Here is a 57671-nt window from a genome sequence, read left to right on the forward strand (position 1 = left end):
TCACCTCTTCCCATACCGAACAGAGAAGTTAAGCCCCTTATGGCCGATGGTACTGCACTACAATGCGGGAGAGTAGGTAGCTGCCATATTTATTACAAACCCCTTCAGTTTACTGAAGGGGTTTTTTTATGCACCTAATCGACAACTGACAAGCACGTTGCCAACAGATTACTTGCACTTGAAACGATTGTGCTGTAGGGTTAACTAAAGAATCTCCTTAAGTGCCATATACTTCAATTAATCAACCTTCCTCTTTGTATTTAATTTGAAATTTTGTGCTGTACTTTATTGAGGTGAGAACGCTGCGAATAGCTGTTAAAGACTTTCAAGTTATGCCAGGAATAAAAAGGGTATTGTTATAGCGGATGAAATAACGACGCTAGCTAATGAAGCCTATAAAAAATCCCGGCAACGAAAAACGTCTACCGGGAAAAAAATTATAAAGCCTGAACATAGATCGCAAAGGCTAAAAAAGAATAGTCATTACTGTTGTACCTGACCTGTAATGGTTAAAACCTGCTCCTGATCTATACCTAAAAACTTAACTCTTACCTGCTTTGTAAAGTTACCAACAGTAGCAGCATTGTAGGTAGCTGTAATTGTTCCTGTTTTTCCAGGTTTGATCGGTTCTTTAGTATAATCAGATTTTGTACAACCACAACCAGGAGTTACTGTTTCAATAACGATATCTTCTTTACTTGTATTTGTAAATGTAAATGTTGCTGTAACGGGATTGCCAACTTTTGGCTTGCCTAAATCAACTGTTTCGCTTGAAAATTTCAAAATGTCGGTTGGCTTTTTAGCTTGAGATTTTACAGCCGTAAAAGCGAAGATTGCCACGAAAGCAATAATTAAATGTTTCATGTATTGTTTCTTTATGGAGTTATTGTTTAAATACGTTTAAAGCTTGGTTTGTTGGGGCCGATTGATCGGGAGTTTTCCAAACTATACCTTTTATCACCAAAACTTTAGTTTGACCACCATTGTAGTAAACAGTTATTGTTTTTTCAAACTGTCCTTCTGCTGCAGCGTTGTAACCAACTTTGATCGTTGATTTAGTACCGGGAGCAACTGCAGTTTTATTCCATTCGGGAGTAGTACAACCGCAGGAAGCCTGCACGTTATCGAGTTTTAATGAATCCTTACCAATGTTTTCAAAAGTAAAAACGTAGGTAACCGGTTTGCCTTGTGGTATTTTCCCAAAGTCGTGTGTTGTTTCGGGAAACTTAATTGCTTCTGTTGCAGGGGCAGGTGTTGTAGTACCCGTAGCATGGTTATGGTTATCGTGGTTTTGAGAAAAACCTGCAACTGCAAACAAGGCCGCTGCACAAAAGATGGCTATATGTTTTTTCATAAAAAATTATCTTACGTAAAAGTAAGTATTAGTAGAGACAGTTAATAGTCTTTAAGGGTTGCCTTTCTTAAAATTTTATTAATGGTTGGAAATAAGGCTGATGGGGTGGTTTTTCACAGATGTCTGATTCTTATTCACCTATTGGGGCTTACGAGTGTTAATGTGGGGACAAAACTGTTATTTTTGCCGAATGGAATCTACCACTAACGATAGCATTCAACTTCAGGAACTCTCTTTTGAGAATTTTAAACAAGAAGTATTGCAAGATTACCGCATGGCTTGTATAAGCCGTGAAGCCAGTTTGCTTGGGCGTAAAGAAGTACTTACGGGAAAAGCCAAGTTTGGCATTTTTGGCGATGGTAAGGAAATACCACAGATAGCGATGGCTAAATTCTTTCGAAAGGGTGATTTTTATAGTGGTTACTATCGTGATCAAACTTTTGCATTTGCTACAGGTGTTGCAACAATAAAAGAGTTCTTTGCTCAATTGTACGCTGATCCGGATATAGCAAATGATCCACATAGTGCAGGCAGGCAAATGAATTCGCATTTTGCTTCAGAATTTGTAGATAAAGATGGCAATGTGCTCGATCTGGTAAATAGAAAAAACCTTACATCGGGTATGGCACCAACTGCAGCGCAAATGCCACGTTCTGTAGGGTTGGCCTTAGCTTCAAAATTATTTCGGCAATCGGAAGTACTGCAAGAATATACAGACTTATCGCAAAACGGTAGTGAAGTTTGTTTTGCTACAATTGGTGATGCATCAACAAGTGAAGGTCATTTCTGGGAAACTATCAATGCTGCAGCTGTGCAGCAAATTCCATTAGCTGTTTTTGTTTGGGATGATGGTTATGGAATTTCTGTTCCTAAAAAATATCAAACAACAAAAGGTTCTGTTTCAGAAGCGTTGAAAGGGTTTCAGAAAAAAGAAGGAACAAACGGGATTGAAATTTATAAAGTAAAGGCCTGGGATTATGCCGGCATGTGTGAAGTGTTTGAAGCAGGTATTGAAAAGATCCGTCAAACACATACTCCGGCTTTGTTTCATGTAGAAGAGGTTACCCAGCCGCAAGGGCACTCAACTTCGGGTAGCCATGAGCGTTATAAAACAACTGAACGTTTACAGTGGGAACGTGAGTGGGATTGCAACAAGAAAATGAAAGAATGGATCATTGAAAACAATCTATGGGATGAAAATGATCTGAATGAAGTTGAACGGGAAGTGAAGAATTTTGTTCGTAGTGAAAAGAATGCAGCATGGGCCGAATATGAGCAGCCGATTAAAGTTCAGGTGCAGGAAGTAATTGCTGCTTTGCGTGATGTTGCAACAATAGTGAATAAGGCTGATGAAATGGAAGAAGTGGTACAGGTGCTTGCAACCAACAGAGAGCCCAGCCGCAGAGATATTATGAGCACTTTGTTTAAAGGAATAACAATGAGCGGTCTGAAACAATCTGCCGCAAATACATTGTACACCCGTTTGCAAAGCGTGAACAAGGCACTTTATAATTCACATCTTTACAACGAAGGCGCCGGGAGTGCAATGCTTGTTACAGAAGTAAAAGCTGAGTACAGTGAAGAGCCTGTAGTTTTAAATGGTTACGAGGTGCTTAATCGTTACTTCGATTATTTGTTTGAACAGAATCCGAAAGTAGTTGCATTTGGGGAAGACTTAGGTTTTATCGGAGATGTGAACCAAGGCTTTGCTGGGCTGCAATTGAAATACGGTGAAAACAGAATTTTTGATACGGGTATTCGTGAGTTAACCATCATGGGACAAGGTATCGGTTTGGCAATGCGTGGATTAAAGCCAATTGCTGAAATTCAATACCTCGATTATCTTGTTTACGGCCTGCAACCATTAACAGACGATGTGGCTACGCTGCAGTTCCGTACTGCAGGCCGACAAAGTGCCCCACTTATTATTCGTTCGAGAGGCCATCGTTTAGAAGGTATCTGGCATAGCGGTTCTCCAATGGGAATGATCGTAAACAGCTTGCGGGGTATGTATGTTTGTGTGCCACGAAACATGGTGCAGGCTGCAGGCATGTACAATACTTTACTTGCAAGTAATGAACCGGGGTTGGTTATTGAATGTTTGAATGGTTACCGTTTAAAAGAAAAATTACCTGTCAATCTTTTAGATTTTACCGTTCCTATGGGAGTGCCTGAAGTAATCAGAGAAGGTACAGACATTACCATTGTTTCATATGGTTCTACGTTGCGCATTATTGCAGAAGCAGCACAAACGCTGGAAGCAATGAACATCAGTTGTGAAATTATTGATGTGCAAACGTTGTTGCCTTTTGATGTGAATCATGTAATTCTTGAATCGCTTAAGAAAACAAACCGCATTGTTTTTATTGATGAAGATGTACCCGGCGGGGCTGCGGGTTATATGTTCAATAAAGTAATGGAGGAACAAGGCGGTTATCGTTATCTCGATGTTGCGCCACGTACCATTACAGGAAAAGCACATCGACCTTCTTACGGCAGCGATGGTGATTACTTCAGCAAACCTAACGTTGAAGAGATCATGACTGTGTTGCAGGAAATGATGGCGGAATAAGGAAAGGTGAATGGTGAATTTGGATCCGTTGTTATTAAATTGTTTCACTTCATTAAACTCTTTAAGTATTTTAGTTTTCACCATTCACTATTGACTATTCACTACAATGTCTTTCCTCTCTATCATTGACATACTCGGAACTTTTGCCTTCGCCGTATCCGGAGCGTTCTCTGCAATGGAGAAAAAACTCGATCCCTTTGGTGTCATCATTTTATCGTTTGTAACAGCCATTGGCGGTGGTACATTGCGTGATGTGTTGATTGGTGACACACCAGTGGCTTGGTTGCGCAATGGTACTACAACTCTGGTTATTATTGCAGCGGCCATTGTTACCATGTTGTTTGATAAATTTCTGAAAAGGTTTTCCATTACGTTATTTCTTTTTGATGCATTTGGTCTTGGGTTGTTTACACTTATTGGTGTAGAGAAAGGATTGCAACTGCAGTTTAGTCCGGGTATATGTGTGGCGTTGGGTACCATTACCGGATCGTTTGGCGGAGTAACCAGAGATGTATTACTTAACAATGTACCGTTGGTTTTCCGTAAAGAGATCTATGCATCTGTTTCTATTCTCGGCGGATTATTATATTTGTTATTGTTGCGTGTAGATATGCTCTCGCATCTTGCCACCATCATTTCTATTTTATTTATTGTGGCGTTTCGTATTGTTGTTGTTCGCTATAAGCTGGCCTTACCAAAATTTTATTAAGCATTTGCAAGAAATATAGAATCACATGTTTGTGTAAGCAGATCGTTTACATTCCTTTCTTAACTTCATTCAAAATTCGAAAAGATGAAACTGAGTTTATACCAGGTGGATGCATTTACATCAACATTGTTTAAAGGTAACCCTGCCGCAGTTGTTCCATTGGAAAAATGGATCGATGATGAATTGATGCAGAAACTTGCCATGGAAAATAATCTTGCTGAAACAGTATTCTTTGTGCCTTCGCAAAAAGAAGGAACCGATTATGATATCCGTTGGTTTACGCCGGAGATTGAGATCAATTTATGCGGTCATGCTACATTGGCAAGTGCATTTGTTTTATATACTCAGTTAAATTATTCAAAACCGTCGATCACTTTTAGTTCAAAGAGTGGGCTGTTGAAAGTAGAAAAGAACGGATCAAACTATGAAATGGATTTTCCTTCGTGGAAACCTGAACGCATCAGTGATTATCCCGATGGCATGGCAGAAATACTGGGTGTAAAGGAAATACTTGGCGCCTACAGATACCGTGACTTATTAATTGAAGTAGCAACAGAAGAAGAACTGGTAAATGCAAAACCTGATTTTACTGCCTTGAAGAAAACAGGGGAGATGGTGATCCTTACTGCAAAAGGAGATACAGTTGATTTTGTCTCCCGTTTTTTTGCACCATCTGCAGGTATTGATGAAGATCCGGTAACAGGTTCGGCTCATTCACAACTGATTCCTTTCTGGAGTGAAAAACTGGATAAAAAGAAAATGAATGCAAAACAATTAAGCAGGCGTGGCGGTGATCTTATTTGCGAACAGAAAAGCGCCGAACGTGTAATGATGGGCGGTGAATGTGTATTTTATATGAAAGGTGAATTTGACATAGACAATTAGAATTTATAATACTCTTTCATTTTTTCGATCAACAGATCTTTTTTTCTCCTGGACACTTCCAACTCGTGTCCATTGGATAGAATAACTGATCCTCCTTCACCACGAAAATATTCTTTTACATGTTTCAGGTTCACAAGAACTGATTTATGAATACGTACAAAACCTGCGTCCTCTAATAATTTTTCATATTCATGCATTGGTTTTGATGTGCACACCATTTTGCTGTTTGAAAAATACAGGTTGGTATAATTGCCCGACGATTCAGCATACAAAATTTCATCAAGTTCAATTACCTGGAAACCTTTCAGCGAGGGTATGCAAAGCCTCATCTTTTGTGGCGATTGTTTTTGGGTAAGATTATGAAGAAACGTTTCAATGTTTTTGTTGCCGGAGTTCTTTTCAATTCTTCGTTTAGCTCTTTCAACCGCATCGATCAGTAAATTATCTTCTACCGGTTTTAATAAATAATCAATGGCGCTGAAATGGAATGCCTCCACCATATACTGGTTATGTGCTGTAACAAAGATCACTTCAAAATTTTCGCCCTTTAATTCGTTGAGTAATTCAAAGCCACTTTTAACAGGCATTGCAATATCAAGGAAAATAAGATCTGGGTTCAAAGCTCTTATGTGTTCAATGGCCTCGTTGGCATCGGTGAAACTTCCACTGACAATAACGTCGGGGCAATTGATCTGCAATAATTTTTGCATTGAGCTTAAGCCACGTGGCTCATCGTCAATTAAAACTGCTTTCAGGTCCATAGGTGTTCATTTGTTTTTATAGGTAAACGAAGCGTTACAATTGTTCCTGTTTCGTTTGCCTGTGATAAAGTTAATTTGTCCTGTATTTGAATAGCACTGTGCAGATTGTATTTTTCATTTAGTAATGCAATGCGTTGTTTAATATTATCAATTCCTACAGACGGTTCATGTGCAATGTCTTTTTTCCTTTTCAATGATTCTTCAATTCCAATTCCATCATCTTCAACAATACAGATCAATTGGTTCCCCTCCTGTTTAAAGCTTATGTGGATGTTCATGTCCCCTTTTTGTGCAGAGCCATGCCAGATCGCATTTTCAATAAACGGCTGTATAAGCATTGGAGGAACCATGATGTCGTTTGTATTCAGGTCTTTTGCTACATCTATCTTATAAGTAAATTGATTGTTTCTGATGCTCTCCATTTCAATATACCTTTCTAAATAATCTACAGTATCAGCTAAACTCACAAATTGTTTCGATGAATGATTTAAAGTGATGCGGATAAGCCTTGCAAACTTGCTTAAATAGAGAGAGGCTTGTTCGTTTTCATTATTTAAAATCATTTCACGGATACTGTTGAGGCAATTAAAAATGAAGTGCGGATTCATTTGTGCATGCAATGCCTTCATTTCAGTTTGCGTAAGTTGCTTATCGATATTTGCCTGCCTGTTTATTTGATTTACTCTTCTACGATACATCATCACAATCAATAAAATGACAGCAGCGAAAGCTGGAAGTAAAAAATAGAGTGATCTCCAGAATGGAGGTTTGATCTGCAGCTGAATGGTTTGAGTTTGTGCAGGCCAGCGATTGTTGACAGAATACATTTTCATTTCTATGCGATGAGTTCCCGGAGGTAATTTGCTTAATACAACAACGTTTTTTGTATTTAACTCATACCAGGTCTCATTTTTTTCACCCAGTAATCGATAAGCAAAACGGTTTTCTTCTGGGTCGGTGAAATTGATGGCATTTAAAGTAAGCTCCACATTATTCTTTGAATAGGGAAGTATGATCTTGTTGTTTTGTGATTGATCGTTTCCCATTACTTCCACTGAAAAATTGGGAATTACTTTTTCTGAAAACCTTGCATCAGGCACAAACGAGATCAGGTATTTACCTGCACCAAAATAAAAACGATTTCGCTGTGCATCATAAAAGCTTCCATTTCTTGGCGAAGTAACAACTGCAGAAGGCAACCCGTCGGAATAATTGAATTGCTTAATGGAATGATCTTTTATATTAAAAGCAGAAATGCCATTTGCCATACCCAGCCAGATGTGATCGTTAATAATATCTGAACTGGTAACAGAATGCCCATCGATCATACTGTTCTCTGCAACCCGCAAATACATTTTGTTTTCGTTACAGTTGTATTGAATAATTTCATTGTCATAAGAAGCTAGCCATAAATTATTATCATCATCACAATCGAGCAACCGCATGTAATTGGTGACTGTTTTAATAACTGTGGGATAAGGTATCAGTGTATCAATGATATTTTTTTTCCGGTTCCAGCGGCAAAGACCGTCGCCTGCAATCCATACATTCCTGCTTTTATCTTCCTCCATGCTAAAACAAAAAGTAATCTTCAGTAATGCACTGTTTGAGTAATCGTAAAATCTGTTCTCCGAATGTTTGTATAATAGAAGACTATTCAGCTTGCCGAACGATAACCACAGATCACCTTCGGAATCTTTTAAAAAGCTTCTTGTTTTGGTGTTGTAAAACCATTCAGGTTGACCGGGTATTTTTAATAGGCCATGTGTATAATTATTTTTGTTGAACCAAAGAATACCTTTTGCAGTTCCCAACCATAGCGTGTCTTTATTGAATTGGAAAATAAAGTTCAGGCTATTACTTCCGCTTCCATGACTTGAGAGATCAACAATGCGTTCTATTTTTTTGTTTTCACCATTTAATACCACTAGTCCACCTTCGTTTCTTAAACCTGCGAATATTTTATCCTGCGAAATAAAAACACTTTGAATGCCGGTGTTTACAATAGTTGGAAGTTGTTGAGAAAGATCCTCATCATCAAAAAATGTGTTCCTGATATTTTGCTTGTAAAGCCCGTCATTTGTACCGATCCATAAACGGCCGTCTTTATCAGCGAAAACCGAGGTGCAATACTTACTTGCAAAATATTTAAGCCCATCGCAATTCCAGTTTTTATTCTTTACTGAAGAATGAAGCAGGTAGAATCCACCAACTTTACTTGTAAGAGCGGCAATACTGTCATTAATAAAAATGAGTTTGCTGTACCAATCAAGATCAGGAATTATATGCTTTGGTATTGGGTATGATGCATAATGCCCTGATATAAGATTATATATTTCAAGCGCATCTTTTGTTGAAGCCGGAGTAATCAACTGATCGTTTCCACCATAAAAAGAAATTCGTTCCTCGTCAATTTTAAAATTCACCAACCGCTTAAGATCAGGTTGATTCCTGAACGAATGAGCTTCAATTTTTTTTGTCTTGTAATTATAGAACGAGCCGGCTAAATTGTTTTCCTGGAATATCCTTCCATCACTCAACTGCGCCAGCCAATTACCAAACCATAATTCTTTGGTACCAGCATCCTGCGGAGAAAAATGATCGTACTTCGAAATGAGTTTACCTTGGTCATTAAAAATGTACAAACCTGTTTTTGTTGATAGAACGTAATTGCCGTTACGATCTCTTACTGTTTGCCATACCTGGTTCGACCAGAAAAAGATATTGGAATCGGCCGGTACAGTAAATGAACTTAGTTTTCTTGTAAGTGTATTGTATGAAAAAGCACCTACTGCTGTAGAGCCGAGTATTTCATAGTTTTGTCTTGCCAGGTTTAGAATATCGTTTTCCGGTAATCGAAAATTCTCCGAGCTTTTAAAAAAATTACTGAATGACCTTCCGTCGAAACGGTTAAGTCCTTTTTTTGTACTTATCCAGATATAGCCTGATGAATCCTGCACAATGCCTGTCACACTATTATGAGATAACCCATCAAGTTTTGTATAACGGGTAAAATCTTTTTCCTCATAAGGTTGACAAAAACTGTTGAGTACAGCAATGACAGAAAGAAATGAAATGATCAGCCTTTGCATCATGTCCTTAAAGTTAATTCGTTGTTTTAAGAATTTTATACTGCCATTTACCCTTTTTGAAATTGGCCGCCTTTTATAATGCAGGATCAGCCGTTCAAAGCCACTTCACCCCCATTCACGGTTTAAAAGCACTGAAATCTTTCTAAAGCAGGGTTTCCGATAATGAAAACAATCCTGCCGAACATGAGCTGCTGCTCATTTCGCCTTTTATGATTTCTAATTTGAGCGGATAATGAAAATATCCTGGACAAGTTTAAAAATATCAATTGCAGGTGCAAGGTTGAGCCATCTGGTGCAAAAAGATAGGATATGGGATCATGGAAGTATGGCAGAGCAGGCACGCATCATTTTTCACCTGGTGCATAAGGCAAAAGCAGGTGGAAATATGGAATCATTACAAAAACAATGTTCTTTTTCTTGTTTTAAAAAAATAGAGGCAGAGATAGCAATGGGAGAATCAGGCAAGTCAACAATTATAACCCCTATCATAAGAGAACTCGCCATAATAGATGTGCAGCCCGGTAAGAATAATAAACCCGATATGTTCTGGTCATTGATCAGGTATCATATAAAGGAAACGATGAATGGAATTGACACAATTGATAGGAGTAAGGAGTTCATTGCAAAATGGTGTTTTATCAGGCAAGGCGATTGGTGGATGCTGGACGAAATAAAACGATGACGAATTTTTTATATAACAAAACCTACATTATGAAACTGAGATATTTACTCGTTGCAGTACTTACTTTTTTTTGCTTAACAATAAACGCACAACCCGGTGCCTTAGATAAAGCATTTGGGAGTTTTGGTATTAGTGTTTCTACAGAACGATCAATTTTTGAACGCATCTTTCCATTGTCAGGGGGGAAGTTTCTTGTTACAGAAGGTGAGTTGGCAGTGCGTACTTATCCAAACGGGGCTACAGAGTCTTACACGTACAGCATTTTCAGAAGATATAATGCAGATGGCACGGCTGACCTTACATATGGGTACAACGGGGCAAGAAGGTTTTTTACAAGTGATGAATACCATCAGTGGTTTACATCTTTTGCAGTATTAAGTGATGGACGAATTGTTGCTACCGAAAGCGCACAGGTTCTTGGTGGTAATCCTGTTTCTTTAAACAGGATTTGGATAATTAGTGCAGATGGTGCAACAGCCGGTATCCTTGCAGAGCTGTCTGTCTTAGGATATTTCGCCGTTAGACTGAATGATATAACTGTTGATAAAAACAATCGAGTTGTTGTTACAGGCTATGTAAGAGGAACAATGTCTACAGATAAAAACCGAACATACATCGCCAGGCTGAATAGTGATGGAAGCTTTGATGAAACCTTTTTCAATGGAGGATTTAGAATATTGGTTGAAAATTCAAGTTATAATTATGAAGGAAGAAAGGTTGTAACTGATGCTAATAACAACATTATTTTATGGGAAGATGGGTATTATGCATATGTACAGCAAGATGGGTCTACTATTGAAGCAGAAGGCTCTTACATTTCCAAGTTCAAAGAAAACGGATCAAGGGAAACAAGTTTTCCTTATGTAAAAACGAATGCTGTTGTACGGTCATTGCTTACTGATGGAAATTCTGAGATCATCTATTTAAATAATAGTGTTATCAAACGTCTCAATACAGATGGCAGCTTAGATTTAGACTTTTCACCAGAAATGTCAGCAAGGAAATTAGTTATACAGCCCGACAATAAAATTATTGCTATTGGCGGTAACTCAGTGTTTCAATTGGCCCGCTTTGGAACAAATGGAACTCCGGATCCATCATTTGGTACTAATGGCTATGTAACTACAGATTTGAACCTTACTGCACTTGCTGTTGATGCTATCTATCGTAACAGACGAATATATTTATCAGGATATGTGATTAACGGATTTGGTTATGGAACAATTGCAGCTTATGATGGCAGCGATGTGCGTATGACATGCCCATCGCCTCAAAATCCTTACAATGTTGATGCAGGAAAATGTTACGCAACAGTAAATGGTATCAACGCCATCATGTCTACAAGTACGTTATATGCAAATGTTCAGCACAAATTAGAATATAATGGTTCAGTAGTAGAAGGTGAGGGCGGTGTAGCAGGAAAACAATTTCAAAAGGGAACAACAAAAGTTACTTATACCTATACAGACATCACTACACAAACCTGTTCTTTCAACATCACAGTTGAAGATAAGGATCCGCCAGTAGCAAGATGTAAAAATGTTACCGTGCAATTGGATGCGTCAGGAAACGGTACACTTACAGCAGCCCAGGTTGATAACGGTTCTACAGATGGGTGCGGTATTCAATCAAGAGTGTTAAGTAAAACAAGTTTCAGTTGCAGTGATCCGGCAATCAATACTGTAACATTAACTGTAACGGATATTCATGGCAATACTGCAAGCTGCACAGCCACTGTTACAGTTGAAGATAAAGTGCCACCTGTTGCAAAATGCAAGAACATCACTGTTTATCTTGATGCAACCGGAAATGTGAGCATTACTTCTGCGCAGGTTGATGATGGTTCTACTGATGCATGTGGAATTAAAAGTCTTGTGTTGAGTAAAACATCTTTTGATTGCAGCAACAAAGGCAATAACCAGGTTACACTTACCGTAACGGATAATAATAACAATGTTTCTACCTGCAATGCTAATGTGTTGGTAGTAGATAATCTGCCGCCAATTATTACAGCTGTTGTGCCAACACCACAAGCTATCTGGCCATCTGACCGTAAAATGAAACCTGTAACTGTAAGCACCACTTCAACTGATAATTGTCCGGGTACTACATGCAAGATCACTGCTGTTGCTATTAAGCAAGGTGAGTTTGCAGGAGACAATATTGGTCCAGATTGGGAGATCACAGGAAATAATACAGTGAACCTCCGTGCAGAAATTCCTAAGCGTGGAGTTAAACGAATCTATACCATCACGGTTACCTGTACAGATGCTGCAGGTAATGAAAGCTCTGCTAATACTGATGTTATTGTTTCACACAACATCATTACACCTGCAAGTGGTGCATCAGTAAAAATTGGTACAACAGTGAGTTTAACAGGAGAGTTCTGGGATGTTCCCGGTAAAACACATACAGCTAAATGGTTAATTGATGATAAAACCATCGGTGGTATTGTTACAGAACCATCCGGAATAAATAATGGAGCAGTAGCTGGTTCTTATAAATTCACTGCTGCCGGTGTTTATAAACTACGCATGAATGTAACGGATCAATATGGAGTAACCGGTTACAGCAACACCAATGAAAATCTTGATGCCATCCTGGTTGTGTATGATCCAAACGGTGGTTATACGTATGGCGGAGGCAAGTTTACATCTCCACAAGGAGCTTTAATAAAAACGCCATCTGCAACAGGCGAAGCTACTTATGGTTTTACTGTGAATTATAAAAATGGGGCATTGCCAAAAGGTGAAACACAGTTTGATTTTAAAGTAGGTGATTTTGAATTCAACGCATTGAACTTTGATTACCTCGCTATTTCAAATGCCAAAGCACAGTTCAAGGGCACCGGTAAAATCATCGGTGGACAAAGTGGAATAGGTTTTATCATGACAGTGATAGATGGTGCATTGGATGGGACCGGTGTTGACAAAATAAGAATGAAAGTATTTAACCGGAATACGGGCCAGGTTTATTACGATAATCAACCCGGTGCAAGTGATGCTGCATCTCCAACACAGCCTGTTGGTGCAAATAGTATTGTTGTTATCAGCGGCTCTAATGGCAGTATCATAACAGCGAAATCAGGAAGTGATGAACTAGAAAACGAGCGGTTATCTATAAAACTTGTTGATGAGTTAACCGCTTCTGTTTATCCCAACCCTGCAAGCAGTTATTTTAATGTTCTTGTAAATAGTAATGATGTCAATGAACGAATTATACTGCAGGTATATGATCTGAATGGCCGGTTGGTGGAAGTAAAGAATAATGTTTCAAATGAATCGATCATTCGCTTGGGTGATCTGTACAAAGCCGGGGTGTATTATGTAAAAGTGATACAGGGCAAACAGCATAAAGAATTAAAATTGGTAAAACTTAATTGAATATTCAAAGCCATTGTTCATTCTATAAACTGTTATTATGAGAAAGATCCTATTGTCAATTTCTATCGTATTGATTTCTGTTTTTTCTTATTCGCAGGTGCAGGAAACATGGGTATTCTCCCATATTGGAGAATTAAGAGACCAGGCAGTAGATGCGAATGGAAATACCTACTTGGTGAGCAGTGTCTATTCGCAGGCTTTTGACGCTTTTGGTACTTTAACAATAAAGCATAATAAAGATGGTGCTGAGGTGTGGAGGTTCTTTAACCCAACGCTTAAAGTTGCTTCCGCAATGACTTTGGATGCTTCCGGCAATGTTTATATTGCTGGTATAACATCTACTTCTGGTTCAAACCCCTCTTTTTTTGGATCAAACAGACGTTTTTGTGTTGCTAAGCTGAATTCCAATGGTGTTCTACAGTGGAACAATATATATTCAGATGGTGAAAATGATGTTCCTCAACATGGATATCCACGATCAATAGTTGTTGATGGTAATGGAAATCCATATGTTACAGGTACTCTTTATTACCTTACTGATCCTGTTGATTCTTCCACTTATGATTACGCTACAATAAAGTATGATGGCGCAACCGGTAATCGTCTTTGGTTAAAACGTTACAATGGATCCACACCAGGTAGTGGCTTTGATGAAGCAAAAGCAATGGTCATTGATGCTTTTGGATATGTTTATGTAACTGGTACGAGCCAGTTAAATGGCTATATGGATATAGCTACAGTAAAGTATGATCCTGCAGGTAATGAAATATGGGTGCAACGTTACAGTAATCCGAATCCTGCATATAAAAATGATTTTGCTGTTATCGGAGGCGTGAAATTAGATCCTGCAGGAAATGTTATTGTAATTGGAAGCAGTAAGGAGGGTGGTGATGTGCAAGGATCGGGTGGTGAAGGGAAAGGCCTTTTAATTAAATATACTTTCTCCGGATTCCAATTATGGGTTATTGAGGAAGTAATAAATTTTTTCTCACCGGGACCGGTCATAACTGATAATGGAAACAATATTATAGTGTGTATTAATGGATATACCAAAAAGTTTAACGCTTCAGGTAGCTTGTTATGGACCCATCCTGAGGATTTTGGCGATTTAGCTGTTGATGCTTCTAACAATATATATGGTGTAAGCAGATGCGGCAGACAAGATCTTTGCTTTGATCGTTACGGTCTTACAACGATGAGGATTAATAGCGGCGGGACACTTGCATGGGAAAAAACCTATACCATTTTACCAAACGGAGTTGATCGCATTGGGTTAGATGGGGATAATAATGTTTATTCATCTATCGACAGAAGTTTAGCGAGTGATGATTATTATACAATTCGTTATTCTCAATGCGAAATTCAATGTCCATCAAATATTACTGTTAATGCTGCTACAGGCACATGTGGGGCAGTGGTAACATACCCGGCAGCTACAACATCAGGTGATTGCGGTAGTACAATTACATATAGTCATGCACCAGGTTCAACATTCCCTGTTGGTACAACAACAGTAACAGTTACATCAACAGAAACCGGGGCAACTTGTACGTTTGATATAACAGTGGTAGATAATCAAAACCCTGTTATTAATTATTGCCCTCCATCCAAATCAGTGGATATGAGTGCAGGAGTATGTTATGCAACTTCCGATGCTGTAAATGCAGGAACTGCAACAGCAACTGATAATTGCAGCGCAACTGTAGAAGGCACACGGAGTGATGGCAAACTGTTAACTGATAATTATCCTGCAGGTAATACAACCATTACCTGGAAAGCAACTGATCCGGCTGGCAACTTTGTTACATGCTCTCAAACAATAACAGTGGTAGATAATCAACCTCCTGTTATCTCAAGTAAAACATCCAGCACTTATGTGTTATCGCCACCCAATCATAGCATGCGTGATGTGACGATCAACTATACTGCAACTGATAATTGTGCAATTACAACTACCGTAACTGTAGGAAGTAATGAACCGGTGAATGGAGTAGGTGATGGCGATACAGATCCGGATTATATTGTATTGAATAATGTTGCGGGTTCAGGAGGCCAGTATGTTTCTCAGTTGCAATTAAGAGCAGAAAGATCAGCGGCTGGCTCCGGAAGAGTTTATACGGTTACAATAACAGCGACCGATCCTTCAGGTAATACCGATATTGAAACAATTGAAATACATGTTGCACATGATATTAAAAAACCACACAGCGGACAGGCATTTAAAGTAGGTTCAACAGTTAGCTTCCTTGGTGAATTCTGGGATAAACCAGGTAACAGGCATACGGCCAAATGGATCATTGATGAATCTACAGTGGCAAAGGCTACAGTAACTGAACCGGCAGGAAATAAAAATGGAACCGTTACGGGCAGTTATAAATTCACGACACCGGGTGTGTATAAATTGAGGATGGAAGTAACGGATCAAAACGGGGTTACACATTATGCAACAACTGCCGGCGACCTTGAAGCCATTGTTGTGATCTATGATCCGAATGGTGGTTATACTTATGGTGGCGGTTATTTTAATTCACCTGCAGGTGCATTGCAATCAAATCCAACCGCAATTGGTAAAGCCAGCTATGGTTTTGCAATGAACTATTTCAAAAACTCAACGTATCCAAAAGGTGAAACGCAGTTTGAGTTCAAAGTAGGTTCATTTGAATTCAATGCGCTGAATTTTGAATACCTCGCTATCAATAATTCAACGGCGCAATTCAAAGGCACTGGTAAAATAACCGGTGGACAAAGTGGCGTTGCATTTACAATGACCATTGTTGACGGACAACTAGACGGAACAGGTGTAGATAAAATTAGAATGAAGATCTATAACAAAAACAATGGTGCTGTTTACTACGATAATCAACCAGGAGCAAGTGACGCAGCATTGCCAACGCAAGCAGTAGGCGCAAACAGTGTAATTGTAATTGGAGGTGGAATTAAACAATCTTCTTACACAAATAGTGAGATGCCTGTTGTAAGCTTAGAAACGAATCTATTAACGACCAAACTTGAAGTGGGTGCGTTCCCTAATCCTCATAATGGAACGTTCAGCTTAAGTGTTCAGTCGCCAACGGCTGGAAAAATGACCATTGAATATTTTACAATGACTGGTGCAAGAATTCACATCATTGAGCAACAGGTAAAAGCTCATGAACAATTTGTTGTTCCGAATACCGGTCTCAAATTCAATGGTACGGTCTTTTATAAGGTAAGTATTAATGGTGCAATTAAAACAGGAAAGATCATTGGAATAAATTAAATGCATATGATTTGTAAAACCACCAGACAGCATTGAAACCAGCCTCAAAGGTAACAAGGGTTCTTTGAGAGTTGCTGCTATGATAATCATCCAAAAAGAGGCCGTATCGTTATTTCGATACGGCTTCTTTAATCAACAAATTTTGAGCGTTGTTCTGCTGTTGGCAACATACAGCTTTCCTGTTTGCCAAACCATTTGTAACGATTTCTCCCGATCCATTTATAAACAAAATCCCTGATGAATGTGGGGATGATAATGAGTGCATATAATAATTTCCAGCCTCCATCTAAATGCCTGCTCACTTTCAATGCAGCCGTTGATTCACGATAGGCTATTCCATCTTCAATAAAAATAACAGAAGTAATGATTGAAGGATCAATACCAAATTTTGGTAACAGTTGCTGAGCCGTTTCGCCTTGCAGCGAACCAAACTTCAGCTTTCCTTTACTGTCTCTTTTCAGTGCAAACTTTATCCAGAAATTACAGAAGTTACAAACGCCATCAAATAAAACCAGCCTGTTTACTTGCTCCTGCATACTACAAAGTTACAAAAACAAGGTACCCAAAGCAGTACTATAAACTGCCAATGCAATGTTTTAACTTTCGGAATAAATAATCGTTTATGCTCCTCCGCAACCCGGGCTTGTATCTGCTGATGTTGTTATTGCTTTTGCAGGCAGATGAATTGTATGCCCAGAAAAATGCGACGAGAGATACTATTTCTGTTTACTCCTTAATTGCACTTGCTGATGAACTGGCTGCGGTTGGACGCATCGATTCAGCTTTAAAAATAAATGCCAAAGCCATTGAACAAAGTCGCAGGCTAAAGTTTGAACGTGGTGAAGGGTATGCGTTATTAAAAGCTGCCGAGTTGTTGTTCAAACAATCAGAAACCAAAGAAGTGAACAGGTACGATTCTTTGGCGCTGCAGATTGCATTGCAGTTACAGGACGGGCCTTTGCTGGCTGCTACCTATCATCAGTTGGGGTTGCATGCCAGTTATTTTTCAAAGCATAAAGAGGCTGTTGCGTTTTATGAAAAGTCGTTAAAGGCGGCGTATGAAGTGGAGCAATCATCTAACACCGCATCCGTATATAACAGTCTTGGGCAGGCGTATATGGAGTTAGGTGATTTTGAAAACCAAATGCAGTGGCAAACAAAATCGCTGGCCTTGTATGAGAAGTTGGGAGACGATGATGGTATTGCACAAGTGCTGAATAATATTGCAGGGCTTTATTATGAATTAGGTAAGAAACAGGAAGCGATTGCGTTTGCCAAACGTGCTGTAAAGATTCGGGAACGGCTTGGCGATTATACTGAACTGTCAACAACTTATAATAATCTTTCACAGATTTACCTCTTTGCAGATTCTTTTCAACAGGCACAACACTTTGGTGAGTTAGGTTTGAAGTATGCCGGGTTAAGTGGTTCAAAAAATAAACTGGCACATGCTTACACCAGCATGGTGTTGTTAATGAATCGTCAACGGAAAAATAATGAAGCATTGGATTATGAAAAGAAAGCCATTGCCATTCTTGAACAAACCGGCGACGATATCATGCTTTCACGTAGGTATATTTCTGCCGCCATTCTTTCCAGTACAAAAGAAGTGAACGATAGTGCAGGCTCCGTCATGTTTTACACCAAAGCCATTACGCTTTCAACAAAGATTAATTCAAGGGGTAACATTCGTGATGCTTATTATTTCCGTTCGGCTTTTTACAACAATCACAAGGATTATGCAAATGCATTGAACGATTATAAAAAACATATTCTTTACAGGGATAGTCTTGTCTCAATGGAAACAAACAGTAAAATAGCTGACATTGAAACAAAATACGAAACGGAAAAGAAAGACATTGAAATAGAGCGGTTGAAAACAGAACAACGTATCCGTCAGTTGGAAATAGAAAAACAAAAAGCATTGATCGCTGGAAATCTTTCACTGGCAAAGCAAAAAGAAAGTGAGATCAGTTTACTGATGCAGCAACAGGAGTTACAGGATCTGCGGTTAAAAGAAAAAGATAAGGAGATCGAGAAACAAATACTGCTGGCAAAAAATAACCAGCAACAATTGAAGCTTGCTCAACAGGAGAAGCAGTTACAGGATAAACAGATACAGGCACAAAAGCAATTGCGTAATCTTTTAATAGCAGGTGCTTTGTTATTGTTAGTGCTTGCCGTGGTTTTATTCAATCGTTTCGAGATCAAAAAGAAACTGGAAGAACAGGTGCATTTACAGGAAATGCGTAATTCTATTTCCCGAAATCTTCATGATGATATTGGCGCTTCATTAAGTAACATTAATATATTAACAGAGCTTGCAAAGCGAAACGTTGACGATCCTGCCAAAGCAAAAGAATATTTAGGCAAAGCGGCCGATGATATACAGCATGTAAGTGAAAGCCTGAGTGATATTGTCTGGAACATCAATCCACGTTACGACGAATTGAATAATCTTTTTGTGCGCATGAAACGTTATGCAGCCGATATGATGGATGGAAAGAACATCAGTTATGAAATGAACTTTCCTGCCGATGCAGCAGAAGTGAAACTGGAAATGGATCAACGCCGTGATCTCTATCTTATCTTTAAAGAAGCTGTCAACAACCTGGTAAAGTATTCAAAAGCCACAAATGCAAAAGTGGAAGTGCTCATCAGTCAACATCATATGCATGTGCTGGTGAAGGATGATGGTTGTGGTTTTGATATGAATGAATTAAAAGAGGGGAATGGCTTGCGTAACATGCAACAAAGATCTGCTCTGCTTGGAGCTGTATTAAAAATTGAATCAGAGCCGGGTAAAGGCACATCCGTTGTTTTGGATATGCCTTTAGTGTAGTACCCAAATGAGTAGTTGTTGTTTTGCTTGTTCATCTATAATTTGCATTATGGCTTATAGTCTGTTGATATTTGAGGATAACGCCCGTTTACGTCAATCGCTTGAAATGCTGTTGAATGATGAAGTGAATTTTACAGTGGTTGGTGCATTTCCCGATTGCATGCATGCTGCTGAAGAAGTGGAGAACAGCGGTGCCGACCTTGTGGTCATGGATATTGATATGCCGGGCATGAGTGGGATTGATGGTGTGAAACACATTAAGCAACAATTTCCACATGTTAAAGTGGTGATGCATACAGTGTTTGATGATGATAACCGGATATTTGATTCGATCTGCGCCGGTGCTGATGGTTATTTGTTGAAGAACACTTCACCGGTTCAACTTATTCAATCATTATCGGAAGTGATGCTGGGCGGTGCGCCCATGAGTCCATTCGTAGCACAAAAAGTATTTCAACATTTTCGCAAGCAAAATCTTCCTTCAGGTGATCCGTTTAATTTAAGCGACCGGGAAAAAGAAATACTGGAAATGCTGGTACAGGGCAATTCGTATAAAATGATCGCAGCAAAAAGTAACATTGTGGTTGATACGGTAAAAAAACACCTGCGTAATATCTATAGCAAACTGCATGTGAGCTGCGGTACAGAAGCTGTTGCTAAAGCTTTGCAACATAAGATCGTAAAGATCGATTAGTATAACTCCTTACACAAAAGGGTAATTGATTTCCCCCTGATCATTTTTCAACTTTACAGCAAATTGTAAACAATGAAAACCGGATCAACTGCAGTATCTATTTTATCGTTCTTGTTTCTGCTCTTATTTGCTGCAACTTCTGCTACAAGCCAAACGCTTGGCGATCGTGTTAAACGGAAAGTAAACGACCGTGTCAACCGAAAAGTGGATGAAGCTATCGACAAAGGCCTTGATAAAACAGAAGAAGGAATTAAAAAAGGCACCACAAAGAAAGACGAGAAAACAAGCGATAAAAAAAGTTCATCTGCAAAAGGCGATACAACCACACCGGCGGGCAGCAAAGCATTTTCTGATTTTGTACCTGGTGGTAAAGTGTTGTTTGAAGATAAGTTTGAGAAGGATGCAGAGGGCGATTTTCCTGCAAAGTGGAATACCAACGGCAGTGGTCGTATTTCAACCATTGATGGAAAAGATGGGAAGTGGCTGGAAGTAGCGCATGGTTCTGTTGTGCATCCTGTTCTCAACAAACCATTACCGGAAAACTGCACCATTGAGTTCGATCTTTTTTTAATGAAGCAAGGCGAACGTAATACGCCGTTCATTCAATTTGGATTTACTCCGGTAAAGAATATTCTGAAAGAAGATCTGTTTTACCGTGATAAATTTTACACCACCATCTGGCATTACAGCGATGCGAATGAGAAACTGATCGAATATGGATTTAAAGATCCTACCGGAACAAAGAATGATTTCCCAATACTGTCCTACACTAATAAAATTCTGCATGTAAGTATTGCGGTGAACAAAGCAAGAGTGCGTGTGTATCTCGATAAAACAAAGATCATTGATCTGCCAACGGCTTTAACAGCTGATCTCCGTAATACATTTTATATCTGCAACGGAACAGTGATACCTGCTTCTGAAATTGGTTTGTTTGTGAGCAACCTGCGTATTGCATCGGGTGATGTGGACGCAAGAAGTTTATTGGTAAAAGATCTGCTTGAAAAAGGCAAAGCATCTACCAATGAAATTCTGTTTGATGTAAACAAAGACATTATTAAAAAAGAATCATTCGTCATCATCAACCAAATTGGTGAAGCATTGAAAGCAAACCCAACATTGAAAATTAAAATTGTTGGTCATACCGATGCTGATGGTAAACCTGCTGATAATCTTTCTTTGTCAAAACGCAGGGCAGAAGCTGTCAGCAGTTATCTCATCAACAATTTTGGTATTGATGAAGATCGTATATCAACAGAAGGAAAAGGAGCAACAGTGCCTGTGGCTGCCAACACAACGCCTGAAGGAAAAGCAAAGAACCGGAGAGTTGAATTTATTAAACAGTAAAATCAACTGCAATGATGAAGTGTATCTCTTGTTTACTTGTAATTGTTTGCTCAACATTTTCAGTAAAAGCACAAAAAGCAGATGCTGAAGCAGAGCGCATGCTCAATGCGTTGAAGCAAAGTGGTATGGTAAAACAGGAAGGTAATCATATCACATTTAAAGTAAAGAAAGCAAGCGATACGCCGCAAATAAAGATGATGTACGGCGCTTTCTTTGCCAGTGATAAGTGGACGATCGGCTTTGATGTGGATGGAAAATATTTTGACAGCAAGAAACCGGTTAAGCCCAATCCATCAGAACTGTTTACAAAAACGCCGAAGAAAGAGGAACCTGTTTATGTAGCACAACAACCAACAGCTACATTCAACGGAAGACTTGCAACCGCTGATGAGATCTTCATCCTGAACGGTGCATTTCTTATTCGTTCGGCAAGAGATTATCGTTATCTCACCATTCGTGATGAAGTTCCTGCAAGTCATTCGCCTGTATTTTTAAATTCATACTTAGACAGGCCCAATCAGCAATGGTGGAAATTTATTCCTGCCGGCGATGGTTATTACAAAATACAGTCAGAAAGTGGATTGTTTCTCACCCACAATCTTGTGCCGGTAATGGAACCTGCTGATGGTAGTGATAAGCAACTGTGGAAGTTGTTTGATACGCCTGATGGTTTTTATAACATTCAAAATAAAACCAACGTTTATCTTCATTTGCATGAACGGCGCAATAAAGAAAATGCAGTTGTTGCTTTCAACAGGGAAAATAATACTGTTGAACAAAAATGGCATTTATTGAAGTGGACAAATGATGGGAGACGTATCACACGGTTTGTTCCGGAAACACATGCTTTTCGTTTCATCAATGGGTTTAGAGGTGAAGATATTATTCGCTGGGGTGGTTTGTGTGGCGGAATGGTTTATACAGCGATGGATTATTTCAGAAATAATATTCCTATTCCATTGCAAACCTATATGCCGGCAAACAGAACGCCGTTGCAATCTTATATTTATCAACGACAGGAACATGCTATCTGGGATGTAAACAGCAGTTGGAGCGATCTGGAAGTTTCATACAATACAAGGGGTGGTGAATTATTTCGCTGGGGAATTGAGAATACAGGAAGCGGAAGATTAAAAGAATTCAGAGATGCAATTGATGCAGGAAATTTTAAACCATTAGGATTGTTTGCTGGTGGCGTTCGTGGAAAAGATAATGCAGATGGAGGAAGACATGTTGTGTTGGGAATCGGGTATGCTGTTGGTCGTTACAGAACTGATATCAACGGTCATGCAGAAGACGTAAAGTTTTTTGTTTACAACCCAAACAGCGGTAATGTACTTCGTACGCTGGTGCCCGATCGATTGGGACAATGTTTTTTTGAAGTGGAAACAGGTTATGCATGGCGCACTTATTTTGTAAACAACAGGTATGATGGAAGCCATGCACCACCAAGAGATGTTCCGAATTTTCCCGAAGGCGAAGCAGAAGGTTCTGTACGGCATTTGTATGCGACATTTGAAACCGGTGGCGATGACTTGCGTGGTGGCAATGATAATGTAAGCATCACTATTGCCTATGCCGATGGAAGTTCGCAGGTATTCAGCAATGTAAACAATAGTGCCCGTTGGGTAGATCATACAAGCCAGACTGTTCATCTTGAGTTGAACAGAGCTGTAAGAAAGCAAGACATCAGAAATTTTATGATCACTGTAAGCTTTGGAAGTGATTCTTCAAGTGATGATTGGAATTTAGATCGGTTTACAGTATCAAGTGGACATGGCGGTGTTTGGTACGCATGGGCTGATCCTCCTTCAGGCTCACAATATGTATATCGTTTTCAAGGAGATCAAAGAACGATCAGACATGTGGTATGGACACGTTAATAAACTATAACTTGTATTAATCAACCAATAAATGAAACAAATCCTTTTCTTTTTTTTGATTTTATGTGCAGTAACTACACATGCACAACCGCCACTCCGTGATACAACATTTGGCAGCGGGCCACATGCTGCTTATTTACGTTCGGTTGTTCGGGCCGATGTATTGGAAGGTCGTACAATACCCGAAACAATTACTCCTACCGGTCAAAAGATCTGTTTCGATAAACTGATGAAAGTAAAATCAGTAACGGGAAGAGGTTCAGGTGTTACCTGTGTATATCTCGACACAAGAACAGGCATCATTGGTTATACTCCACTTAAACCCGGTATTGATGCAGCATGCGATATTAAACAGGAAGACCCAAACTTTGTCTTTAGTGTGATCGGGTTAAAAGGAAATGTGTACAATTATCGTAACAACAAAAAGAAAAATGTAATTGAGCATTGGGTGCAAACATCAAACAGTGCAACCTATCAATATGAGTTTATCAGCACAGGTGGAAATGCGCCTTTGCGTAAAAAAGCTGAACGAAGAGATTATTGCGACGGAAAAATAAAAGCACAGTTGTATAAAGTGGATGGTAAACCAACAGAGTGGTACCTGTTTGGCAAACAATTGCCAAATGAAGTATTGATGCAACCGAAAAAGTTCCTCGGCAGTATGGCTGTTGGTTACCAGTATTCTGATAAAGGTTTGTTCATCATTATGCAAATGGTTGGCACAGGTATAGATTCAAAAATACTTTCGCTGGAAGAAGTGAATGTATGTTTCGATCCATCACCGTTTAAAATATTTGAAGACGAACAGGAACAGAAGATGCGTCAAAACATTCAGCGTCAACGGGAGAAAATTGCAAGAGAAGAAGGAAAGTCCGAACAGTACCCAAGTTGTCAAAGCAAAAAAGCAAGCTGGCTGAATTATCAAAAGCAAGCATTAACAAGACAGGAAGAAAATATGCAACAGGCAAGAACGGGCAATGCCATGCAGGATGTTCGTACACAACAGGCACAGACTGATTTGATGAGTTATGATGATGCTATTCAAATACTCATTGCTGAAACAGAATTGAAACTTTGTCGTGCAGAACAACGCATGTCGCAACAACCTTCGGAAGCCAATCAGAAAAAAATAACCTGTTTACAACAATCGCTGGCACAGCAAAAGCAAGTGCAGCAGCGTATGCAAACCATCAACACACAATACCGCAACGAGCCGGGTAAACAGTATGGTGAAAAAGCAAAAGCGATGATGGGAGCAATGCGACCTTGTAACTAACGTAAACAAAAACTGCTAAGTAATGATATGTGCTATCTGGTTTTGTGATGAATGACGGGCAATAAGAAAGGCTGCAACCTGCAGCCTTTCTTTATTTCGTACTTGTCTTATCCCATATTATGAAACACCTTCTGCACATCATCATCCTGTTCTAAACGTTCAATTAATTTACTGATGTCTTCTGCCTGTGCATCTGTAACAGGAACAGTTGTGGTGGGGATCCATTCCAGTTCTGCACTCAACGGAGTAATGCCTTTATCTTCCAGTGCTTTTTGCATGTTGCCAAAATCTGCAAATGCACAACGCACAACTAAAATCTCTTCGCCATTTTCACCGGTACTTTCACCTAACTCTTCCAAACCAAAATCGATCAATTCCAGTTCCATGTCTTCTGCATTCAATCCTTCGGGCTTTAATTTAAACACACCCATTTTTTTAAACTGGAACGATACGGCGCCACTATTACCCAATGAACCACCGCCTTTATTAAAATGACTCTTCACATTCGCTACTGTACGCACATGGTTATCGGTAGCCGTTTCAACCAGTAATGCAACTCCATGCGGCGCATAACCTTCGTATAAAATTTCATCATAGTTTACAAGCTCTTTACCTTGCGCCCGTTTAATAGCTGCTTCTACACGGTCTTTCGGCATACCCACACTACGGGCATTCTGAAAACAACGACGGAGAGCCGCATTTGTTCCGGGATCAGGCCCGCCGGCTTTCACAGCAATAATAATTTCTTTACCAATACGGGTAAACTGTTTGGCCATGCGATCCCAGCGGGCAAACATGGTACTCTTTCTTACTTCAAAAATCCGTCCCATTATAAAAGTTTATGGTTTGTAGTTTTTTGTTTTTGGTTACTAGCTCCAACACTTCATTCGTCTGCATTGGCGTCGCACAATTGTACAGTTGAAATGCTATTCGTCAAATTATGTGTTGGTACAACAGTCCAATTGCAAATCGAAGCTTGGCCTCCTTCTCCTTTAGGAGAGTGAACGAGGGAGAGGCTTCGGGTCGCAAATTTAATGGAATGGTCGTAAACAAAAAACCGTTCCGCATACTGGCGGAACGGTTTGTATAAAAAGAATCGGTTGGTTAATGTCTTTCGAAATCGGAAGCATGTGGAAGAATTTCCGAGGGGTTCCTGAGTTTACTGTTTTTACGGCTGTAAAGGAAGTAAACAACAAGGCCGATCGCCATCCATGCAAAAGCAACTTTCAATGTTTGTGCATCAAGGCCAATGATCATTGCCGTACAAATAACCACACCCAATGTTGATACAACAGGGTAGATTGGTGTTTTAAACGGACGTTGAATGTTCGGCTCTTTCACACGCAGAATCCAAACACCTGCACTCACCAATACAAAGGCGAAGAGTGTACCGAACGAAGTAAGATCGCCGGCAACATGGCCCGGTACAAAAGCAGCAAATGCACCAACAAACACAAACAGGATCCAGTTTGCTTTGTACGGTGTTTTAAATTTCGGATGCAGTTCGCCAAATGCTTTCGGTATCAAACCATCATTACTCATGGTATAGAAAATACGGCTTTGGCCCATCAACATCACAAGAATTACAGAAGAGAAACCGGCAAGGATGGCAACAGTAACAGCAGTTGCTAACCATCCGTAACCCGTCATGTATTGCGATATAGCATAAGCAACAGAAGCTTCACGACCTTTTTCAGGATCAACAAAATCTTTCCAATTGGCAACACCGGTTAATACATGTCCGAAGAGGATGTAAAGAATGGTACACACAACCAGCGAACCAAGAATACCGATCGGCATATCACGCTTCGGATTTTTTGCTTCCTGTGCAGCAGTACTTACCGCATCAAAACCAATAAAGGCGAAGAACACAATGGCAGCACCACCAAGTACACCACCTAAGCCGTGTTTGTTCCATCCACTGTAATCGGCAATTACTTTACCTGCGTTATCTACAACAGGGGCTGTTCCTTCAGGAATCAGGTAAGGTTCATGATTTGCAGGGTTAATAAACTGCCAGCCCAATGCAATAAACAATAATACAATACCTACTTTAATAAACACGATCACCATATTTACAATGGCGCTCTCCTGTGTTCCTTTAATCAATAATAAAGTGAGTAATAATAAAATAATCAAAGCCGGAGCATTCATAATACCGGAATGATGTACACCTGCAGAATCGGTAAAGCTTTCAAAAGGAGAGTGGCTCCATTCGTAGGGAATAGCTCCTCCAAACAGCTTGTTTAAATATTCGCTCCATGCAATAGATACAGTGGCTGCACCCAATGCATATTCCATAATTAAAGCCCAACCAATAATCCATGCAACCAGTTCGCCCATAGTTGTATAACTGTAAGCATAGGCACTACCGGCAATAGGGATCATGGCAGCAAATTCTGCATAACACAAACCGGCAAAAGCGCAGCCCACAGCTGCAACAATAAATGATAATGTAACGCCCGGACCAGCAGCTTGTCCGGCAGCAGCAGCTGTTCTAACAAAAAGACCGGCACCGATAATTGCCCCGATACCTAAGGCCACCAGATTGCCTGCACCCAGCGTTCGCTTTAAGCCTTTTCCTTCGGCCTGTGCAAGCATTTGGTCAAGAGATTTCTTTGCAAATAAACTCATACTAGATTGGTTATAGATTTACGATTTACGAACAGTAATAAGCTGGAAAAATAGAGATTTATTGCAAATAACCATCAAAAGATTTATTAACGGTTTGGGCAGATGCTGTGCAACCCGAATACCGTATATTGCGGCACATAAATAAAAAGCATGGGTAAGGGAAACCGTTTAACGATTTATATTATTGCCGCAATGATTCTTGGTATAGCGGTAGGGTATGTCGTTCACATTACTGCATCGGCTGAAACCATCGGGAGTTTTTCGAAGAACATTAAACTGCTCAGCAGCATTTTCATTCGTCTTGTACAGATGATCATTGCTCCGCTGGTTTTTTCTACACTTGTAGTAGGTATTGCAAAACTGGGCGATCTGAAAGCGGTTGGCCGTGTAGGCGGTAAAGCATTGTTGTGGTTTATTTCTGCTTCACTTATTTCTTTATTGCTTGGTTTGATGTTGGTAAACCTGTTTAAACCGGGTACACATATTAATTTATCGCAGGCAGATACGGAAGGCGTAAAAGACCTGATGACAAAAACATCTACTTTCTCTTTACAGAATTTTGTGGAGCATATTATTCCAAAGAGTTTGTTTGAAGCAATGGCTACAAACGAAATTCTGCAGATCGTTATCTTCTCAATTTTCTTTGGTGTGGCAGCAGCTGCCATCGGCGATTATGCAAAACCATTGGTGAAAGCACTCGATGTTGTATCGCACATCATTCTTAAAATGGTGAACTATGTAATGAATTTTGCACCAATAGGTGTATTTGGAGCATTGGCAGCAGTAGTGGCAGCAAAGGGTTTGGGCATTTTTCAGTTTTATCTTGTTTACTTCTTATACTTCCTCATTGGTATTGCAGTATTGTGGATTATTTTGATTGGTGTGGGCTTTGTAATTCTCGGGCCACATCGTATGAAAGTGTTGCTGCGTCGAATCGGAGGCCCGTTGTTAATTGCTTTCAGCACCACCAGCAGCGAAGCAGTATTTCCAAAACTTACAGAAGAGCTGGAACGTTTTGGATGCAAGGATAAAATTGTGTCGTTTGTATTGCCGCTTGGTTATTCATTCAACCTCGATGGCAGTATGATGTATATGACCTTTGCAAGTTTAGCTATTGCACAGGCTTATGGCATTCATCTCGATCTGGGTACACAGTTAACCATGTTAATTGTATTAATGCTTACCAGTAAGGGAATTGCAGGTGTGCCACGTGCTTCATTGGTTGTTGTATTGGCAACCTGTGCCATGTTTAATATTCCACCGGAAGGTGTGGCTTTGATTCTGCCGATCGATCATTTCTGCGATATGTTCCGCAGTGCTACCAATGTGGTTGGTAATGCATTGGCAACATCGGTAGTAAGTAAATGGGAAGGAGAGTTGAGTGATGGGCATGGTCATCATGTGCATCACGAACATCATAATCATACAGCATAGTTTTAAATAAATAAGACCAAAGGAAAAGGGAACCTAAAATGAAGAAAAGACTGATCGGGATTGTAGTGATGTTTGTTGTGTTTGCAGGCATCAATAAGCTTTATGCACAAAAGCAGGTGAATGTGCGTGTGCTGAATCAATACGAAGCAACGGCAGAAAAGTTTACAGTCGATGCTGTAGAATACACTACAGCAAAAGATGGCAGTGTAACTCTCACACTAAATGCAACAGATTCGGTTACGTTTGCCGGAACTGATTATGATACAAAGAAAATTGCTGTAACAGCGATTACAGATGGTACTACAATTGAGCTGCACAAACAGTTTACCTGGAAAGATCTGCTCAACCCTAATTTTTATATTACCTACGGAGGGTTGTGGTTACTGCTCTTTATCATTTTTGCAGAAACAGGATTGTTGTTTGGTTTCTTTTTACCGGGCGATAGTTTATTGTTTGTAGCAGGCATTTATAGTAGTAATCTGGCGAATGAATTTTTGAAATTATTTAAACTGGACGGCCTGCATAACGAATGGTTTGAGTTATTGATATTGTGCAGTCTTATTTCTGCTGCAGGTATATTGGGTAACCTGGTTGGTTACTGGACGGGTAGAAAGATCGGTCCGGCTATGTACAACTGGAACGATAACCTGTTGTTCAAAAAACGTTACCTGCACGAAGCACATGATTTTTATGAGAAGCATGGCGGTGGTGCAATCGTGTTTGCACGTTTCCTTCCATTCATCCGCACATTTGCACCCATTATTGCAGGTATTGTTGAAATGGACCGTAAGAAATTTGCGTTCTTTAATGTTGTTGGTTGCATTGCCTGGGTAGTGAGTATGATCTTTGCCGGACACTTTTTACAGATATGGGTAAAAAATCAGTTTGGTATTGAACTGAAAGATAAACTGGAGTTGATCGTTATCATCATTATTGCCGTTACAACTGCTCCGGTGTTCTGGAAATTCCTTTTCGGAAAGAAAAAAGAAAAACCTGAATAAAGTATTCACGATTGCCAGCCCTTACATATGACCAACCAAAAAGAACATTCCATTTTTTCGCTTGCTGTAATTGTAGCAGCGTTGGGTTATTTTGTTGATATCTACGATCTGCTGTTGTTTACGATTGTGCGTGAACCAAGTATTCTCGATCTTGGTATACAAAAAACAGATACAGGTTCTATTATAGCCGCCAGTACAAAAATTATCAACTGGCAAATGGTTGGGTTATTGATCGGTGGAATTCTTTGGGGAACACTTGGCGATAAAAAAGGGCGACTGAGCGTTTTATTTGGTTCAATTTTATTATACAGTGTAGCAAACTTTATTACTGGTTTTGTGCAAACAGTAGATCATTACGCTTATGCCCGGTTTGTTGCAGGTATTGGTTTAGCCGGAGAGCTTGGTGCAGGTATAACGTTGGTGAGTGAATTGCTGCCTAAGAATAAAAGAGGTGTTGGAACTTCTTTAGTTGCGGGCATAGGTTTATTTGGTGCAGTGTTCGCTTATTTTACTTTTAAGTTTACAGACGATTGGCGACTTTGCTATAAAATAGGCGGGGGCCTTGGTATTTGTTTATTATTGCTTCGTATAAGTGTTGCAGAAAGCGGCATGTTTAACCAGGTAAAACAAAGCAAAGTAAGTCGTGGAAATATTTTCATGTTCTTTACGAATACAACACGATTTCGTAAATACATACTTGCCATTTTAATTGGGTTACCTACATGGTATGTTATAGGTGTTCTTGTTAATTTAAGTAATCAGTTTGCAAAGAAATTTTACGGCGATACACATATCGAAAGCGGCCGGGCAATCATGTTTGCTTATGCCGCTATTGCCATTGGCGATATTTTAATCGGGTTGATCAGTCAGTATTTTAAGAGCCGTAAAAAAGCATTGTACCTCTTTTATGGTTTTACAATTGTCGGGCTTATTCTGTTTTTCTCTCCGCTCAACAACAGCGATACAGCAATGTATATTATTTGTGCATGGCTTGGTTTCAGTACCGGCTTCTGGGCAATATTTGTAACCATGGGTGCAGAACAGTTTGGTACTAATTTGCGGGCAACAGCTGCTACCACAATTCCCAATATGGTGCGTGGGTTTTTATTACCCATCAATCTATTGTTTTTAGATTTATTTCAAAAAAGCTGGGGCTGGGGTTTAACCAAGGCAGGTATTGTAACAGGAGTAGTGGTGATGGTTATTACGCTTATTGCTGCCTACTTTACCGAAGAAACTTTTCATAAAGATTTGAATTATGTAGAAGGCGAGGAGATGCTGCCGTAGAAAAGTTAATCGTTTATAGTTGATAGTTCATAGTACAATTCTATGAACCATGATCCATTAACCATGAACCCAATTGAATGAAATTTCTAATCATCCGCTTCAGTTCCATCGGCGATATTGTGTTAACCACACCGGTTGTGCGTTGTTTAAAACAGCAGGGAATTGGGGCTGAAGTACATTTTCTTACCAAGTTCAGTTTTCAGAAAGTAGTTGCATCTAATCCCTACATCGATAAGTTCTATTATCTCAACAACGATTGGGATTTGCTGATGCACGAGTTGAAAGAAGAGAACTACGATTACATTATTGATCTGCACAACAATATCCGCACCTTAAAGATTAAGCGTGAGCTGAAAGTGAAATCATTTTCATTCAACAAACTCAATGTGCAGAAATGGTTGCTTACCAATCTTAAGATCAACCGTATGCCTGCTGTGCATATAGTAGATCGTAATCTTGATACAGTAAGATCGTTTGCTGTAAAGAACGATGGAAAAGGACTCGACTATTTTATTCCCGAAGATGAAGAGATCAAACAAAGCGATCTGCCACATTCGCACTACTTAGGTTATGTAGGGTTGGTAATTGGTGCAGCACATGCTACCAAACGCTTACCGACTGAGCAGTTGAAAAAGCTTTGTGCGTTATTGCATCATCCAATCATTTTACTTGGCGGTCCGGAAGACAAAGCAACAGGCGATGAAATTGCTGCGATTGATCCTGTAAAGATCTACAATGCATGTGGCAAATTCTCCATTAACGAAAGTGCAGATCTTGTTCGTAAAGCAAAACTCATCATTAGCCACGATACAGGCTTAATGCATATTGCAGCAGCCTTGCACAAACCCATCATCAGTGTTTGGGGCAATACAGTTCCCGTATTTGGTATGACACCGTATTATGGAAACAAGCAGGTACGCAATGTAATGTTCGAAGTAAATGATCTTGGTTGCAGGCCATGTTCTAAAATCGGTCACGATCAATGCCCGAAAAAACATTTTAAATGTATGATGCTGCAGAATGTAGAAGCAATAGCAGCAACAGCACAGACTTGGGCAAAAGAATTACGGTAATAAAAAACGGTTTCACATTTGTGAAACCGTTTTCATTTTCAAATTATCTGATATTTCAAATATTCAAATTAGAGTGTCTTCAGCACATCGTTCATGCTGCGTACTGCTGCTGCACTTTTATCGAAGGCAGCTTGTTCATCTGCATTCAATTCAAAGTCTACGATTTTTTCCCAACCGTTACGACCAATAGTAACAGGAACACCTAAACAAATATCTTTTTGTCCATATTCGCCATCTAACGCTACGCAACAGGTAAAGAGTTTCTTTTCATCACGCAGAATACTTTCTACCAATGCAGCTCCGGATGCACCCGGTGCATACCATGCAGATGTACCAATTAAAGCAGTAAGTGTAGCGCCGCCTACCATTGTATCTTTTACGATCTTCTCTTGCTGTTCTGCAGATAAGAATTTCGTTACAGGAACGCTGTTCCATGTAGCCAAACGGATCAAAGGAATCATGGTTGTATCGCCGTGGCCACCAACTACCACTGCATTCAAATCTGCAGGTGAGCAATTCAGGTGCTGGCTCAGTTGATATTTAAAGCGGCTGCTGTCGAGTGTACCACCCATACCAATGATGCGGTTCTTTGGCAAGCCGGTAGAAGTTAATGCCAGGTAAGTCATCGTATCCATCGGGTTACTGATGATGATGATGATGGCATCAGGTGAATATTTTAAAATGTTTTCGCAAACACTTTTTACAATACCTGCGTTTACACCAATGAGTTCTTCACGGGTCATACCGGGTTTGCGGGGTAAGCCCGATGTAATTACCACTACATCACTGTCGGCTGTTTTGCTGTAATCATTTGTGCTGCCAACAATTTTGGTATCGAAACCGAGGAGAGCAGCAGTCTGCATCATATCCTGGGCCTTACCTTCGGCAATCCCTTCTTTAATATCAAGTAGCACTAATTCAGAACACAGTTCTTTACGGGCAATATTATCAGCACAGGTAGCTCCTACGGCACCGGCACCTACAACAGTAACTTTCATGGACAAACGTATTTTTTAAGTGAAAAATTTGTGCCGCAAAGGTATTGGAGGAAAGCTGAAAAGTCAAAAGAAGGAATTACTATCTTTAGTCATAACTAAACAAATACTGCATGATACTCGTCATTCTTTATGTTATCCTCGGCCTTGTTGCCCTTGTATTGCTGGCTGCAGCTGTAATGCCCGGTAAATACCTTGTAGAAAAATCAACGATCATTAGCAGACCTTCGGCAGAAGTGTATAACAAAGTAGCCGATCTGCATTACTATCGTGACTGGAACCCCTGGGCTAAAATGGAGCCCGATGCACAAACCAGTATTACCGGCGATCCGAAGCATGTTGGTCACAAATACTACTGGAATGGAAAGAAAATAGGAGAGGGAAGTTTAACGGTTCGCTCGGCTGTACCAAGCAAGGCCATCAATTTCGATCTTGTATTTCTGAAGCCTTTTAAATCGGAAGCAATTGATGCATGGGATTTAACCGAAGTTGATGGCGGCACAAAGGTAGTGTGGCGCAACAGCGGTGGCTTTCCTTTTCCAATAGGCCGGCTGATGGGCCCATCCATTACCAAACAACTCAACAAGCAGTTTGAAGAAGGGTTGCAGAATCTGAAAGAAATGTGTGAGAAATGATCTTAGCAATAGTTTATAAACAAAAGCCAGTCTGCCGACTGGCTTTTTTCATTCCTTTAACAGAAATAGGTAAAATAAATTTTGGGTATTACGAGAAAGTCGTAGATTTACGAAAATTTCGTAGAGATGTTAGAAAAGCTCACACACCAGGAAGAAGAAGCAATGCAGGCAGTATGGCGTAAAGGCGAAGGGAATATCAAATCCTTTCTTGAATTTCTGGATGAAGAAATTCCTTACACTACTCTTGCATCAACCATAAAAAACCTGGAAAAGAAAGGTTATCTCGAAAGCAGGTTGTTTGGGAATGCTTATCTCTATAAGCCGGCAATTACAGAAGAGGAATACAAGAAGAAATTTATGAGTGGCTTTGTTAAGGAGTACTTCGAAAACTCGTACAAAGAGTTGGTGAACTTTTTTGTAGAGCAGAAAAAGCTCTCACCAAAAGAGTTAAAAGAAATTGTAGAAATGATCGAAGGGAGGAAGTAATGAATAAAGGATAATGAATAATTAAAAATGCATGATGCCTTATTTAGCGGAACTATTTTAAAATTATCAATTACCAAATTTTCAATTAGCAACTATGCCTGTAATAATTGAATACCTGCTGAAAGTTTCGATTGCGCTTGCACTGGTGTATGTATTTTATCAACTGGTGTTGCGCAGGCTTACTTTTTATAACTGGAACAGGTGGTACCTGGTTGGTTATGCAGCATTAAGCTTTTTTATTCCGTTTATGAACATTACGGACTTTCTGTTCAAACACGAACTGGAAGAAGTACAGTTTGTGCGGATGGTGCCTGTTTATAATTTAAACATTACAGCAACCAATGCAGGTTTTGAATGGAACAGCTGGAACATTGCCATTGTTCTTTTTATTGCCGGAATGATGTTGATGGGTATGCGTATGCTGCTGCAGCTTTACAGCTTGCGTAAAATGAAAGCAAAGGCCAGGCTGCTGAACGAGGGTGCTATTAAACTGTTTCATGTGGAAGAGAATATTATGCCTTTCTCTTTTAGTAACGGCATTTACATCAACAGCAAACTGCATACAGAAGCAGAACTGCAGGAAATCATCCGCCACGAATTTGTGCATGTAAAACAAAAGCACAGCATCGATATTTTGTTTGCCGAATTTTTGTGCATGGTTTTATGGTTTCATCCTGCTGCATGGTTTATCCGTAAAGCCATCCGTCAAAATCTTGAATTTATTGCCGATGAAAAAGTATTGCAGGAAGGTGTTGATAAAAAACAATATCAATACCTGTTACTGAAAGTAGTGGGCAATAATCATTACAGCATTGCATCCAACTTTAATTTCTCATCACTTAAAAACCGAATCATCATGATGAATCAAATCAAATCTGCACGAGTGCAGGCAATCCGTTTCTTATTTGTACTGCCGCTGGTAGCTGTATTGTTACTTGCGTTTAGAGAAGTAAAACAAAAAGAGCAGCGTAAAGAAGAATTTAAACAGCAGCTGTTGATTAACGACACGGTGCCGGCCAGTGAAATTGCAAGTGTAAATGTTAACAAGAACAACAATGAAAAAACAGTTACCATTGTTTTGAAAAACGGAACTAAAGAAACCTATAACCTCAACAACCCTGATGAAAAAGAAGCGTTTGAAAAAAAATATGGTAAGCTGGATAAAGTAGTGCCACCGCCACCGCCTCCACCGGTACCCGGAAAAGTAGTTACAGTAAAACCTGCGCATGAAGATGTAAAGCTTAATACTAAAGGTTATTTTGTAACCATTGCCGATAACATGGGCGAATGTGTTGTGATAGTAAAGGATAAGAACAAGAAAATTGTAGAAGCGTTAAAGCTTACAGATTGGAATGCCGCCGAAGATAAATACGAAGCAAAGTATGGTGAAATTGCACCACCTCCGCCACCATCGCCTCTTGCACCAGTAACAGTAGTTGGTTATCCATCGCCTGTTTCTGCACCTGCTGCAGTAACAGCAGAAGGTAAAGTTGCAACAGTTACTGTTGCCGAAACAACATCGCCTGTAAAAGAAGTAACAGTTACAGGATATAAAACTGCAGCTGTAACAACTACGGCTGTAGCAACGGTTAATACAACAGCGGCTGCTGATCCCGGAGTAGTTACGGTTGTAGGCTATGGTACATCAACCAACAAGCCCGCAACCATAAAATTGAGAGGTAAAATCAGTACCGATAACGTATTGTATATTTTAGATGGTAAAGAAGTTACTGCAGAAGAAGTAAACCAAATGGAACCTAACAACATTCAAAGCATTTCAGTTTTAAAAGATGAGAGTGCTGTAAAGCTGTATGGCGAAAAAGGAAAGAATGGCGTTATCATCATTACAACAAAAACAAAGAAAGTAGCTGACTAAGAAATATTGCCACCTGAAAATCATTAAACCTTATTCATTGCGAAACAAGAAATTGTTTCGCTTTTTATTTTGTAGCCAGTTCTATCAGTTTTGCTGTTGGTACGCCGCCATCAAAATAGTGAATCAATTCTCCGTTCTTATTATAGATCGTAATCAGCGGCAGATAATGATTGCGGTAGTATTTAGGAAAGAAATACAATACATCTCTTCCCATAATGATGTTCTTGTAGGTTGATATCTGGTAATCGATGTAAAACTGTTTCATCATTTCAAAAGGGTAGGTGGTAGCCATAACAATCTGTACCGATTTAAGCTTCTGAATATTTTCAATCAACTCTTTCGTTTGGTTTTTACAATGGTCGCAATCGGGACTAAAGCTCATCAAAACAGTTGTTTTCTTTTTGCTGAGCTGTTCGGTATAAAAACTGGTTGAGCTGTCGGTTAGTAACAATTTAAAATCGGGTAGGCGCAGGTTTTGTAGATGAGCAGGAATTGTATCGGCTTTCGTTTGTGCCTGAATGTTGAATGCGGCTAAAAAAAGTACAACTGTAAATAAGATATTCCTCATGCCTGCAATTTAGCAAAAACCGGTGGAAAGGTATTTTGCTGCAAGTTTGCTGAGAAAGGCTGTTAGCTTTATATTTGCAGCCTTAAATTACTATTCAAAGCGTTATTATGGCAACTACATCAGACATCAGTCGTGGTATGATCATCAAGCAGGACGGCAGCTTGTATAAAATTGTGGAGTTTGGCGAAAACAAAACAGCCCGTGCAGCCGCAAAAGTTTGGGCTAAATTGAAAGGTGTTGATAATAACCGTTCTATTGAGGTTACCTGGAACAGTGGTGAAACCATTCATCCTGTTCGTGTAGAGCGTCACGATTTCCAGTTTTTGTATAAAGACGATACCGGTTATAATTTCATGAATAACGAAAGCTTTGAGCAAATCGCTGTTCAGGAATCGGTAATTGATGCGCCCCAGTTTTTGAAAGAAGGCGATGCCGTAAGTGCTCTCATCAACACCGAAACTGAAATGCCGATGAGTATTGAGCTGCCCGATAAAATTGTAGTAAAAGTTACTTACAGCGAACCTGGTGTTAAAGGCGATACTGCAACACGTACGCTGAAACCTGCAACTGTTGAAACAGGTGCAACTGTAATGGTTCCCTTGTTTGTAAACGAAGGCGAAATGATCCGCATCAACACCAAAACAGGTGACTATGTTGAGCGTGTAAAAGAATAATCTGTTAGATGATATTAAAAAAGGCGATTTTTTAAAAATCGCCTTTTTTTGTACTTTTTTCGCTCGTTTTTGGGCAAAACTGAGCTGTTTTACCTCGTTTTTTATCAAAAAAGAACTTTGTGGGAATTTATTCCCTTATCTTAGCCGCCCAATATTAATCAACTTTTAAACCTCACGATCATGGATTTTAAACAAATTCAGGAACTCATTAAACTGGTTAACAAATCCAACCTCAGTGAACTCACCATCGAAGAAAAAGACTTTAAGGTTACTATAAAACAAAAGGACGAAATCATTCAGCAAACGCTTATTTCAGGTCAGTTTCAGGCAGCGCCTCAAACTCTTCCTGCAGCCCCGGCGCCTGCTGCTCTTCCTGCAGCTGCAGCACCAGCTGCTCCCAAGCCTGCCGGTGGAGAAGATACCAGTAAGTATGTAACCATTAAAAGTCCGATGATCGGTACGTTCTACCGCAAGCCTGCTCCCGATAAGCCTTTATTTGCCGAAGTTGGTACAGAAGTAACACCGGGCAAGGTTGTTTGCATTATCGAAGCCATGAAGTTGTTCAACGAAATTGAAAGCGAAGTAAAAGGAAAGATCGTAAAGGTGTTGGTAGAAGATCAATCGCCTGTTGAGTACGATCAACCTTTGTTCCTTGTAGACCCTAGTTAATTTGTCAATCAATTCGAAAATTTGAAAATGTAAAACTCATTTTCGATTTTCCTGTTGTATATCTTTTCAAATTAGCTAATTCTCAAATTTTCAAATTAAACTCATGTTTAAAAAGATATTAATTGCCAATCGTGGCGAGATTGCGTTGCGTATTATACGAACCTGCCGTGAAATGGGAATCAAAACGGTTGCCGTTTATTCAACCGCCGATCGTGAAAGTCTTCATGTAAAATTTGCCGACGAAGCTGTTTGTATCGGTAAACCTGCCGGCGCAGAATCATATCTTAATGTTCCCAATATTATTGCAGCTGCAGAAATTACAAATGCTGATGCTATTCATCCCGGTTATGGTTTTTTAGGAGAGAACGCAAAGTTTGCTGAGATCTGTGGACAGAACGGTATTAAGTTCATTGGACCAACACCCGATCAAATCCGCTCGATGGGCGATAAGGTTACAGCAAAAGAAACCATGATCAAAGCAGGTGTACCAGTGGTACCCGGTGGCGAAGGGTTATTGCCAAGTTTGGAGGCAGCAAAACGTATTGCCAAAGAAATCGGTTATCCCATCATCTTAAAAGCAACTGCCGGCGGTGGTGGTAAAGGCATGCGTGTTGTTTTTGCAGAGGAAGATTTAGAACGCAACTACGATATGGCAAAGAATGAAGCTGCTGCTTCATTTAAGAACGATGGTATTTATATGGAGAAGTTTGTTGAAGAACCCCGCCATATTGAAATACAGGTAGCAGGCGACCGTTACGGTACTGTTTGTCATTTAAGTGAGCGTGATTGTTCTATTCAACGCCGTCATCAGAAACTCGTGGAGGAATCACCATCTCCTTTTATGACCCCTGAGCTGCGTAAAGCAATGGGCGATGCGGCGAAGAAAGCTGCTTCTGCTATTGGTTATGAAAGTGTAGGTACCATTGAGTTCCTGGTAGATAAGCATCGCAATTTCTACTTTATGGAAATGAATACACGTATCCAGGTAGAACATTGCGTAACAGAAGAAGTAACCAACTTCGATTTAATTAAGGAACAGATATTAATTGCTGCAGGCGAAAAAATCAGTGGGTTAGATTATGAACCAACAATGCATGCAATTGAATGCCGTATTAATGCCGAAGATCCGTACAACGATTTTCGTCCAAGCCCCGGTAAGATCACAACTTTGCATACGCCTGGCGGTCATGGTATCCGTATCGATTCGCATGTATATGCCGGTTATATAATTCCTCCTTACTACGATTCAATGATCGCTAAAATTATTGCAGTTGCCCGTACACGTGAGGAAGCCATCAACACTATGAGCCGTGCATTGAGCGAATACGTTATTGAAGGGGTAAAGACCACCATTCCTTTCCATCAACAACTCATGAAGGATGAAAACTTCCGTAAAGGAAACTTTACCACCAAGTTTTTAGAAACCTTTCAGATGAAATAAAATAGTTTGAATAAAAAGTAAAGGCCGGAGAAATCCGGCCTTTACTTTTTATTTGTTTAGTTTGAAGTTATTGATGTAATAATTGCTGTTGAAATTTTTCGCCGGTTTCGGATATCATTTCAACAATGTAAATACTGTTGTTTTTTAGGTTGTTGATATTCCATGTAAACCTGTTGAAGCCAGTGTTGCTTTTGTACGTAGTGCTGTTAACCAATTTTCCTGCTACATCAATCAACCGCATCTTATACTCTGTACTGTTGCCTGTTTCCTGAAAAGCAATATTGATTTTGTTAGTAAACGGATTGGGGCCGGCTTTAACAGCAGAAGTAATACCACTAAAGTTTAGCAACACAATCTTAGAATAAACTGATGAACCGTTATGATAAACAGTTTTTAAGCGGTAGTAATTATTGCCGGGCAATACATTCGACATCAGCTTATGATAGTTCTGTATTTCCTGCTGGCTATTGGCATTGTATTGCACAACAGCTGCATTCGAAAAATGAACACCATCGGTTGAGTATTCAATTTCAAAAGAACTGATAGCTGTATTTGAAGATACTTCCCAGGTTAATTCTGATGCAGTATTTCTTTTTTTGCCGCTAAAGAGTAGTATTTCATCATCAAGCAACATGGCTGTGTTAAGCATAGGACCAAATTCACTTGTGTTGTTGCTTACTGTTGCAGTAGCAGTTACAAAAGGAGAGATGCCCGAAGGAAGGCTTGCCATCGCAAAAGAAAAAGCAAATCCGTTTACATTGCTTGAAGCTACATTGCCATCTGTGTTATAAGAAAGAGAAGTTGTAGTTCTTAAGTCCGATCCGCTTCCCTCTGTACCGCTGCCAATGTAGTATTCTGCTTCACCATAGTTGTAAAGTCTTCCTCCATGTTGGTTCGTACCTCCATCAGTAAAGAAAAATTCCAGATAAGCTCCGGAAGCAACTTTTCCGTAAATGATAATAGTTGTAGGAGTTTTCTTTACAGAATCAATTACAGGGAAGTTTAAAAGATTGTTAGGACCACTGTCACTATCTCCGTTATCATTAACGGTTACAGATACAGAGCTTCCATAACCTAAATCAATTCCAAGCCCTGTGTTATCATAAATCAGGTTTTCTGAAATTTTGTTACCGGTTAAGTTACGGCTTCCACTCGTACTCAACGTTACTCCTGATCCGGTATTTCCGTAAATATGATTTTGGTAAATAACATGATTCAGATTGTCGTAAGTAGAAGCGCCGGCTACTGAAGTTCCTTGCTCATCTAAATAAACTCCTCCCAAAAAATTTGAAGCAGTGTTATTGTAGATCAGGTTATTAATTAATGTGTCGGCCCTCGAACTAAAACTAATTCTGCAGCCTCCCACAGGACTTGTTCCCCCCGTAATAATAGCTCCAGTAATTGTATTATTGTTTACATAATTACTATCGGTATTATGCCCTTGATCGATGCCGAATTGCTCACAATTTTCTATCCAATTGTTATATACACTCATGCGGTAGCAGTTCATAAGCGAAATGCCATCGCCTGCAGCACCGATAGAAGTAAATGTTGAAGTGCGCATGGTAGGGCTGATAACCTGGTTTTCGTAAACCTGCCAATATCTGAACGGGCGAACATCGGAAGTAACACCATTGGCATTGTTATTTACACCATTGAAAACAATACCATAAACACCACAGAAGGACAGGAGATTGTTTCTAATGATGCCTGTATAATTATTTCCGCAAACCAGTATTCCTGAGCCTTTGGTTCTTCTTGCAGTTATGGAAGGATAAGTTCCTGTAGGTGAGCAGGAAATAAAGCAATCATAAATTTCAATATTAGCTGTTCTTACAGCAGCGACTTTTACAACAGATATATCTCCATGACTAATTGCTGCAGATTGTGAACTTACATCGTTATTCCCAAATCCGGAGATAGCAATATTTTTAATAATAACATTGGTTGCATTAATTGTTAAGCCATTTCCAAGATATCCGTTACCATTAGATGGAAATGAAAATGCCGGACTAACATCGTTTGGCACAATATAAACATCTGGATAGGGAATGCTGTTTTGCACTACGGCTAACCTGCCTACTGTTTTTCCTGCAAGTGTAGCAGTATTTGTGTTTGGTTGCGTACTTCCATCAATTGTTACTGCTTCTGTTATTACAGGTAATGCTGTTTGTAAGCGAATTACAGCAAATCTTGCTCCTGTACTGCCTTCAAAATAATTGCTTATAATATCGAGAATTGCAAACTGAATAACATCGGTTCCGGCAGCTGCATTAGCATCAGTAATTGCCTGTCGCAAAGAGCCGGCACCGCTATCGCCGGTGTTGCTTACAACAAAAATTGCTGAGTATGCATTTGTTTCAACTCCAAATACAAATGCAATTATACAAACGTATTTAAAAATAGTTTTCATAATGTAGGGTTATAAATATTCGTCGACTATTGAATTACAATTCGCTCTTTATAAAGCGTTTCAGCTTTACTGTCGGTGATTTTCAGAATATAGAAACCTTGTGTTAGAGAGGCTGTTTTAATTTGATAATTAAAATTGCTTGCCTGTGATATTATCTTTTCAGAGCTAATAACCCGACCGCTTATATCGGTAAGTTGAATGATTAGCTGTTCATTTGTGTCTACACCAAAAAATTCTACTGTAACTTTTTCCTTAGCAGGATTTGGGTATAATCTGAACCCTCTTGTGTTGGCAAATTTTACAGAAACGGTATTACTGTATTGTACTTTTCCGTTTTTACTTATCGCTTTCACCCTGTAAACGTTTCTTCCGTAAAGCGGAGAAAGATCGTTATAACTAAAGTTGTATCCTGTGTTGTAGTTTCTCCCTGTTTCAGTAAAAACATTGCCATCGGCCGAGCGTTCAATTACAAAATATGCGTGATCTGTATCGGCAACTGCTTCCCAATTAATGATTGCAGTTTTACCTTCTGCCTTAGCAGAAATGCGAACAAAATTTACATCTAATGTTGAGGATAAACTTCCTTTCAAAACAACTACATCATCAATACTGAATCCGTCGGATACAGTAGAGCTGTTTGATGAAAACAAAAAGCGAAAGCGAACATTTGATGAACCAATATAGCTGCTGAGATCAACGATCTCTCTTCTCCATCCGTTAGAAAGCCCGGTGTAAGACGGAAGATCTCCAACACTAAACCTGTTTTCGTCAATTGTGTTAGAGCCGCAAACTGGTGCGTAGGCTCCTCCATTCAACGATACTTCTACACGCAAAAGGTCGTAACAGTTTTCTGAATTGCTTTTTAACCAAAAGCTCAGGAAAGCATCTGTACATCCTGTTAAATTAAGTGTTGTGTTACAGGTAGAATACCAGGTTCGGCTACTTGAATAGTTGCCACTTGGCGATTCTGACATTGATTTTGTTCCGTTAAATGCTGCGGTGGTACCAAATCCCCATGTGTTACTTGTTCCGGAAGCAGTCCATTTGGTAGCGTATGTACCTTCCATATCATCTGTGAATAACTCAGAGGGGTTGTAGATTTTTGTAACGGTATCGGTAAAAATCATACCATCAGATGTTACCTTCCACACAAACTTTAAAATCTGTTGGTTTGGTGTTGTACCTGCAAGCGTGTAAGAAATATTGCCTGTTGCTGTACCTCCGAAAGCTGAAACGGAACTTACGTTTACTGAGCTTCCAACCGAAGCAATATTTTGTAAAGGAATAATTTCAACTGTTGCAGGCATATCAACTAAACCACTTCTTGTAAGTCTGAATGTAAAGTTTCCAGTTAGCGAAGTGACTGACGGTGAAGTGTTGTCTTCTACTTCAAAAAACTGCCCACTTGTATTAGCTACTTGAAAATTGCTGAACATCATTTCTCTTGCAATAGGAATGATTTGCGAAGACGAAGGCCAAAAAGTACCACCCGAGAGTGCAGGTGAAACTTCGGGGCTGAATCCATATATCTTTTCATATCCAACTGCTCTGCTTCCGGCATCTCCGGAAAGCAGCCAGTCATCCGAATAGCCGTTTACATTATAACCAACAGTTGACATATCATCACCTACTTCGTAGCAATTATATTTTGTAAACAAGCCTCCTGCAGTGTTTAAAATAAGATTGTCTGTTGTGGTTGCGGTTGTTGATGCAGAGCCGGGTGGACGAACCCATAGTTGACCATATGCATGATAATTGAGTACAAGTTTAAACCTGCGGCCGTTGATGAAAGCCCGCATTGCCTGTGTTTCGTTTTCTGAAAATGCTGAAGGGCCTCTATAAGTATCGTTTTCAATGTTTGGAGAAGAGCCGGTGTTGTCTTCTGCAAATCCAACACTATAGTTACGGTTTAGATCAATACCTACATTTGTTTGTCCGCCAACATTGCGCCTGTTTTTCCTATGCATACCGCCGCCTGTAGGGTTGGTAACACAATTGTAGTTCCATCCATCTGGGTTTACACAAGGAACAAAAAACAGTTCTCTGTTATTGATGATATTTGATATTCGTGAGTCTGATGAATAATTCTGAAGAATATACTGCATAAAGAAGATGAGGTTATGCATACTCATTGCTTCTCTTGCGTGGTGTAAACCAGAGTACAATACTTCCGGCTCAGATTCATCTGTACCAGGTATGTCGCTTATTTTCACACACCATATTGTTCTTCCTTCAACTGTTGTTCCAATACTGAATTTGCTAACAAGAGTTGGGTAGTTGGTTGCCATATCGTCCAGCTTTGCTTCCATTTCGCTTAAGCTGTAATAGCCGCCTATCGATCCGCTTGTAAATGCATCCGGCGTTGTCCACGAAGATGTGCTCCAGTTTGTTGTACACGTCTGAAAGGGAAGTTTTGCAGAAACAGCAGGTTGGGTTGATTTCGGGTCGCTGTATTTATAAAAATCAGCAGGGTTATTTCTGCGTAAGAAATCAGATAATTCATCATCAACCAACACATCGTACTTTATACCCAACGTTTTTATTTTGGGTAAATCGGCTTTTAAAAACGAGTTGATGAATGTTTTTGTCTGGTTGTCGTAAATGCCATGATCGAAATCGATTCCGGCTTTGTGTAAAAGTTCAAGTTGTGATCTGCTTTTTAAGTAGAGTTTCGCTTGGCTGTATACAATGCGGTTGTTTTGTGCATTGGAAGTGAAGCAAAATAATGTCAAAAAAGAAATAGATAACAAGAATGCTTTAAAAGTCTGCAGGTTTTTTTTTCTCATGTTTATTGGATAATAATTAATTCAGCCAAAAATTTATCCGGTGCTTTCCTGCTAGGTCAGACTTGTTAATATCGTCGGGGAGAACTAACTGAAACCTGATATGTTGTAGAATGATTCAGGCTCATGGAGTTTAATACTCAGAGTTTTAAAAGAATAGTTCATAAGGGTGTTGGATTTAAAAAAATGATCACTGCAAATGTCTGTAAAGAGGCATTATCAACGGTAAGAATAAACACTTATTTTTCTATGGAAATCCCCTTTAGCAAGTAAACGTATTTTAACTCGTTATTATACTGAGGCGATTGCAGTAAATACGTATAAATTGATATGTATGGATGTGTTTGTTATGTTTTTTTGCCAGAATTCTTAATTATAATTAAACGAACTAGAAGAGCCTGATTTTTGTGTCTGCTTATTTATGGATGAGTGGCATTAAAAAAAGCAGGCCGGATTTTCCCGGCCTGCCATTAACGCTTGAATTTTCTTAATTATTGGTGCATCAATTTTTGCTGAAATTTTTCACCAGTTTCTGAAACCATTTCAATAATGTACATACCATTATTATTTATTGGTGCAATATTCCAGGTAATTACATTGTAGCCCATTGTACTGCTGTAGTTTGTTTTGCTGATGAGTTTACCTGAAAGATCAAGCAAGCGAACCTGATATTTGGTACGGCTGTTCGTTTCTCTAAACTCAATGTTGATTTTATTAGTAAATGGATTTGGACCTGCTTTAACAGCAGACGCAATTCCGGCAAAGTTGAATATAATTGTTTTGCTGTAAGATGATTTACCATCAGTATAAACTGTTCTTAATCTGTAGTAGTTATTACCAGTCGATGCATTACATATAAGTTTAGAATACGATTGCATGTTTTGTGCGCTTGTATACGATACAACTCCTGCAAGAGAAAAATTAGCACCATCAGTTGATTGTTCAATTTCAAAAAAGCTGATAGTATTGTTAGAAGATACATCCCAGGTAAGTTCTGCAGCAGCATTTCTTTTTTTGCCATCGAAGTTAATTACTTCGTTATCGAGGATAAGTGAAGAGCCAACCATCAAACCTAACTCGCTGGTATTATTGCCAACCGTTGCAGTGGCTGTTACAAAAGGCGCAGCACCCGCAGGGATAGAAGCCATTGAAAAAGAAAAAGCAAATCCGTTTACATTGCCATTAGCAACATTGCCGTCTACGTTGTACGATAAGCCGGTTGTGCTTCTGAGATCAGAGCCGCTTCCTTCCGTGCCTCTGCCTATGAAATATTTTGCTTCACCATAATTATATAAACGTCCGCCTTGTTGGTTTGTTCCGCCATCGGTAAAGAAAAATTCCAATTTTGCACCTGCAGCTGCTTTACCGTAAATAATTATTGTAGTAGGAGTTTTCTTTACCGAATCAATTACAGGAAAGTTTTGCAGATCGTTGGGTTTATCTGCTCCTGCATCAACATCTCCATTATCGTTCACTGTAACTAATGTAGAACCATTATAACCAAGGTCAATTCCAAGACCTGAGTTATTATAGATACTGTTTTCTGAAAAAGTAAAACCGTTAGCCTGGCCTGATCCGCTTGTGCTTATTGTAATGCCTGATCCTGTGTTGCTATAGATTGTATTTTTATAGATATAACAGTTTGCATTATTGTATGCGGTTGCACCTGCAACAGAAGTTGTTTGCTCATCAACATACACGCCACCAAGAAAATTAGATGCAGTGTTGTTGTAAATAAGATTGTTGATTAATGTATCAGCTCTTGAGCTAAAGCTTATTCTGCAGCCACCAACCGGGCTTGTTCCTCCTGTAATTGTAGTTCCGGTAACAGTATTGTTGTTAATGTAGTTGCTGTCTGTATTATGCCCTTCGTCAATGCCAAATTGTTCACAGTTTTCCACCCAGTTATTATATACATTCATACGGTAGCAATTCATCAACGAAATGCCATCGCCTGCTGCGCCAATAGAAGTAAATGTTGAAGTGCGCATTGTAGGGTTAATGACCTGGTTTTCGTATACCTGCCAGTTTTTGCTTGGTTGCACATTTCCTGTTACACCATTTGAGTTGTTATTTACACCATTAAATACAATGCCATACACACCGGAATAAGAAACAAGATTATTTCTAATAATACCGGTATTGTTGTTTCCACAAACCAATATGCCGGCACCTTTTGTTCTTCTTGCTGTAATGGAAGGGTAGGTTCCTGTTGGTGAGCAAGAGATAAAACAGTTATAAATTTGCGCATTAACGGTTCTTGCTGCGGATACCTTGATGAACGAAATATCTGAATGACTGATTGCAGATGATTGAGAGCTTACATCGTTATTGCCAAAACCAGAAATAGCAATGTTTTTAATAATTACGTTTGTTGCGTTTACCGTAATGCCGTTGCCGGAATACCCATCGCCATTAGAAGGAAAAGTAAAAGCAGGAGAAACATCGCTAGGAACAATATAAACATCCGGATAAGGAATTGAACTTTGAACAGAAGCTAAAACACCTACTGTTTTTCCTGTAAGTGTACCTGTATTTGAGTTAAGCTGTGTGCTGCCATCAATAGTTACAGCTTCTGTAATAACAGGCAAAGCTGTTTGTACACGGATTACAGCAAAACGAGATCCTGTAGAACCTTCGAAATAATTGCCAATTACATCAAGAATAAGAAACTGAATAACATCAGCTCCTGAAGTTGCGTTTGCATCTGTTATTGCCTGCCGGAGCGAACCTGCTCCACTATCGTTTGTGTTGGTTACGGTATAAGTTGCTGCGCTACTGCTTACGCTTGTGCAAATAAATAAAAACAACAGAGCAATGTTTCTGAATCTAGTTTTCATAACGGGCTACGTTTTCGGATTCTCTTACTTTTTTTGGTACGTTTAAACTGGTTGCTTAAATATTGCTGTTACTATAATCTTTAAGCTTCCGGTTTTATTGCTGAAAAGGCCTTTTGGGTAACGGAATTCATCTGTTGGGTACTGCAATAAAACATTACAAAGGTCTACAACCTTACTAATAATGAAACTAGGAGTATCCCCTTAAAACATGTAGTATAACTTGCAGTCAACTGTAGTAACGAAGAGGCGTATACCATAAAAAAAAGCCCCGCAAACGGTTGCGGAGCTTTTTTTAGTTGATGTTTATTTTTAACGGAGGAATAATAGTTCTCTGTATTTAGGCAAATACCAGCTGGCATCATCAACCAGCAGCTCAAGTTTGTCAACGTGGTAACGGATCTCATCAAAGAATTTTCCCTTTACATCATCGCAATAAGCAATGGCCTTTTCTCTTGTATCGGCAATGGCATTTGCTTTTTTACGGGCTTCAATCATTTGTTCAACAAGGTCGCTTCCTTTATTAATATGCAGGGAAATTTTTTCGAGGATCTGCAACTGGTTCTCGTAGCCTTCTTTGCCAATACCTATATCTTTCAATCCTTTAATGTTATTGATAAGCACATTTTGGTATTTTATTGCCGCTGGTAAAACATGACTGGTGCAAAGTTCGCCCATTACACGTCCTTCAATCTGTACCTGCTTGATGTATTTCTCCAACTCAATTTCATGGCGGGCTTCCAGTTCGGCATGTGTGTATACACCGGTGTTTTCAAAAAGCTCTTTGGCTTTTTTTGTAACCATTGCATCTAAAGCATAGGGAGTAGTTTTTACATTTGGTAATCCACGCTTCTCAGCTTCTTTTGCCCATGCTTCGCTGTAACCATCACCTTCAAACAACACTTTCTTGCTTTCGCTAACATAGCGTTGCAATACATGCATAATGGCAATTTCTTTTTTCTCGCCTTTTTCAATCAATGCATCAACTTCTTCTTTAAAAGTTGTGAGTGTTTGCGCCATAATGGTGTTAAGCACCGTCATTGCATTGGAACAGTTTGCACTTGAACCTACAGCACGGAATTCAAATTTGTTTCCAGTAAATGCAAAAGGTGAAGTACGGTTACGATCCGTATTATCCAGCATCAGCTCCGGAATACTTTTGTGCAGATCAAGTTTCAGAATCGCTTCGTCCTGTTCATCAAATTTTGTAGTAACACGTTTTTCAACTGCATCTAATACCTCTGTTAAATACTTACCAACAAAAACAGAAATAATAGCAGGCGGTGCTTCATTCGCTCCCAAACGATGATCGTTACCTGCACCTGCAATAGAAGCACGCAGAATATCGGAGTACTGATCTACCGCACGAATTACATTGGTAAAGAAGGTAAGGAACATTAAATTTGTCTTTGGTGTTTTACCAGGCGCCAGTAAGTTTACACCAGTATCAGTACTCAAACTCCAGTTATTGTGCTTACCGCTCCCGTTAACACCTGCAAATGGTTTTTCGTGTAACAACACACGGAGTTTGTGACGGCGTGCAACACGATCCATCACATCCATCAATAACGAATTATGATCAATAGCAACAGCCACTTCTTCAAAAATAGGAGCACACTCAAATTGTCCGGGTGCTACTTCGTTATGGCGTGTGCGTAAAGGAATACCCAGTTTATACGATTCGTTTTCAAAGTCACGCATAAATGCATAAATGCGTTCAGGTATCGAACCAAAATAATGGTCTTCTAACTGCTGACCTTTTGCTGATGAATGACCAAACACTGTGCGTCCGCTCAGCACCAGATCGGGACGTGCATTATACAATGCTTCATCAACAACAAAGTATTCCTGTTCCCATCCAAGTGTGGGCGTAACCTTCGAAACGTTTTTATCGAAGTAATGACAAACATCCAATGCAGCTTTGTTTACTGCTTCCAATGCTTTCAATACCGGTCCTTTATAATCGAGTAACTCGCCGGTATACGAAACGAATACTGTAGGTATACAAAGTGTTTTACCTTCTCCTATTTCCATAATAAAAGCAGGAGAGGAGGGATCCCATGCTGTGTAACCACGTGCTTCAAACGTTGCACGGATACCACCGCTGGGAAAAGATGATGCATCGGGTTCCTGTTGAATTAATGCACCTCCGTCAAACTCTTCAATGGCAGTACCATCGCCTTTTAATGTAAAGAAGGAATCGTGTTTTTCTGCTGTTGTACCGGTTAATGGTTGAAACCAATGTGTGTAGTGTGTTACGCCTTTGCTTTCGGCCCATTGGCGAATGCCTGCAGCAATCTGATTTGCATTTACACGGTCGATCTTTTTATTTCCTTTTATAGAAGCGAAAAGACTTTTGTATGCTTCATCGCTCAGATATTCACGGGCTGTTTTTAGCGTAAAAACATTCTGGCAAAAAATAGCAGTGATCTTGCTTGGAGAACTTACTTCTGTATTTTTTTGCTTCGAAAAATTTTTAATGGCCTGGTAGCGTAACGACATAAAATAAATTTGAAAAGTGATTTAACGATGGCAAGTTTTGTTTGCTTAATTACGGTTTGCTTACCGTTGTGCGAATTTCTGTTTTCTTAATGAAAATAATAGATAAAAAAAATCCCCCCGTTGTTGCGGGAGGATTTATCTGATATTGCAGTTGGATTAGGCTTGTACGCTCTTAACTGTTTTAATAATGCGTGCAGCAACTTTGTAAGGATCTGCAGCAGAATTTGGACGACGATCTTCCAGGTAACCCTTCCAGCCCCATTTAGGAACTACAACAGGGATACGGATAGAAGCTCCACGGTCTGATACACCGTAGCTGAAATCGTGGATGCTTGCAGTTTCGTGCTTACCTGTTAAACGCAGGTGGTTATCTGCACCATACACTTCAATATGTTCTTTAACTACAGGACGGAAAGCTTCACAAACCTTATCGAAGATTTCTTTGCTGCCTGCAGTACGTAATAATGTATTAGAGAAGTTAGCGTGCATACCGCTACCGTTCCAGTCTAATGCGCCGAGAGGTTTACAATGCCAGTTGATAGATACACCATATTTCTCACCGATTCTTTCGAGGATGTAACGACCTAACCAGATTTGATCGCCTGCTTCTTTAGCACCTTTTGCAAACACCTGGAACTCCCATTGGCCTGCTGCTACTTCTGCATTGATACCTTCTACATTTAAGCCTGCTTCTAAGCAAACATCTAAATGTTCTTCAATGATATCACGACCGTAAGCGTTGTTAGCGCCTACTGAACAATAGTAAGGGCCTTGAGGCGCAGGGTAACCACCTGAAGGGAAACCAAGAGGTTTGTTTGTTTCAGGATTCCAGAGGAAGTATTCCTGTTCGAAACCAAACCAGAAATCGTTATCATCATCTTCAATTGTTGCACGACCGTTTGATTCATGCGGAGTACCATCAGCATTCAAAACTTCACACATAACGAGGTAACCGTTTTTACGTTGAGGATCTGTAATGATGTATACCGGTTTCAACAAACAGTCTGAAGAACCGCCTGGTGCTTGCTCTGTAGAAGAACCATCGAAACTCCACATAGGACAATCTTCTAATTTGCCACTAAAGTCTTTTTCAATTTTTGTTTTGCTGCGAAGGCTTTGTGTTGGTTTGTAACCATCAAGCCAGATGTACTCAAGTTTAGACGCTGACATGTTTAACCGCTTTGATTTAGTTTGAAAAAACAATGAATATTGCTAATTGCGCTGCTAATTTACGATTGAAAATGATTTTAATCTAAAAAAAATTATGCAATTCTCAAGTAAAACGTTTGTTAGTGTGGAAAAGTGAAATATGTATTTTATTCTAATTTGTTTTTTCTCCAATCAATAGTTGTAATAATTGGTACAAGAATAAATGGAAAGAAGATAGCCCTGTAGCGTACAATGCCTCCTAACTGCGGTACTATATAACCGGTTAATAAAAGTAATACCATCGATACAAGAAACAGAAACATTACAACAGAATGTTTATACGGATTTGAATTGTACCGGAAGAACCAAACAGATACCAATAACCAGATAAATAATATTTCTATTGCACATATGATATATAAAGGCGATTGAAATTCGGTAATGTAAGGCCGAACAAGTGCATGGTTTAATGCTTGTGGTGCATTTTGCATAAAACTTGAAAATGTTGCATGCAGTTTCCGTTGTGGTAAAAACGAGTTGCCTCCAAGCTTTATAAATTCTTTATTACGTAAAGCAATTGAAACGGGCAGATCGAGTTTAGGATGAACATATTTTGCAGAGAAGAAAACTGTAGTGCCAATAATTGTAACGAGGGCAAAGCTGATCCACTTTTGTTTTGTAAAAAACTTTTCAGCTGCCCACCATGCAACAAGCCCTGGTACACATGCTAACACAACGTGATTTCGTACCGGGAAGATTGCAAGTAACAGCAAGAGAATGATCGCAATATTGCGTAAGCCCATTTTTTTGTTCTTTAAGCCGAAGTACATTACAAAAACGATCAGCGATAAAAAAGTAAACACTAGTCCGTCTTTATGTATACCACTCGACCAAAACAAAAATGAAGGAAATAGAAATGTGCTGCAGGTGATCAATAGTTTTTTGCCGGGGAAAACATCATTCATTACCCGTATAAAAGCAATAGGGCCGAAGAACGTAACAAAAGAATAGAAAATTACATTTACATAATACCTTGAGCCTGTAAATACATTAAATAACGAAACGATCTTTACCATGTAGGTATGTTTCAGATCGTTCCAGTAAGAGTTTACGCTTGAAAACAAATGACGGTACTCACGGTCGTAAGGGTTGTCGAAAATGCTTAATAAATAACGAACCGGGTTTTGAAATAAAATTTTGGTATCCTGCTTCGCATCAAAAAAGAACTTCCAACTGTCGGCCGATCGTTCGTAATTAGGTATTGTTGTAAAAAAGTAACCATATGCAACACCTGCGGCTACTTTTAAAAGAAACAGGCCAATAATCCATTGGTTGGATAATCCACTTTCTCGTATAAATTTAATACGGGTAACAAGCCAGCTAAACAGTACCAGGTAAATGGCAAAAAGGAAGTATGTCATGCGTTAGAGTGGCAAATTAAAATATTTCTTTTCACAGTTTCAAACCATTGCCGCTGCATTTGTACTTTTGCGCTTTCTTACACATCATGGAAGTAACAGTTAAAACCGCACAGCAACTTCGTTTAACCGAAGAAGAATTTGAACTTATCAAACAAAAACTTGGCCGCACGCCCAACTTTAATGAACTCTGCGCCTTTAGTGGTATGTGGAGCGAGCATTGCAGTTATAAGAACTCGATCAAGTGGCTAAAAACATTACCCCGTGAAGGCGGACGTATGTTAGTTAAAGCAGGCGAAGAGAATGCCGGCTTAATGGATATTGGCGATAATCTTGGTGTTGTATTTAAAATTGAAAGTCATAACCACCCATCGGCTATTGAGCCATTTCAAGGTGCTGCAACAGGTGTAGGTGGTATTCATCGTGATATTTTTACCATGGGTGCACGCCCCATTGCTGCACTCAACTCGCTCCGCTTTGGTAATTTAAAAGAAGCCAAAACACAGCATTTGTTGGGTGGAGTGGTGCATGGTATCGGTCATTACGGCAACTGTTTTGGTGTACCAACAGTTGGTGGTGAAATTTATTTTGAAAACTGTTATCATACCAACCCATTGGTAAATGCCATGAGTGTGGGTATTGTAAAAGCAGGTGAAACCGTTTCGGCAACGGCTGAAGGTTTAGGCAACCCTGTTTTCTTTGTTGGTAGTGCAACGGGTAAAGATGGTATTGGTGGTGCAAGCTTTGCAAGTGCCGATATTACAGCTGAGAGTGCGGAAGAATTACCTGCAGTACAGGTAGGTGACCCTTTTCAGGAAAAGAAATTACTGGAAGCTTGTCTGGAAGTTATTCAAACAGGTGCAGTTGTTGGTATGCAGGATATGGGTGCAGCCGGTATTATTTGTTCTACGGCAGAAATGAGTGCAAAAGGTGGAGTAGGTATGCGTATCGATCTGGATAAAGTACCAACCCGCCAGCAGAATATGAAAACATGGGAACTGTTACTGAGCGAAAGCCAGGAACGTATGCTCATGGTGGTTGAAAAAGGCAAAGAGCAATTGGTATTAGATGTGTTTGAAAAGTGGGATCTGCCTTGTTCTGAAATTGGTGAAGTAACCGACGATGGTCTTCTTCGTTTCTATATGAATGGTGAACTGGATGCTGAACTGCCTGCACACGATTTAGTGTTGGGTGGTGGTGCTCCGCAATATACAAGAGAGTACAGCGAGCCTGCTTACTTCGAAAAGATCAAAGCATTTGATGCAAGCAGCATTGAAGTACCTGCTGATCTTAAAGCGACTGCTGAGCAATTGATACAAATACCCAACATTGCAAGCAAACGCACCGTGTATCATCAGTACGATAGTATGGTGGGTACAGGTAACTCAAGCACCAATGCTCCAACCGATGCTGCAGTAGTACACGTTAAAGGCACAACAAAAGGCATTGCAGTAACAACCGATTGTAACAGTAAATATGTATTTGCTGATCCGTATAAAGGCGCAATGATCGCTGTTAGTGAAGCTGCACGTAACATTGTGTGCAGTGGCGGTTTGCCATTAGGCGTAACCAACTGTTTAAACTTTGGTAATCCTTACGATCCACAAGTGTATTATCAGTTCGTACATGCTATTAAAGGCATGGGCGAAGCTTGTGTAAAATTCGATACACCGGTAACAGGTGGTAACGTAAGTTTTTATAATCAAAGTCCGGATGGTGCAGTTTACCCAACACCAACAATTGGTATGGTTGGCTTGCTCGAAAACATCAACGATAAAATGACGCTTGATTTAAAAGCTGAAGGCGATGTGCTTTTCCTTGTGGGTAAAGCAACCGACAGCATCAGCTCAAGCGAATACCTGCATAAAATTCATGGTGTAGAATTCAGCCCGGTCCCGCATTTTGAACTGGATGAAGAATTTGCACTGCAGCAAAAAATAGCTGAACTCATCAGTAAAAAGATTATTGCATCTGCACACGATATCAGCGAAGGTGGTTTGTATGTTGCTTTAACGGAAGCAGGCTTTAACCGTAACCTTGGTTTTGATGTTACTGCAGGCGATGCAACCATCCGTAAAGATGCGTATTGGTTTGGCGAAGGACAAAGCCGTGTTGTGGTAAGTGTGAAGCCCGAACAGGTAGCAGCATTGCGTAATGCATTAGGCGACTTCCCATATGCAGAACTTGGATTTGTAACTGCAGGAGCGATTGTTGTTGATGCTGCAGATTGGGGTAGCATTGCAGAATGGAAAGAGAAATACGATACTGCTATTGAAGCTTTATTGGCAGGTCATGAAAGTGAACATGCAATGAGTGCATTGTAATGGATAACGGTTCAACGATAATTGTTACAGGTGCTGCCGGTTTCATTGGCAGTTGCATGGTGAGTTATCTTAATCAGCTTGGGTATGTCAATCTTATTTTGGTTGATGAATTTAACCGTTCAGATAAAGAGTCCAACTTAACAGGCAAACAATTTGTCCGTAAAGTTGAACGTGAAGAATTGTTTACGTGGTTGTATAATGAAAAGCCGGAAATCGATTTTGTTATTCACCTGGGGGCACGAACAGATACCACCGAGTTTAATTATGCTGTTCATCAACATCTCAACGTTGAGTATTCGCAACACATCTGGAATTATTGCACAGTAAACAATGTTCCGTTGATCTATGCATCGTCTGCTGCCACGTATGGCGATGGAGAATTGGGTTATGATGATGCACATGAACTGTGTCATCAGTTAAAACCATTAAACCCTTACGGTGTTTCTAAAAATGAATTTGATAAATGGGCTTTGCACCAGGAAGCGCATCCGCCTTTTTGGGCAGGGTTGAAATTCTTTAATGTGTACGGTCCGAACGAATACCACAAGGCACGTATGGCCAGTGTTATTTTTCATGCCTTCAATCAAATAAAGCAAAACGGAGAAATGAAACTCTTCCGTTCGCACAAAGAAGGATTTAAAGATGGTGAACAACTGCGTGATTTTGTGTATGTAAAAGATGTGGTGCAGGTAATTGCATGGCTAATGCAACAACAACCTGCATCGGCTATTTACAATCTTGGTACAGGTAAGGCAAGAAGTTTTCACGACCTGGTGGCAGCAACATTTCATGCACAGGATCTTGCTACAAACATCCAGTTTATTGATATGCCTGAAGACATAAGGGATAAATATCAATACTTCACCGAAGCAAACATGAACAAGCTGCGTACTGTCGGTTACGAACAACCGTTCTTTTCATTGGAAGAGGGAGTAACCGATTACGTTAAAAATTATCTTGTTCCTCATCGTTATTATTAATTAATTTTATAGCTGTAACGAAAGCATGCCACAGTGAAAATTCGCTGTGGCATTTTATTTATCAAATACATCGTCATGAATAAGAAGATTGCCATTATTGGAGGAGGAAACCTGGGTGTTGCTATTGCAGAAGGATTGATCAAGAGCGGATTTTGTTTACCCAGTCATATCATTATTACAAAGCGGAACATCAAAACCCTCAGCGATATTGAGAGCAAAGGTGTATTGGTGTCGAGTGATAATAATGAAGCTGTACGTTATTCCGATCTGGTGATCCTGGCGGTAAAACCTTTCCAGATAAAAGATGTGCTGTTGGGAATGAAGGAAGAACTGAATGCACAACGTCATGTATTGGTGAGTGTAATTACAGGTATTACTATTAAAGATATGCAGGAGTGGGTAGGGGCCGATATGCCCGTTATCCGTGCCATGCCCAACACAGCTATTGCCATACAGGAAAGCATGACCTGTATCAGCTCCATCAATACAGTTCAGGAGCAACTCGATTATGTACATGATCTTTTTTCGCAACTTGGCCGTGTAGCCATGATCGATGAAAAGCTGATGGATGCTGCAACCGTGCTCGGTGCCTGTGGTATTGCTTATGCTTTGCGTTATATCCGTGCCAGCATACAGGGTGGTATTGAAATCGGGTTCGATGCAAAAACTGCCACACTCATTGCTGCACAAACGGTGAATGGTGCTGCTGAACTGTTGATACAAAAAGGATCACATCCCGAAGCTGAGATCGATAAAGTAACCACACCCCGTGGCTGTACCATTGCCGGGCTTAACGAAATGGAACATATGGGCTTCAGTTCTTCGTTAATTAAAGGAATTAAAACGAGTTACGAGAGCATCGGGAAATAGTTCCAAATTCTTCTTTCCTTGTTTTTTCCACAGGCACCTGAACTGATTTTTTTCAATCGAAAAAATCATCGTAGGTTTGCATGACCTCCACTATTTATTTCCATTTTACATTACGGCAGGTCTGCAAACTCGAAAAATTTAATTTATGGCCAAGTACATTTTTGTAACCGGTGGCGTTACATCATCATTGGGTAAAGGTATTATTGCGGCATCATTGGCCAAGTTATTACAGTCACGTGGGTTTAAAGTGACCATTCAGAAATTCGATCCTTACATTAACGTTGATCCGGGTACACTTAACCCGTACGAACATGGCGAGTGTTTTGTAACAGAAGACGGTGCCGAGACCGATCTTGATCTCGGTCACTACGAACGTTTCCTCAACATTCATACATCGCAGGCAAACAACGTTACAACAGGGCGTATCTATCAAACAGTTATTAATAAAGAAAGAGAAGGAGCGTATCTCGGTAAAACGGTGCAGGTTGTGCCGCATATTACCGATGAGATCAAACGCCGGATGTTGTTGTTGGGCAAAGACGGCAAGTATGATATTGTAATCACCGAAATTGGTGGTACAGTGGGTGATATTGAATCGTTACCGTTTGTGGAAGCTGTGCGCCAGATACAGTGGGAATTACCGGAAGAAGATTGCCTGGTGGTACATCTTACATTGATCCCCTACCTGAAAGCTGCAAAAGAATTAAAAACTAAACCAACCCAGCACAGTGTTCGTTTACTGAGCCAGGAAGGAGTACATCCCGATATTATTGTTTGCCGTACGGAACGCCCGTTGAGTACAGAGATCCGTCGTAAGATCGCTTTGTTCTGTAATGTGAAACCTGAAGCTGTAATTGAAGCAAGCGATGCTTCTACTATTTAC

The 57671-nt window shown here is 39.7% G+C and carries 40 protein-coding genes and 1 rRNA gene (1 of these 41 running past the window's edge); 26 read left to right on the forward strand and 15 right to left on the reverse strand.

The window, feature by feature from the left end; all coding sequences use genetic code 11:
- A 5S ribosomal RNA gene (rrf, locus tag ESA94_RS15060) occupies positions 1 to 89 on the forward strand; the annotation flags it as partial.
- Positions 90 to 483: 394 nt separating this feature from the next.
- Here the strand turns inward: rrf and ESA94_RS15065 are convergent.
- Both ESA94_RS15065 and ESA94_RS15070 read right to left on the reverse strand, forming a co-directional pair.
- Positions 484 to 864, reverse strand: a complete 381-nt coding sequence (locus ESA94_RS15065) for a DUF1573 domain-containing protein (protein WP_129131765.1) — start codon at positions 862 to 864, stop codon at positions 484 to 486.
- Between the two features lie 19 nt (positions 865 to 883).
- A complete protein-coding gene (locus ESA94_RS15070; protein ID WP_129131766.1) occupies positions 884 to 1354 on the reverse strand; it encodes a DUF1573 domain-containing protein in 471 nt (156 codons plus the stop codon).
- Between the two features lie 190 nt (positions 1355 to 1544).
- Here ESA94_RS15070 and ESA94_RS15075 point away from each other — a divergent pair, with 190 nt between their 5' ends.
- The 3 genes from ESA94_RS15075 (at position 1545) to ESA94_RS15085 (ending at position 5520) form a co-directional block, all read left to right on the forward strand.
- Positions 1545 to 3926 carry an alpha-ketoacid dehydrogenase subunit alpha/beta gene (locus tag ESA94_RS15075; protein WP_129131767.1) on the forward strand — a complete coding sequence of 794 codons (2382 nt, stop codon included), beginning with the start codon at positions 1545 to 1547 and terminating at the stop codon, positions 3924 to 3926.
- Between the two features lie 106 nt (positions 3927 to 4032).
- A complete protein-coding gene (locus tag ESA94_RS15080) occupies positions 4033 to 4635 on the forward strand; it encodes a trimeric intracellular cation channel family protein (RefSeq protein WP_129131768.1) in 603 nt (200 codons plus the stop codon).
- An 84-nt stretch (positions 4636 to 4719) separates the two neighbouring features.
- A complete protein-coding gene (locus ESA94_RS15085) occupies positions 4720 to 5520 on the forward strand; it encodes a PhzF family phenazine biosynthesis protein (RefSeq protein WP_129131769.1) in 801 nt (266 codons plus the stop codon).
- Here the strand turns inward: ESA94_RS15085 and ESA94_RS15090 are convergent.
- Positions 5517 to 6281, reverse strand: coding sequence for a LytR/AlgR family response regulator transcription factor (locus ESA94_RS15090; protein WP_129131770.1), 765 nt, complete (start codon positions 6279 to 6281; stop codon positions 5517 to 5519). The genes ESA94_RS15085 and ESA94_RS15090 overlap by 4 nt on opposite strands.
- On the reverse strand, positions 6272 to 9376 hold the full coding sequence (locus ESA94_RS15095; RefSeq protein WP_129131771.1) for a sensor histidine kinase: 3105 nt from the start codon (positions 9374 to 9376) through the stop codon (positions 6272 to 6274). Before ESA94_RS15095 ends, ESA94_RS15090 begins: the two co-directional genes overlap by 10 nt.
- Positions 9377 to 9605: 229 nt before the next feature.
- On the opposite strand from ESA94_RS15095, the gene ESA94_RS15100 reads away from it, so the two are divergent.
- The 3 genes from ESA94_RS15100 to ESA94_RS15110 are packed head-to-tail and all read left to right on the forward strand — an operon-like array spanning position 9606 to position 16697.
- Complete coding sequence (locus ESA94_RS15100) at positions 9606 to 10055, forward strand: Tim44 domain-containing protein (RefSeq protein WP_129131772.1); 450 nt, start codon at positions 9606 to 9608, stop codon at positions 10053 to 10055.
- A gap of 29 nt (positions 10056 to 10084) precedes the next feature.
- Positions 10085 to 13438, forward strand: coding sequence for a T9SS type A sorting domain-containing protein (locus tag ESA94_RS15105; protein WP_164972756.1), 3354 nt, complete (start codon positions 10085 to 10087; stop codon positions 13436 to 13438).
- 37 nt (positions 13439 to 13475) lie between these two features.
- Positions 13476 to 16697: an HYR domain-containing protein gene (locus ESA94_RS15110; RefSeq protein WP_129131774.1), complete on the forward strand. Its 3222-nt coding sequence runs from the start codon at positions 13476 to 13478 to the stop codon at positions 16695 to 16697.
- 128 nt (positions 16698 to 16825) lie between these two features.
- Here ESA94_RS15110 and ESA94_RS15115 read toward each other — a convergent pair whose 3' ends face one another.
- Positions 16826 to 17233, reverse strand: a complete 408-nt coding sequence (locus ESA94_RS15115; protein WP_129131775.1) for a thiol-disulfide oxidoreductase DCC family protein — start codon at positions 17231 to 17233, stop codon at positions 16826 to 16828.
- 86 nt (positions 17234 to 17319) lie between these two features.
- Between ESA94_RS15115 and ESA94_RS15120 the strand changes: the two genes are divergently transcribed.
- From ESA94_RS15120 to ESA94_RS15140, 5 genes are all read left to right on the forward strand, one after another.
- Complete coding sequence (locus ESA94_RS15120) at positions 17320 to 19539, forward strand: tetratricopeptide repeat-containing sensor histidine kinase (protein WP_129131776.1); 2220 nt, start codon at positions 17320 to 17322, stop codon at positions 19537 to 19539.
- 49 nt (positions 19540 to 19588) lie between these two features.
- Positions 19589 to 20233, forward strand: a complete 645-nt coding sequence (locus ESA94_RS15125; RefSeq protein ID WP_164972757.1) for a response regulator — start codon at positions 19589 to 19591, stop codon at positions 20231 to 20233.
- Positions 20234 to 20305: 72 nt separating this feature from the next.
- Complete coding sequence (locus ESA94_RS15130) at positions 20306 to 21580, forward strand: OmpA family protein (RefSeq protein WP_129131778.1); 1275 nt, start codon at positions 20306 to 20308, stop codon at positions 21578 to 21580.
- An 11-nt stretch (positions 21581 to 21591) separates the two neighbouring features.
- Positions 21592 to 23463 carry an RICIN domain-containing protein gene (locus ESA94_RS15135; RefSeq protein WP_129131779.1) on the forward strand — a complete coding sequence of 624 codons (1872 nt, stop codon included), beginning with the start codon at positions 21592 to 21594 and terminating at the stop codon, positions 23461 to 23463.
- A 31-nt stretch (positions 23464 to 23494) separates the two neighbouring features.
- Entirely contained in the window at positions 23495 to 24739 is a 1245-nt protein-coding gene (locus tag ESA94_RS15140; RefSeq protein WP_129131780.1) for a hypothetical protein, read from the forward strand.
- 107 nt (positions 24740 to 24846) lie between these two features.
- On the opposite strand, the gene ESA94_RS15145 is transcribed toward ESA94_RS15140, so the two are convergent.
- Both ESA94_RS15145 and ESA94_RS15150 read right to left on the reverse strand, forming a co-directional pair.
- Positions 24847 to 25569 carry a YebC/PmpR family DNA-binding transcriptional regulator gene (locus ESA94_RS15145; protein WP_129131781.1) on the reverse strand — a complete coding sequence of 241 codons (723 nt, stop codon included), beginning with the start codon at positions 25567 to 25569 and terminating at the stop codon, positions 24847 to 24849.
- 274 nt (positions 25570 to 25843) lie between these two features.
- Complete coding sequence (locus tag ESA94_RS15150) at positions 25844 to 27373, reverse strand: amino acid permease (protein WP_129131782.1); 1530 nt, start codon at positions 27371 to 27373, stop codon at positions 25844 to 25846.
- A 150-nt stretch (positions 27374 to 27523) separates the two neighbouring features.
- Here ESA94_RS15150 and ESA94_RS15155 point away from each other — a divergent pair, with 150 nt between their 5' ends.
- The 4 genes from ESA94_RS15155 to ESA94_RS15170 all read left to right on the forward strand — a co-directional run bounded on the left by ESA94_RS15155 (position 27524) and on the right by ESA94_RS15170 (position 32168).
- Positions 27524 to 28807, forward strand: coding sequence for a dicarboxylate/amino acid:cation symporter (locus tag ESA94_RS15155; RefSeq protein ID WP_129131783.1), 1284 nt, complete (start codon positions 27524 to 27526; stop codon positions 28805 to 28807).
- A 38-nt stretch (positions 28808 to 28845) separates the two neighbouring features.
- On the forward strand, positions 28846 to 29808 hold the full coding sequence (locus ESA94_RS15160) for a DedA family protein (RefSeq protein ID WP_129131784.1): 963 nt from the start codon (positions 28846 to 28848) through the stop codon (positions 29806 to 29808).
- 27 nt (positions 29809 to 29835) lie between these two features.
- The gene (locus tag ESA94_RS15165; RefSeq protein WP_129131785.1) at positions 29836 to 31095 is read left to right on the forward strand and encodes an MFS transporter; all 1260 of its coding nucleotides are present in this window, start codon (positions 29836 to 29838) and stop codon (positions 31093 to 31095) included.
- Between the two features lie 77 nt (positions 31096 to 31172).
- A complete protein-coding gene (locus tag ESA94_RS15170) occupies positions 31173 to 32168 on the forward strand; it encodes a glycosyltransferase family 9 protein (protein WP_129131786.1) in 996 nt (331 codons plus the stop codon).
- A gap of 68 nt (positions 32169 to 32236) precedes the next feature.
- On the opposite strand, the gene mdh is transcribed toward ESA94_RS15170, so the two are convergent.
- Positions 32237 to 33166: a malate dehydrogenase gene (gene mdh / locus ESA94_RS15175; protein ID WP_129131787.1), complete on the reverse strand. Its 930-nt coding sequence runs from the start codon at positions 33164 to 33166 to the stop codon at positions 32237 to 32239.
- A gap of 110 nt (positions 33167 to 33276) precedes the next feature.
- Between mdh and ESA94_RS15180 the strand changes: the two genes are divergently transcribed.
- From ESA94_RS15180 to ESA94_RS15190, 3 genes are all read left to right on the forward strand, one after another.
- A complete protein-coding gene (locus tag ESA94_RS15180; RefSeq protein WP_129131788.1) occupies positions 33277 to 33798 on the forward strand; it encodes an SRPBCC family protein in 522 nt (173 codons plus the stop codon).
- Between the two features lie 126 nt (positions 33799 to 33924).
- A complete protein-coding gene (locus ESA94_RS15185) occupies positions 33925 to 34284 on the forward strand; it encodes a BlaI/MecI/CopY family transcriptional regulator (RefSeq protein ID WP_129131789.1) in 360 nt (119 codons plus the stop codon).
- A 94-nt stretch (positions 34285 to 34378) separates the two neighbouring features.
- Entirely contained in the window at positions 34379 to 36160 is a 1782-nt protein-coding gene (locus ESA94_RS15190; RefSeq protein WP_129131790.1) for a M56 family metallopeptidase, read from the forward strand.
- A gap of 64 nt (positions 36161 to 36224) precedes the next feature.
- Here ESA94_RS15190 and ESA94_RS15195 read toward each other — a convergent pair whose 3' ends face one another.
- A complete protein-coding gene (locus ESA94_RS15195; RefSeq protein ID WP_129131791.1) occupies positions 36225 to 36728 on the reverse strand; it encodes a thioredoxin domain-containing protein in 504 nt (167 codons plus the stop codon).
- 107 nt (positions 36729 to 36835) lie between these two features.
- Between ESA94_RS15195 and efp the strand changes: the two genes are divergently transcribed.
- The 3 genes from efp to accC all read left to right on the forward strand — a co-directional run bounded on the left by efp (position 36836) and on the right by accC (position 39512).
- Positions 36836 to 37402: an elongation factor P gene (gene efp / locus ESA94_RS15200; protein ID WP_129131792.1), complete on the forward strand. Its 567-nt coding sequence runs from the start codon at positions 36836 to 36838 to the stop codon at positions 37400 to 37402.
- Between the two features lie 180 nt (positions 37403 to 37582).
- Positions 37583 to 38071 carry an acetyl-CoA carboxylase biotin carboxyl carrier protein gene (gene accB / locus ESA94_RS15205; RefSeq protein WP_129131793.1) on the forward strand — a complete coding sequence of 163 codons (489 nt, stop codon included), beginning with the start codon at positions 37583 to 37585 and terminating at the stop codon, positions 38069 to 38071.
- Between the two features lie 103 nt (positions 38072 to 38174).
- Positions 38175 to 39512 (forward strand): acetyl-CoA carboxylase biotin carboxylase subunit, encoded by a 1338-nt coding sequence (gene accC, locus ESA94_RS15210; RefSeq protein ID WP_129131794.1) that lies wholly within the window; start codon positions 38175 to 38177, stop codon positions 39510 to 39512.
- Positions 39513 to 39579: 67 nt separating this feature from the next.
- Here accC and ESA94_RS15215 read toward each other — a convergent pair whose 3' ends face one another.
- The 6 genes from ESA94_RS15215 to ESA94_RS15240 form a co-directional block, all read right to left on the reverse strand.
- A complete protein-coding gene (locus tag ESA94_RS15215; protein WP_129131795.1) occupies positions 39580 to 41925 on the reverse strand; it encodes a T9SS type A sorting domain-containing protein in 2346 nt (781 codons plus the stop codon).
- A gap of 26 nt (positions 41926 to 41951) precedes the next feature.
- Positions 41952 to 44657 carry a M14 family zinc carboxypeptidase gene (locus tag ESA94_RS15220; protein WP_164972758.1) on the reverse strand — a complete coding sequence of 902 codons (2706 nt, stop codon included), beginning with the start codon at positions 44655 to 44657 and terminating at the stop codon, positions 41952 to 41954.
- A gap of 542 nt (positions 44658 to 45199) precedes the next feature.
- The gene (locus ESA94_RS15225; protein WP_129131797.1) at positions 45200 to 47548 is read right to left on the reverse strand and encodes a T9SS type A sorting domain-containing protein; all 2349 of its coding nucleotides are present in this window, start codon (positions 47546 to 47548) and stop codon (positions 45200 to 45202) included.
- A gap of 309 nt (positions 47549 to 47857) precedes the next feature.
- Positions 47858 to 50047, reverse strand: a complete 2190-nt coding sequence (locus ESA94_RS15230) for a glutamine synthetase III family protein (RefSeq protein WP_129131798.1) — start codon at positions 50045 to 50047, stop codon at positions 47858 to 47860.
- Between the two features lie 156 nt (positions 50048 to 50203).
- Positions 50204 to 51217, reverse strand: a complete 1014-nt coding sequence (locus tag ESA94_RS15235; RefSeq protein WP_129131799.1) for a glutamine synthetase beta-grasp domain-containing protein — start codon at positions 51215 to 51217, stop codon at positions 50204 to 50206.
- Positions 51218 to 51363: 146 nt separating this feature from the next.
- Positions 51364 to 52617 carry a hypothetical protein gene (locus ESA94_RS15240; protein ID WP_129131800.1) on the reverse strand — a complete coding sequence of 418 codons (1254 nt, stop codon included), beginning with the start codon at positions 52615 to 52617 and terminating at the stop codon, positions 51364 to 51366.
- Positions 52618 to 52703: 86 nt separating this feature from the next.
- On the opposite strand from ESA94_RS15240, the gene purL reads away from it, so the two are divergent.
- From purL to ESA94_RS15260, 4 genes are all read left to right on the forward strand, one after another.
- Positions 52704 to 54938: a phosphoribosylformylglycinamidine synthase subunit PurL gene (purL, locus tag ESA94_RS15245; protein ID WP_129131801.1), complete on the forward strand. Its 2235-nt coding sequence runs from the start codon at positions 52704 to 52706 to the stop codon at positions 54936 to 54938.
- Positions 54938 to 55918 (forward strand): ADP-glyceromanno-heptose 6-epimerase, encoded by a 981-nt coding sequence (gene rfaD, locus ESA94_RS15250; RefSeq protein WP_129131802.1) that lies wholly within the window; start codon positions 54938 to 54940, stop codon positions 55916 to 55918. The genes purL and rfaD overlap by 1 nt, the downstream gene beginning before the upstream one ends.
- A 75-nt stretch (positions 55919 to 55993) precedes the next feature.
- Positions 55994 to 56788 (forward strand): pyrroline-5-carboxylate reductase, encoded by a 795-nt coding sequence (proC, locus tag ESA94_RS15255; protein WP_129131803.1) that lies wholly within the window; start codon positions 55994 to 55996, stop codon positions 56786 to 56788.
- A 145-nt stretch (positions 56789 to 56933) separates the two neighbouring features.
- On the forward strand, positions 56934 to 57671 hold the start of the coding sequence (locus ESA94_RS15260; protein WP_129131804.1) for a CTP synthase. The gene runs 912 nt beyond the window's last position; 738 of the gene's 1650 nt are visible here — the first part of the coding sequence; its start codon is at positions 56934 to 56936; its stop codon lies off the right edge, out of view.

The organism is Lacibacter luteus (genome assembly GCF_004118265.1).
In the GTDB taxonomy this organism is placed as follows: Bacteria; Bacteroidota; Bacteroidia; order Chitinophagales; family Chitinophagaceae; genus Lacibacter; species Lacibacter luteus.

Bases quoted from the DNA above. Each gene is read 5' to 3' on its own strand.
- ESA94_RS15065 (WP_129131765.1), bottom strand. From the start codon at position 864: ATGAAACATTTAATTATTGCTTTCGTGGCAATCTTCGCTTTTACGGCT.
- ESA94_RS15070 (WP_129131766.1), bottom strand. From the start codon at position 1,354: ATGAAAAAACATATAGCCATCTTTTGTGCAGCGGCCTTGTTTGCAGTT.
- ESA94_RS15075 (WP_129131767.1), top strand. From the start codon at position 1,545: ATGGAATCTACCACTAACGATAGCATTCAACTTCAGGAACTCTCTTTT.
- ESA94_RS15080 (WP_129131768.1), top strand. From the start codon at position 4,033: ATGTCTTTCCTCTCTATCATTGACATACTCGGAACTTTTGCCTTCGCC.
- ESA94_RS15085 (WP_129131769.1), top strand. From the start codon at position 4,720: ATGAAACTGAGTTTATACCAGGTGGATGCATTTACATCAACATTGTTT.
- ESA94_RS15090 (WP_129131770.1), bottom strand. From the start codon at position 6,281: ATGGACCTGAAAGCAGTTTTAATTGACGATGAGCCACGTGGCTTAAGC.
- ESA94_RS15095 (WP_129131771.1), bottom strand. From the start codon at position 9,376: ATGATGCAAAGGCTGATCATTTCATTTCTTTCTGTCATTGCTGTACTC.
- ESA94_RS15100 (WP_129131772.1), top strand. From the start codon at position 9,606: ATGAAAATATCCTGGACAAGTTTAAAAATATCAATTGCAGGTGCAAGG.
- ESA94_RS15105 (WP_164972756.1), top strand. From the start codon at position 10,085: ATGAAACTGAGATATTTACTCGTTGCAGTACTTACTTTTTTTTGCTTA.
- ESA94_RS15110 (WP_129131774.1), top strand. From the start codon at position 13,476: ATGAGAAAGATCCTATTGTCAATTTCTATCGTATTGATTTCTGTTTTT.
- ESA94_RS15115 (WP_129131775.1), bottom strand. From the start codon at position 17,233: ATGCAGGAGCAAGTAAACAGGCTGGTTTTATTTGATGGCGTTTGTAAC.
- ESA94_RS15120 (WP_129131776.1), top strand. From the start codon at position 17,320: ATGCTCCTCCGCAACCCGGGCTTGTATCTGCTGATGTTGTTATTGCTT.
- ESA94_RS15125 (WP_164972757.1), top strand. From the start codon at position 19,589: ATGGCTTATAGTCTGTTGATATTTGAGGATAACGCCCGTTTACGTCAA.
- ESA94_RS15130 (WP_129131778.1), top strand. From the start codon at position 20,306: ATGAAAACCGGATCAACTGCAGTATCTATTTTATCGTTCTTGTTTCTG.
- ESA94_RS15135 (WP_129131779.1), top strand. From the start codon at position 21,592: ATGATGAAGTGTATCTCTTGTTTACTTGTAATTGTTTGCTCAACATTT.
- ESA94_RS15140 (WP_129131780.1), top strand. From the start codon at position 23,495: ATGAAACAAATCCTTTTCTTTTTTTTGATTTTATGTGCAGTAACTACA.
- ESA94_RS15145 (WP_129131781.1), bottom strand. From the start codon at position 25,569: ATGGGACGGATTTTTGAAGTAAGAAAGAGTACCATGTTTGCCCGCTGG.
- ESA94_RS15150 (WP_129131782.1), bottom strand. From the start codon at position 27,373: ATGAGTTTATTTGCAAAGAAATCTCTTGACCAAATGCTTGCACAGGCC.
- ESA94_RS15155 (WP_129131783.1), top strand. From the start codon at position 27,524: ATGGGTAAGGGAAACCGTTTAACGATTTATATTATTGCCGCAATGATT.
- ESA94_RS15160 (WP_129131784.1), top strand. From the start codon at position 28,846: ATGAAGAAAAGACTGATCGGGATTGTAGTGATGTTTGTTGTGTTTGCA.
- ESA94_RS15165 (WP_129131785.1), top strand. From the start codon at position 29,836: ATGACCAACCAAAAAGAACATTCCATTTTTTCGCTTGCTGTAATTGTA.
- ESA94_RS15170 (WP_129131786.1), top strand. From the start codon at position 31,173: ATGAAATTTCTAATCATCCGCTTCAGTTCCATCGGCGATATTGTGTTA.
- mdh (WP_129131787.1), bottom strand. From the start codon at position 33,166: ATGAAAGTTACTGTTGTAGGTGCCGGTGCCGTAGGAGCTACCTGTGCT.
- ESA94_RS15180 (WP_129131788.1), top strand. From the start codon at position 33,277: ATGATACTCGTCATTCTTTATGTTATCCTCGGCCTTGTTGCCCTTGTA.
- ESA94_RS15185 (WP_129131789.1), top strand. From the start codon at position 33,925: ATGTTAGAAAAGCTCACACACCAGGAAGAAGAAGCAATGCAGGCAGTA.
- ESA94_RS15190 (WP_129131790.1), top strand. From the start codon at position 34,379: ATGCCTGTAATAATTGAATACCTGCTGAAAGTTTCGATTGCGCTTGCA.
- ESA94_RS15195 (WP_129131791.1), bottom strand. From the start codon at position 36,728: ATGAGGAATATCTTATTTACAGTTGTACTTTTTTTAGCCGCATTCAAC.
- efp (WP_129131792.1), top strand. From the start codon at position 36,836: ATGGCAACTACATCAGACATCAGTCGTGGTATGATCATCAAGCAGGAC.
- accB (WP_129131793.1), top strand. From the start codon at position 37,583: ATGGATTTTAAACAAATTCAGGAACTCATTAAACTGGTTAACAAATCC.
- accC (WP_129131794.1), top strand. From the start codon at position 38,175: ATGTTTAAAAAGATATTAATTGCCAATCGTGGCGAGATTGCGTTGCGT.
- ESA94_RS15215 (WP_129131795.1), bottom strand. From the start codon at position 41,925: ATGAAAACTATTTTTAAATACGTTTGTATAATTGCATTTGTATTTGGA.
- ESA94_RS15225 (WP_129131797.1), bottom strand. From the start codon at position 47,548: ATGAAAACTAGATTCAGAAACATTGCTCTGTTGTTTTTATTTATTTGC.
- ESA94_RS15230 (WP_129131798.1), bottom strand. From the start codon at position 50,047: ATGTCGTTACGCTACCAGGCCATTAAAAATTTTTCGAAGCAAAAAAAT.
- ESA94_RS15235 (WP_129131799.1), bottom strand. From the start codon at position 51,217: ATGTCAGCGTCTAAACTTGAGTACATCTGGCTTGATGGTTACAAACCA.
- ESA94_RS15240 (WP_129131800.1), bottom strand. From the start codon at position 52,617: ATGACATACTTCCTTTTTGCCATTTACCTGGTACTGTTTAGCTGGCTT.
- purL (WP_129131801.1), top strand. From the start codon at position 52,704: ATGGAAGTAACAGTTAAAACCGCACAGCAACTTCGTTTAACCGAAGAA.
- rfaD (WP_129131802.1), top strand. From the start codon at position 54,938: ATGGATAACGGTTCAACGATAATTGTTACAGGTGCTGCCGGTTTCATT.
- proC (WP_129131803.1), top strand. From the start codon at position 55,994: ATGAATAAGAAGATTGCCATTATTGGAGGAGGAAACCTGGGTGTTGCT.